Annotated in this window: 53 protein-coding genes and 1 riboswitch (2 of these 54 only partly in view); of the genes, 24 read left to right on the top strand and 29 right to left on the bottom strand. The window is 75.2% G+C overall.

Going from position 1 to position 55,262, the window contains the following annotated elements; translation table 11 throughout:
• On the top strand, window positions 1-692 hold the 3' portion of the coding sequence (locus IE106_RS14335; protein ID WP_229840415.1) for a formylglycine-generating enzyme family protein. It extends 13 nt beyond the left edge of the window; 692 of the gene's 705 nt are visible here — the last part of the coding sequence; its start codon lies beyond the left edge, outside the window; its stop codon occupies window positions 690-692.
• 63 nt (window positions 693-755) lie between these two features.
• Here the strand turns inward: IE106_RS14335 and IE106_RS14330 are convergent, their stop codons facing one another.
• From IE106_RS14330 to IE106_RS14305, 6 genes are all read right to left on the bottom strand, one after another.
• Window positions 756-1,355: a dihydrofolate reductase family protein gene (locus IE106_RS14330; protein WP_189533770.1), complete on the bottom strand. Its 600-nt coding sequence runs from the start codon at window positions 1,353-1,355 to the stop codon at window positions 756-758.
• A 124-nt stretch (window positions 1,356-1,479) separates the two neighbouring features.
• Window positions 1,480-2,049 carry a GNAT family N-acetyltransferase gene (locus IE106_RS14325; RefSeq protein ID WP_189533768.1) on the bottom strand — a complete coding sequence of 190 codons (570 nt, stop codon included), beginning with the start codon at window positions 2,047-2,049 and terminating at the stop codon, window positions 1,480-1,482.
• Between the two features lie 126 nt (window positions 2,050-2,175).
• Window positions 2,176-3,480 (bottom strand): phytase, encoded by a 1,305-nt coding sequence (locus IE106_RS14320; protein ID WP_189533766.1) that lies wholly within the window; start codon window positions 3,478-3,480, stop codon window positions 2,176-2,178.
• Window positions 3,481-3,738: 258 nt separating this feature from the next.
• Window positions 3,739-5,328 (bottom strand): MFS transporter, encoded by a 1,590-nt coding sequence (locus IE106_RS14315; RefSeq protein WP_189533764.1) that lies wholly within the window; start codon window positions 5,326-5,328, stop codon window positions 3,739-3,741.
• A gap of 169 nt (window positions 5,329-5,497) precedes the next feature.
• Entirely contained in the window at window positions 5,498-5,971 is a 474-nt protein-coding gene (locus IE106_RS14310) for a MarR family winged helix-turn-helix transcriptional regulator (RefSeq protein WP_189533762.1), read from the bottom strand.
• Between the two features lie 162 nt (window positions 5,972-6,133).
• Complete coding sequence (locus tag IE106_RS14305) at window positions 6,134-6,598, bottom strand: SRPBCC family protein (protein ID WP_189533760.1); 465 nt, start codon at window positions 6,596-6,598, stop codon at window positions 6,134-6,136.
• Window positions 6,599-6,837: 239 nt separating this feature from the next.
• Between IE106_RS14305 and IE106_RS14300 the strand changes: the two genes are divergently transcribed.
• Window positions 6,838-7,809, top strand: coding sequence for a TIGR03557 family F420-dependent LLM class oxidoreductase (locus IE106_RS14300; RefSeq protein WP_189533758.1), 972 nt, complete (start codon window positions 6,838-6,840; stop codon window positions 7,807-7,809).
• A 175-nt stretch (window positions 7,810-7,984) separates the two neighbouring features.
• On the opposite strand, the gene IE106_RS14295 is transcribed toward IE106_RS14300, so the two are convergent.
• From IE106_RS14295 to IE106_RS14285, 3 genes are all read right to left on the bottom strand, one after another.
• The gene (locus IE106_RS14295; protein ID WP_189533756.1) at window positions 7,985-8,902 is read right to left on the bottom strand and encodes an oxidoreductase; all 918 of its coding nucleotides are present in this window, start codon (window positions 8,900-8,902) and stop codon (window positions 7,985-7,987) included.
• A gap of 29 nt (window positions 8,903-8,931) precedes the next feature.
• Window positions 8,932-9,681 carry a carbonic anhydrase gene (locus IE106_RS14290; protein ID WP_229840412.1) on the bottom strand — a complete coding sequence of 250 codons (750 nt, stop codon included), beginning with the start codon at window positions 9,679-9,681 and terminating at the stop codon, window positions 8,932-8,934.
• 118 nt (window positions 9,682-9,799) lie between these two features.
• Window positions 9,800-10,888, bottom strand: a complete 1,089-nt coding sequence (locus tag IE106_RS14285; protein WP_189533754.1) for an MGDG synthase family glycosyltransferase — start codon at window positions 10,886-10,888, stop codon at window positions 9,800-9,802.
• A 180-nt stretch (window positions 10,889-11,068) separates the two neighbouring features.
• On the opposite strand from IE106_RS14285, the gene IE106_RS14280 reads away from it, so the two are divergent.
• Genes IE106_RS14280 through IE106_RS14270 form a run of 3 tightly spaced genes read left to right on the top strand, consistent with a single transcriptional unit; the run spans window position 11,069 to window position 13,507 of the window.
• A complete protein-coding gene (locus IE106_RS14280; protein ID WP_189533752.1) occupies window positions 11,069-11,833 on the top strand; it encodes an SDR family NAD(P)-dependent oxidoreductase in 765 nt (254 codons plus the stop codon).
• A 10-nt stretch (window positions 11,834-11,843) separates the two neighbouring features.
• On the top strand, window positions 11,844-12,713 hold the full coding sequence (locus IE106_RS14275) for a DMT family transporter (protein ID WP_189533750.1): 870 nt from the start codon (window positions 11,844-11,846) through the stop codon (window positions 12,711-12,713).
• Window positions 12,707-13,507, top strand: coding sequence for a polysaccharide deacetylase family protein (locus IE106_RS14270; RefSeq protein WP_373295944.1), 801 nt, complete (start codon window positions 12,707-12,709; stop codon window positions 13,505-13,507). Before IE106_RS14275 ends, IE106_RS14270 begins: the two co-directional genes overlap by 7 nt.
• A 3-nt stretch (window positions 13,508-13,510) precedes the next feature.
• Here the strand turns inward: IE106_RS14270 and IE106_RS14265 are convergent, their stop codons facing one another.
• The gene (locus IE106_RS14265) at window positions 13,511-13,729 is read right to left on the bottom strand and encodes an acyl-CoA carboxylase subunit epsilon (protein ID WP_189533748.1); all 219 of its coding nucleotides are present in this window, start codon (window positions 13,727-13,729) and stop codon (window positions 13,511-13,513) included.
• Between the two features lie 300 nt (window positions 13,730-14,029).
• On the opposite strand from IE106_RS14265, the gene IE106_RS14260 reads away from it, so the two are divergent.
• The 3 genes from IE106_RS14260 to IE106_RS14250 are packed head-to-tail and all read left to right on the top strand — an operon-like array spanning window position 14,030 to window position 16,975.
• Entirely contained in the window at window positions 14,030-15,190 is a 1,161-nt protein-coding gene (locus IE106_RS14260) for a type III polyketide synthase (RefSeq protein WP_189533746.1), read from the top strand.
• 55 nt (window positions 15,191-15,245) lie between these two features.
• Window positions 15,246-16,436 carry a cytochrome P450 gene (locus IE106_RS14255; protein WP_189534148.1) on the top strand — a complete coding sequence of 397 codons (1,191 nt, stop codon included), beginning with the start codon at window positions 15,246-15,248 and terminating at the stop codon, window positions 16,434-16,436.
• A complete protein-coding gene (locus tag IE106_RS14250) occupies window positions 16,433-16,975 on the top strand; it encodes a cupin domain-containing protein (RefSeq protein WP_189533744.1) in 543 nt (180 codons plus the stop codon). Before IE106_RS14255 ends, IE106_RS14250 begins: the two co-directional genes overlap by 4 nt.
• Window positions 16,976-17,081: 106 nt before the next feature.
• On the opposite strand, the gene IE106_RS14245 is transcribed toward IE106_RS14250, so the two are convergent.
• Window positions 17,082-17,543 (bottom strand): SPW repeat protein, encoded by a 462-nt coding sequence (locus IE106_RS14245; RefSeq protein ID WP_189533742.1) that lies wholly within the window; start codon window positions 17,541-17,543, stop codon window positions 17,082-17,084.
• 308 nt (window positions 17,544-17,851) lie between these two features.
• On the opposite strand from IE106_RS14245, the gene IE106_RS14240 reads away from it, so the two are divergent.
• The 3 genes from IE106_RS14240 (at window position 17,852) to IE106_RS14230 (ending at window position 20,017) form a co-directional block, all read left to right on the top strand.
• Window positions 17,852-18,058: a hypothetical protein gene (locus tag IE106_RS14240; protein ID WP_189533740.1), complete on the top strand. Its 207-nt coding sequence runs from the start codon at window positions 17,852-17,854 to the stop codon at window positions 18,056-18,058.
• A gap of 311 nt (window positions 18,059-18,369) precedes the next feature.
• Window positions 18,370-18,831 carry a subtilase-type protease inhibitor gene (locus IE106_RS14235; RefSeq protein WP_229840410.1) on the top strand — a complete coding sequence of 154 codons (462 nt, stop codon included), beginning with the start codon at window positions 18,370-18,372 and terminating at the stop codon, window positions 18,829-18,831.
• 217 nt (window positions 18,832-19,048) lie between these two features.
• On the top strand, window positions 19,049-20,017 hold the full coding sequence (locus IE106_RS14230; protein ID WP_189533738.1) for a hypothetical protein: 969 nt from the start codon (window positions 19,049-19,051) through the stop codon (window positions 20,015-20,017).
• Window positions 20,018-20,146: 129 nt separating this feature from the next.
• Here the strand turns inward: IE106_RS14230 and IE106_RS14225 are convergent, their stop codons facing one another.
• The 4 genes from IE106_RS14225 to IE106_RS14210 all read right to left on the bottom strand — a co-directional run bounded on the left by IE106_RS14225 (window position 20,147) and on the right by IE106_RS14210 (window position 23,235).
• Window positions 20,147-20,590 carry a response regulator gene (locus IE106_RS14225; RefSeq protein WP_189533736.1) on the bottom strand — a complete coding sequence of 148 codons (444 nt, stop codon included), beginning with the start codon at window positions 20,588-20,590 and terminating at the stop codon, window positions 20,147-20,149.
• A 144-nt stretch (window positions 20,591-20,734) separates the two neighbouring features.
• The gene (locus tag IE106_RS14220; protein ID WP_189534144.1) at window positions 20,735-21,688 is read right to left on the bottom strand and encodes an aldo/keto reductase; all 954 of its coding nucleotides are present in this window, start codon (window positions 21,686-21,688) and stop codon (window positions 20,735-20,737) included.
• Between the two features lie 182 nt (window positions 21,689-21,870).
• On the bottom strand, window positions 21,871-22,563 hold the full coding sequence (locus IE106_RS14215; RefSeq protein ID WP_229840471.1) for a polysaccharide deacetylase family protein: 693 nt from the start codon (window positions 22,561-22,563) through the stop codon (window positions 21,871-21,873).
• Window positions 22,564-22,833: 270 nt separating this feature from the next.
• Window positions 22,834-23,235: a hypothetical protein gene (locus IE106_RS14210; RefSeq protein WP_189533732.1), complete on the bottom strand. Its 402-nt coding sequence runs from the start codon at window positions 23,233-23,235 to the stop codon at window positions 22,834-22,836.
• A gap of 189 nt (window positions 23,236-23,424) precedes the next feature.
• Between IE106_RS14210 and IE106_RS14205 the strand changes: the two genes are divergently transcribed.
• The gene (locus IE106_RS14205; RefSeq protein WP_189533730.1) at window positions 23,425-23,748 is read left to right on the top strand and encodes a plasmid stabilization protein; all 324 of its coding nucleotides are present in this window, start codon (window positions 23,425-23,427) and stop codon (window positions 23,746-23,748) included.
• Between the two features lie 20 nt (window positions 23,749-23,768).
• On the opposite strand, the gene IE106_RS14200 is transcribed toward IE106_RS14205, so the two are convergent.
• The 3 genes from IE106_RS14200 to IE106_RS14190 form a co-directional block, all read right to left on the bottom strand.
• On the bottom strand, window positions 23,769-24,437 hold the full coding sequence (locus tag IE106_RS14200; protein WP_189533728.1) for an HAD family hydrolase: 669 nt from the start codon (window positions 24,435-24,437) through the stop codon (window positions 23,769-23,771).
• A 104-nt stretch (window positions 24,438-24,541) separates the two neighbouring features.
• Window positions 24,542-25,225 (bottom strand): DUF6766 family protein, encoded by a 684-nt coding sequence (locus tag IE106_RS14195; protein WP_189533726.1) that lies wholly within the window; start codon window positions 25,223-25,225, stop codon window positions 24,542-24,544.
• A gap of 87 nt (window positions 25,226-25,312) precedes the next feature.
• Window positions 25,313-25,720, bottom strand: coding sequence for a hypothetical protein (locus IE106_RS14190; RefSeq protein ID WP_189533724.1), 408 nt, complete (start codon window positions 25,718-25,720; stop codon window positions 25,313-25,315).
• Window positions 25,721-25,979: 259 nt separating this feature from the next.
• Here IE106_RS14190 and IE106_RS14185 point away from each other — a divergent pair, with 259 nt between their 5' ends.
• Window positions 25,980-26,510 carry a DUF6328 family protein gene (locus IE106_RS14185; RefSeq protein ID WP_229840408.1) on the top strand — a complete coding sequence of 177 codons (531 nt, stop codon included), beginning with the start codon at window positions 25,980-25,982 and terminating at the stop codon, window positions 26,508-26,510.
• On the opposite strand, the gene IE106_RS14180 is transcribed toward IE106_RS14185, so the two are convergent.
• Window positions 26,492-28,039 carry an ATP-dependent DNA ligase gene (locus IE106_RS14180; RefSeq protein WP_189533722.1) on the bottom strand — a complete coding sequence of 516 codons (1,548 nt, stop codon included), beginning with the start codon at window positions 28,037-28,039 and terminating at the stop codon, window positions 26,492-26,494. The genes IE106_RS14185 and IE106_RS14180 overlap by 19 nt on opposite strands.
• Window positions 28,040-28,232: 193 nt before the next feature.
• Between IE106_RS14180 and IE106_RS14175 the strand changes: the two genes are divergently transcribed.
• On the top strand, window positions 28,233-29,279 hold the full coding sequence (locus tag IE106_RS14175) for a phosphatidylinositol-specific phospholipase C domain-containing protein (RefSeq protein ID WP_189533720.1): 1,047 nt from the start codon (window positions 28,233-28,235) through the stop codon (window positions 29,277-29,279).
• A gap of 205 nt (window positions 29,280-29,484) precedes the next feature.
• On the opposite strand, the gene IE106_RS14170 is transcribed toward IE106_RS14175, so the two are convergent.
• The 3 genes from IE106_RS14170 to IE106_RS14160 all read right to left on the bottom strand — a co-directional run bounded on the left by IE106_RS14170 (window position 29,485) and on the right by IE106_RS14160 (window position 31,645).
• A complete protein-coding gene (locus IE106_RS14170) occupies window positions 29,485-29,679 on the bottom strand; it encodes a hypothetical protein (RefSeq protein ID WP_189533718.1) in 195 nt (64 codons plus the stop codon).
• Between the two features lie 137 nt (window positions 29,680-29,816).
• The gene (locus IE106_RS14165; protein WP_189533716.1) at window positions 29,817-30,476 is read right to left on the bottom strand and encodes a response regulator; all 660 of its coding nucleotides are present in this window, start codon (window positions 30,474-30,476) and stop codon (window positions 29,817-29,819) included.
• Window positions 30,473-31,645: a sensor histidine kinase gene (locus IE106_RS14160; RefSeq protein ID WP_189533715.1), complete on the bottom strand. Its 1,173-nt coding sequence runs from the start codon at window positions 31,643-31,645 to the stop codon at window positions 30,473-30,475. The genes IE106_RS14165 and IE106_RS14160 overlap by 4 nt, the downstream gene beginning before the upstream one ends.
• A 558-nt stretch (window positions 31,646-32,203) precedes the next feature.
• Here IE106_RS14160 and IE106_RS14155 point away from each other — a divergent pair.
• Window positions 32,204-34,684 carry a GDSL-type esterase/lipase family protein gene (locus IE106_RS14155; RefSeq protein WP_189533713.1) on the top strand — a complete coding sequence of 827 codons (2,481 nt, stop codon included), beginning with the start codon at window positions 32,204-32,206 and terminating at the stop codon, window positions 34,682-34,684.
• Between the two features lie 177 nt (window positions 34,685-34,861).
• Here the strand turns inward: IE106_RS14155 and IE106_RS14150 are convergent, their stop codons facing one another.
• Window positions 34,862-35,269, bottom strand: a complete 408-nt coding sequence (locus IE106_RS14150) for a roadblock/LC7 domain-containing protein (protein ID WP_189533711.1) — start codon at window positions 35,267-35,269, stop codon at window positions 34,862-34,864.
• A gap of 99 nt (window positions 35,270-35,368) precedes the next feature.
• Complete coding sequence (locus IE106_RS14145; RefSeq protein WP_229840470.1) at window positions 35,369-35,932, bottom strand: GTP-binding protein; 564 nt, start codon at window positions 35,930-35,932, stop codon at window positions 35,369-35,371.
• 360 nt (window positions 35,933-36,292) lie between these two features.
• On the opposite strand from IE106_RS14145, the gene IE106_RS14140 reads away from it, so the two are divergent.
• From IE106_RS14140 to IE106_RS14130, 3 genes are all read left to right on the top strand, one after another.
• A complete protein-coding gene (locus IE106_RS14140; protein WP_189533707.1) occupies window positions 36,293-36,892 on the top strand; it encodes a class I SAM-dependent methyltransferase in 600 nt (199 codons plus the stop codon).
• 114 nt (window positions 36,893-37,006) lie between these two features.
• The gene (locus IE106_RS14135; protein WP_189533705.1) at window positions 37,007-37,327 is read left to right on the top strand and encodes a hypothetical protein; all 321 of its coding nucleotides are present in this window, start codon (window positions 37,007-37,009) and stop codon (window positions 37,325-37,327) included.
• 208 nt (window positions 37,328-37,535) lie between these two features.
• Entirely contained in the window at window positions 37,536-38,363 is an 828-nt protein-coding gene (locus IE106_RS14130; protein WP_189534140.1) for a hypothetical protein, read from the top strand.
• Between the two features lie 94 nt (window positions 38,364-38,457).
• On the opposite strand, the gene IE106_RS14125 is transcribed toward IE106_RS14130, so the two are convergent.
• Window positions 38,458-38,643: a tail-anchor membrane protein gene (locus IE106_RS14125; RefSeq protein ID WP_189533703.1), complete on the bottom strand. Its 186-nt coding sequence runs from the start codon at window positions 38,641-38,643 to the stop codon at window positions 38,458-38,460.
• A gap of 86 nt (window positions 38,644-38,729) precedes the next feature.
• Window positions 38,730-39,803 carry an acyl-CoA desaturase gene (locus IE106_RS14120; protein WP_189533702.1) on the bottom strand — a complete coding sequence of 358 codons (1,074 nt, stop codon included), beginning with the start codon at window positions 39,801-39,803 and terminating at the stop codon, window positions 38,730-38,732.
• Window positions 39,804-40,122: 319 nt separating this feature from the next.
• Between IE106_RS14120 and IE106_RS14115 the strand changes: the two genes are divergently transcribed.
• Both IE106_RS14115 and IE106_RS14110 read left to right on the top strand, forming a co-directional pair.
• A complete protein-coding gene (locus IE106_RS14115; protein WP_229840407.1) occupies window positions 40,123-43,080 on the top strand; it encodes an SCO1167/SCO6262 family helicase in 2,958 nt (985 codons plus the stop codon).
• Window positions 43,077-44,360 carry an SWIM zinc finger family protein gene (locus IE106_RS14110; protein ID WP_189533698.1) on the top strand — a complete coding sequence of 428 codons (1,284 nt, stop codon included), beginning with the start codon at window positions 43,077-43,079 and terminating at the stop codon, window positions 44,358-44,360. The genes IE106_RS14115 and IE106_RS14110 overlap by 4 nt, the downstream gene beginning before the upstream one ends.
• Before the next feature lie 39 nt (window positions 44,361-44,399).
• On the opposite strand, the gene IE106_RS14105 is transcribed toward IE106_RS14110, so the two are convergent.
• The gene (locus IE106_RS14105) at window positions 44,400-45,245 is read right to left on the bottom strand and encodes a bifunctional 5,10-methylenetetrahydrofolate dehydrogenase/5,10-methenyltetrahydrofolate cyclohydrolase (RefSeq protein ID WP_189534138.1); all 846 of its coding nucleotides are present in this window, start codon (window positions 45,243-45,245) and stop codon (window positions 44,400-44,402) included.
• A 58-nt stretch (window positions 45,246-45,303) separates the two neighbouring features.
• Window positions 45,304-45,392: riboswitch (ZMP/ZTP riboswitch) on the bottom strand.
• 94 nt (window positions 45,393-45,486) lie between these two features.
• Window positions 45,487-45,900 carry a VOC family protein gene (locus IE106_RS14100; protein WP_189533696.1) on the bottom strand — a complete coding sequence of 138 codons (414 nt, stop codon included), beginning with the start codon at window positions 45,898-45,900 and terminating at the stop codon, window positions 45,487-45,489.
• Window positions 45,901-46,192: 292 nt separating this feature from the next.
• Between IE106_RS14100 and IE106_RS14095 the strand changes: the two genes are divergently transcribed.
• Together IE106_RS14095 and IE106_RS14090 are read left to right on the top strand one after the other, a co-directional pair.
• A complete protein-coding gene (locus IE106_RS14095) occupies window positions 46,193-46,690 on the top strand; it encodes a cupin domain-containing protein (protein ID WP_189533694.1) in 498 nt (165 codons plus the stop codon).
• Window positions 46,691-47,336: 646 nt separating this feature from the next.
• On the top strand, window positions 47,337-48,419 hold the full coding sequence (locus IE106_RS14090) for a cellulose binding domain-containing protein (RefSeq protein ID WP_189533692.1): 1,083 nt from the start codon (window positions 47,337-47,339) through the stop codon (window positions 48,417-48,419).
• A 110-nt stretch (window positions 48,420-48,529) separates the two neighbouring features.
• Here IE106_RS14090 and IE106_RS14085 read toward each other — a convergent pair whose 3' ends face one another.
• Window positions 48,530-49,507, bottom strand: a complete 978-nt coding sequence (locus IE106_RS14085) for an ArsR/SmtB family transcription factor (RefSeq protein ID WP_189533689.1) — start codon at window positions 49,505-49,507, stop codon at window positions 48,530-48,532.
• 84 nt (window positions 49,508-49,591) lie between these two features.
• Between IE106_RS14085 and IE106_RS14080 the strand changes: the two genes are divergently transcribed.
• The gene (locus IE106_RS14080) at window positions 49,592-50,770 is read left to right on the top strand and encodes an alpha/beta fold hydrolase (RefSeq protein ID WP_189533687.1); all 1,179 of its coding nucleotides are present in this window, start codon (window positions 49,592-49,594) and stop codon (window positions 50,768-50,770) included.
• A gap of 174 nt (window positions 50,771-50,944) precedes the next feature.
• Window positions 50,945-55,262: the 5' portion of a phage tail protein gene (locus IE106_RS14075; RefSeq protein WP_189533685.1), read on the top strand. 290 nt of this gene lie beyond the right edge of the window; 4,318 of the gene's 4,608 nt are visible here — the first part of the coding sequence; it begins with the start codon at window positions 50,945-50,947; its stop codon lies off the right edge, out of view.

Here is a 55,262-nt window from a genome sequence, read left to right as displayed (position 1 = left end):
CGAGTGGGGAGATGGCCGCCGTACCCGGGGGCCTGGTGACGCTGACGGACCGGCGGACGCGGCGCAGCTGGGCGGTGGACGTGGCGCCGTACCTGCTGGGGACCGTCCCGGTCACCCGGGAGTGGTACGCGCGGGTCACCGGGGAGCGGCCCGGCGACGGGGGCGCGGGCCAGGGGCGGCTGCCCGTGGAGGGCGTCTCGTGGGGGGACGCGGTCCGGTTCTGCAACGCGCTGTCCCGCCGTGAGGGGCTGGCGCCCGCCTACCGCGTCCACGGCGACGGCGACGAGGCCGAGGTCACGTGGGAGCGCTCCGCCGACGGGTACCGGCTGCCGACCGAGGCCGAGTGGGAGCACGCGTGCCGGGCCGGTACGGGCGGGCCGCGGTACGGGCCGCTCGACGAGGTCGCCTGGTACCGCGGCAACTCCCGTGAGCGTCCGCACCCGGTCGGCGGCAGGCTGCCCAACGCCTGGGGCCTGTACGACATGCTCGGCAACGTGTGGGAGTGGTGCTGGGACGTGTACGACGCCGAGGTGTACGGCGCGTACCGGGTGCTGCGCGGCGGGGGCTGGTTCGACGAGCACTGGAGCTGCCGCGCGTCGGTCCGGCGCCGCAGCCACCCGGCGTACCGGGTGGACGACGTGGGTTTCCGGGTGGCCCGCTCGCGTCCGGCCCCGGCCACCGGGGGCGCCTGACGGGGGTCCGGCTCCGGACGCGGACGGCACGGCGCCGGCCGTCGGCGCCGTGCCCCCGCCGGCCTATGCCCCGGTGGCGGTGGGCCGGTAGGTGCACACGTGCACGCCGGCGCCGCTGACGGCCGTGGAGACCAGCTCCAGCCTGTGCATCCGGCCGCGGTCGGGGAAGATCGTCTTCCCGCCGCCGAGGATCACCGGCATGACCATCAGCCGGAGTTCGTCGACCAGCCCTTCGTCCAGCAGGGCGCGGACGAGCGTGGGGCTGCCCATGACGAGCAGGTCGCCGCTCCCCTCCTCGCGGAGGTCGCGGACACGGGCGAGGGCCTCGTCCCCCGGGACGCACGTGGTGTTCTCCCACGTCAGGTCGTCGTCGCCGAGCGTCCGGGTCACGACGTACTTGCGGAGGGAGTTCATCCGGTCGGCGAACGGGTCACCGGCCCGCTCCGGCCAGGCACCGGCCATCGCCTGCCACGTACGGCGCCCGAACAGCAGGGCCTCGGCCTTGCCCAGCGCGTCGTCGAACGCGCCGCCCACGACCTCGGGGTCGAAGAACGGATGCGTCCAGCCGCCGTGCGCGAAGCCGCCGTCGGTGTCCTCCTCGGGGCCGCCCGGGGCCTGCACCACGCCGTCGAGGCTGACGAACTCACTGATGACGATACGCATGGGACTCGTTCCTTCTGTTCACCACGGGGTTGTGTCGGGGCAGACCGCCGCGCCGCGGGAAAGTCATCGGCCCGGCCCCACCGGGGCGGGGTGACGTGGCTCACACGGCGGCGCGGGGTCTCGTTCAGGGGGCCTGCCGGGCGGCGCGGGCGGCGCGCCACTCGGGGGCGAGGACGGCCCAGACCTCCTCGTCGTGCCGCTCGCCCCGGTACGGGTGGATCTCCCTGAGCACGCCCTCCTTCGTCATCCCGAGGCGGCGGGCGACGGCGATGCTGGGTTCGTTGCCGGACGAGACCCACCACTCCACGCGGTGGACGCCCCGCTCCTCGACCGCCCAGTCGATGATCACGCGGGCGGCGCGGGTCACCAGTCCCCTGCCGACCGCCGCCGGCTCCAGCCAGCAGCCCGCCTCGGCGACGCCCTGCCGGACGTCCAGCCGGCGGAAGATGACGGCGCCGACGAGGGTGCCGTCCACCCGGATGCCGTGGATCCGCCCGGTGTCGGAGGCGGCCTTGTCCGCGTACGCCTGGAGGAACGCCCGGCTCGACTCCAGGTCGGTCACGACGTCGGGGAGCCCGTTGAACCGGCCGATGAACTCCCGGCCCCGGTCGATGTGGGCGAGGAACTCCTCGGCCTGCCACGGTTCGAGCGGGCACAGTTCGGCACCGTCGTCACCCAGGGATATCGCGTACATCGTCACCTTCCGTGTGATCGCCGGCGGTTCGGCGCACGGATCCTCTCACGGGCGGTGCCGCGGGGGACGCGGACGGCCCGCGCCGGGGTGCGGGCCGGCGCGGGCCGTGGCGGGGAGGACGCGGGGTCAGTCCTCGACGGCGTCCATGACCTGCGCGAGGTCGACGAACTTGAAGCCCGTGGCGTCGCGGCCGTCGGCGGAGGGGGTGTCCTCGCCGTCCTGGACGACGAGGAGGCCCTGGGGGTACCGGCGGCCGAGCGGGGCGTTCAGCACGGCGGCGCCGTCGCACTCCTCGGAGCCGTCGACGAGCGCGGAGGCGGCGACGCGGAAGCCGGCCTCGTACTCGTTGTCGTCGGCCGTCTCGCGGTCGTACAGGGCGAAGGTGTCGTCGCCCTGGCTGGAGGCGAGGACGTAGCCGTCGCCGTCCGCCTCGGTGAGCAGGGTCAGGCCCTCCACGTCGGCCGCGAGGTGCTCGCCGCCGTGACCCGGGTCCGGGGCGGTGGGCGCGCACTCGTCGCTCTCCTCGTCGTACGCCGCCGGGACGCCGTACTCGCGGACCTTGTCGACCAGCACGGGCGTGCCGGTGAGGTCGGCGCGCAGCCGCCAGATGCCGACGTCCTCCTGGCCGGCGTACAGGGTGCCGTTCGCGGGGTCGACGACCATGCCCTCGACCTGCGGGAGTTCGCCGGGCTCGCCACACGGGGCCCAGGAGGTGCCGTCCGGGAGGCGGAAGGCGGCGGGCAGGTCCAGCGTGCGGACCGTGCGGTAGCCGACCGTGCCGCCGGTGCGGGCGACCAGTTCGAGGAGGGCGACCGTGGTGCGGTTGTTGCGGCTGACCAGGGCGTACGAGCGGCGGGTGGCCGGGTCGGTCCAGGTGGCGAGGCCGTAGGCGGTGTCCTGCTCGTTGATCTCCTCCTGGCTGGTGGAGAAGATCGGGGCGGCCTGCGGGTCGGTGACGTCGGTGAGCGGACCGGCGGGGTTGTCGCGGTCGATGCGGTAGACGCGGAGGCGGTCGTGGCCGCGGTCGCTGACGACGGCGAGGTCGGAGCGGGCACCGGCCAGGGCCGTCCCGTGGACGAGGTCGACGTTGTTGAAGCGGCCGGGGGCGTCGTCGGGGGCGGCCGGCGCCGGGGCGGGGAGGGACTGGACCTGGCGGGCGTCGAGGTCGTAGACGCGCAGTCCGCCCTCCTTCGCGGTGGCGATGACGAGGCTGCGGTCCGGGGCGGCGGCGTTGCGCCAGATCGCGGGGTCGTCGGCGTCGGCGTTCCCGCCCTGGTCGTCGTCGTGGAGGGGGGCCGTCTCGGCCCGGGCGGTGACGGCGGGCAGGGAGTCCCCGGCGGCCGCGGCCTGGGCGGGTATGGCCGAGCCGGCCAGGGTCGTGCACAGCAGCAGCGCGGCGGCGGCCGGAAGGGCGGATCGGCGGACGGTCACGTACGTCTCCTCCGTGTCGGGGGTGTGCTTCCGCGAGATCGTCGGACGACGCGGGGGCCGTCGGGTTACGCCGTGCCGAAGGGAACCGGGCCGCACCGCGAACACGTGGCGTCGGGTGTTCGACCCACCGAAAGGCCGCGGTGGCGTGGCGGGTTGCCCACCGGCGCGGTGCCGGGGGCCGGCCGCGCGCGGCTGTTCCGTATCCCTGGTGTGCCGCGGGGGCGCCCGCGGCTTCGGCGGGCGCCCCCTGAGGGACCCTCAGCCCTCCACGGCACCGGTGCGGGGCCGCAGTCCGGCCGCCGCGACGGCGGCGCCGAGGAGGCACAGCACGCCGGTGACGGTCGCCGCGGTGTGCACGCCGCCCATGAACGCCTGGCCGCTCCCCTCCACGACCGCGGCCTTCAGCCGGGCCGGCATGTCGGCCGAGACGGGCGACACGCCCATCGCCACGGCGTCCTTCGCCTCCTGGAGCCGTCCGGCCAGGTCCGCCGGGACCCCGGCGCGCGTCAGGTCCCCGGTGAGCGTCGAGCCGACCCGGCCGCCGATGAGCGACATGAGGACCGACGTGCCGAGCGCGCCGCCGACCTGCAGGGCGGTCGCCTGGAGGCCGCCCGCCACGCCGCTGTCCCGGACGGGCGCCTGACCCACGATGGCGTCGGACGACGCGGACAGCACCATGCCGACGCCGAGGCCGAGCGCGACGAAGGGCGGCCACATCGTGGCGTACGGGGAGGCCGTGTCCCAGGTGAGCATGCCGAACGCGGCGGCGGCCTGGAGCAGCATGCCCAGCGGCATGGTGAGCCGGGGCCCGAAGCGGCCCGTCAGCACCGCCCCGAGCGGGGAGGCGACGAGCGAGGCGAGGCTCAGCGGCAGCGTGCGCACACCGGCCTCGACGGGCGAGTAGCCGCGCACGTTCTGCAGGTAGAGCATCACGAAGAAGATCACACCGAGCAGGACGAAGAAGTTCAGCGCGGTGACGACCGTGCCGACGGTCAGCGAGCGGTTGCGGAACAGCCGCATCGGCAGCAGCGGGTGCTCGACGCGCGTCTCGTACCAGCCGAAGACCACGAGGAGCAGGACGCCCGCGGCGACGGCGCCCAGGGTGCCCGGCGCGGTCCATCCCCAGGTCTCGCCCTTGACGACGCCGAAGACGGCGGACAGCAGCCCGAGGGCGAGCAGGACGACGCCGGGCACGTCGAAGCGGTGGCGGCCGACCGGGTTCCGGCTCTCGGGGAGGACGGCGGCGCTGACGAGCAGCGCGATCACGCCGATGGGGGCGTTGACGAAGAAGACCGACTCCCACGAGACGTGTTCGACGAGGAGGCCGCCGACGATGGGGCCGAGCGCGGTCGACACGGCCGAGACCATGGCCCAGATGCCCACGGCCATGCCGAACCTCCGGGGCGGGAAGACCGCCCGCAGCAGGCCGAGTGTGTTGGGCATGAGGAGGCCGCCGAAGAAGCCCTGGGCGGCGCGGAAGGCGATGACACCCTCGATCGAGCCGGCCAGGCCGATGGCCACCGAGGCGAGGGTGAAGCCGACGATGCCGACGACGTAGTACGTGCGCCGGCCGAAGCGGTCGCCGAGCTTGCCGCCGAGGATCAGCGTCGCCGCGAGGGCGAGGAGGTAGGAGTTGGTGACCCACTGGAGGTCCGCGGCGGACGCGTGGAGGGTGCGGCCGATCTCGGGGTTGGCGATGGCGACGACGGCCCCGTCGAGCTGGACCATGAACAGGCCGAAGGCGACGGCCAGCAGGGTCAGCCAGGGGTTGGCGCGCCGCCCGGTCGCGCCGGCGGCCCCGGGGGGCGCGGCGGGCGGGGCGGGGGCGGTTGCGGGTGTTGCGGGCATGGGGATGCGCGGTCCTCGGGAGGTGGTGGTACGGACGGGAGGGCGCGCCGCGGCGGGACGCGTGCGGCGCGGGGTGCGCGGCACGGGGCGCGCGCAGGGGGAAGCGCCGCGCGCATGGAGGCGGAGGCGTCCGTGCGCGCGGTCGGGAACCTCCGGTGGAGGTGGGGGGCTATTCGGCCGCGGGGCGGAGGTGGTGCGCCAGCGACGTGAGCGCGCCCACGGCGGAGCCGAGGGCGTCCATCTCCCCGTCGGTGAGGAGGTGCAGCGCACGGGCGACGTGCGCGTTGCGGAGGCGCTGGACCTCCGCCAGCTCACGCCGTGCCCGGGGGGTCGGGTGGAGGTGCGCGATCCGCTTGTCGGCGGCGTCGCGCCGCCGCTCCAGCAGGCCGCCGTCGGTGAGCTGGGAGACGAGGGCGCTGACGTTGTTCGGCCGCATGAGGAGGGCGTCGGCCGCCTCACGCACCGTGGCGCCCTCGTGGTGCAGGACGAACCGGAGCAGCGCGAGCTGCCCCTCGGGCGGCTTGGGGTGCCGGATGTCCTGGGTGACCCGGCGCTCCAGGGCGCGGTTCAGCTCCGGAAGACACGCCGCGAGCGCAGAGGCCAGGCGGTCGGGGTCCGGGGCGGACGCGCGGGAGTCGGGCATTCCCCCAGAGTAGGTATGGTGAGATAGATATGTCAACGTACCCATCCCCGGTGGCCTGCGGGGAGAGCCGCGGACAGCGGAAGGGACCGCGCGGTGCGCGGTCCCTTCCACCCGGTCACCGGTGCCCCGGCGGCCCGCCGGCCGCCGGACCCACCCGGCCCCTCAGACGTCGCCCGGCCTGACCCGGCCGCGCCAGCCGCCGGTCTCCCCGCCGCGCGTCTCGATGTACTCCTTGAACCGGCGCATGTCGCCCTTGACCCGGCGGTCGATCGTGCCGGTCATGTCGGCGGCCTTCTCGGCGAGGCCGGTCGGCTCGACGTCCATCACCAGCTCCACGCGCGTGTGCGTCTCGTCCACGCGCTGGAAGCTGACGACGCCCTTCTGCTGGGTGTCGCCGCTCACCGTCCGCCAGGCGATGCGCTCGTCGGGGAGCTGGTCGATGATCTCGGTGTCGAACTCGCGCCGGACACCGCCGATCTTCGTCGTCCAGTGGTTGTGCCGGTCGTCGAGCTGCGTGACCTCCTCGACGCCCTCCATGAAGTTCGGGAACTCCTCGAACTGGGTCCACTGGTTGTACGCGGTGCGGACCGGCACCTCGACCTCGACGGTCTCCTTCACCTTGCTCATCTGTCACTCCTTGATCTCGTGACGGTGGCGCGACGGGCTCGCGCCGCGCTCGGCACCGGCCTGCGGGTACCCGCTCACGCGCAGACATGCACGTCCGTACCGGATCGGCCGAGCGGGGGGCCGGACCCGGTGGTGCGGGCCGGGCCGGGGATACCCCGTTCGGGGGCGGAGCCTGTTAGGGGCCGGAGTCTCGGGGTACCTCTGCGCGGACCGGACGGATCCACGCTCAGGGGTGTCGTATGGAGATCGGGTACAAGCTCGCGGCGGAGGCGTTCGCGCCGGGCGAGCTGGTGAGGCAGGCCGTCCTGGCCGAGGAGGCCGGGTTCGACTTCGTCGAGATCAGCGACCACTTCCACCCGTGGCTGGACAACCAGGGGCACTCCCCGTTCGCCTGGACCGTGCTCGGCACGATCGCGGCGAAGACCAGCCGGATCGGGCTGGCCACCGGCGTGACGTGTCCGACGATGCGGTACCACCCGGCGATCATCGCGCAGGCCTCGGCGACGCTGGCACTGCTGTCGGAGGGGCGGTTCGTGCTCGGCGTCGGCTCGGGCGAGCGGCTGAACGAGCACGTCGTCGGCGAGGGCTACCCGGCGGTCGCCGCGCGGCACGAGATGCTGCGCGAGGCCCTGGAGATCATCCGGCTGCTGTGGAGCGGCGGCTACCGCTCGTACGAGGGGAAGCACCTGCGGCTGGAGGACGCCCGCGTCTTCGACCTGCCGCCGACGCCGCCGCTCCTCGCCGTGGCGGCGAGCGGGCCCGACTCGACGCGGGTGGCGGCGGAGTTGGGGGACGCGCTGTTCGCCACGGAGGCCAAGCCGGAGATCGTCCAGGGGTACCGGGACGCCGGGGGCGACGGGCCCCGCTACGCGGAGGTGCCCATGGCGTGGGCGCCCGACGAGCAGACCGCCGCGCGGGCCGCGCTGGAGACGTCGCGGTGGGCGGTGACGGGGTGGAAGGTGATGAGCGAGCTGCCGAACCCGGTGAACTTCGACGCCGCCACGACCACCGTCCGCGAGGAGGACATCCTGCGCGCCTTCGCCTGCGGGAACGACCCGGAGCGGTACGTGGAGATGGCGCAGGGGTACGTCGACGCCGGCTTCGACCGGCTGGTCATGCAGAACGCGGGGCCCGACCCGGACGGCTTCATCGACTTCTACCGGCGCGAACTGGACTCCCGGCTGCGCGGGTTGAAGCCGGGCGGCGCGTAGGGCGGCACGCCGGGGCCGGCGCCGGCCGGGAGCACCCGTCGCCGGGCGCCCGCCGGAGCGCGGGCCGGACTCGCACCACCGGTACGCCGGCCGCCCGCGGCCCCACGGGGGGGCGCTCCGGCCGGGTGCCCGGCTCCGTCCCGACGGGCCCGGTCCGTCGTCCGGCCCCGGACCGTCACGCGGCGGGGGCGTGCGCCTCCTCCAGGCGGGCCAGGTCCTCCGGGGTGAGGCGCAGGGCGGCCGCGGCGACGTTCTCCGCGAGGTGGCCGGGATCGCCCGTGCCGGGGATGGCCAGGACGTGGGGGCCCTGGTGCAGGGTCCACGCCAGACGCACCTGCGCGGCCGTCGCCCCGTGCGCGCGGGCGACGTCCCCGACCGTCTCCTCGGCCGCGGTGGGCGCGGCGGCCGCGGCGCCGGCCTCGGCGCCCTCACCGGCTATCGCGTAGAACGGGACGAAGGCGACGCCGAGTTCCCCGCACTGCCGGATCAAGGCGTCGGACCAGGGGCTCCGGGCTCCGAGGCCGTAGCGGTTCTGGACGCACACCACCGGGGCGACGGCCCTCGCCTCGTCGAACTGCGCCACGCTGACGTTGGAGACCCCGAGGTGGCGGATCAGGCCCGCCTCGCGCAGCTCGGCGAGGACGCCGAGGTGCTCCGCGATCGAGTCGGGCCCGTTGACCCGGAGGTTGACCAGGTCGAGGTGGTCGCGCCCCAACTGGCGGAGGTTCTCCTCCACCTGGCCGCGCAGCTGCCCCGGCGTCGCCCACGGCAGCCACTTCCCCGACGGGTCGCGTCCGGGGCCGACCTTGGTGGCGATGACCAGGTCCTCGGGGTACGGCGCGAGGGCCCGGTTGAGGAGCTCGTTCGCGGAGCGGAGGGCGGAGAAGTAGAACGCGGCGGTGTCGATGTGGTCGACGCCGAGTTCGACGGCCCGGCGCACCACCCGGATCGAGGTCTCGCGGTCGCGCGGCCTGCCGAGGTGGAAGGCGGCGCTGCCGGTCAGGCGCATCGCCCCGAACCCGAGGCGGTTGACCGTCATGTCACCCAGGTTCCAGGTGCCCGCGGCGTCAGCGGTGATCGTCTCTGTGGTCATGAACCGGAGTCTGTCACCCGGGAATCCGGTCAGGTGACGAGGAGGACCTGCTGGGTGGCCAGTTCGTAGCGGGCGCCGACGACGGCGAGGCGGCCCGTGGCGGTCCGCGCCGCCAGGTCCGGTTCGGCGGCGAGGCGGGAGCGGACCAGCCGGACGTTCGCGGTGATCGTCGCGTCGACGCGGGCCGGCCCGGTCTGGGTGTGGTCGATGGCGGGACGGATCTGCTCGGCGACGTACGAGATGTGCGCGGGCAGTTCCTCGCCGGTCTCGGCCGCGTGGACGGCGGCGGTGACCGCGCCGCACGACTGGTGTCCCAGCACCATCACGAGCGGGATGTCGAGTTCCAGGACGCCGTACGCGATGCTCCCCAGGACCGCCTCGTCGAGGACGCAGCCGGCCGAGCGGACTGTCATCAGGTCGCCCAGGCCCTGGTCGAAGACCAGCTCGGGCGGGACGCGCGAGTCGATGCAGCCGAGGACGACGGCGAACGGGTGCTGTCCGGACACGGCCAGGAGGCGGTCGCCGTCGGCCTCGTGCGGGTGGGTCTGGTGGCGGGTGGACCACCGGTGGTTGCCGTGTCGCAGCGCGCGGAGCGCGGCCGCCGGGGTGTCCGGCCGTCCGGCCCCGCGTCCGGCGGCGACGGCCGGCGCGGCGGGCAGGGCGGCGCCCGCGCCGAGGACCGCTCCGCCGGCCAGCGCGGCGCGCAGGAGCGCGCGGCGGTCGGGGCGGTCGGGGCGGTCGGGGCGGTCGGGGGATATGAGCTCGGGTGTCGACGTCACACCCGGCACGGTAGGCCGCGCCCTCCCGGCCGCTCCGCCTCTTGGCGTTCCGTTGGCCACGGCTTGAACGAATCGTGAACGGCGCCGGCCGGGGCCCCGGCTTGGGACGGTCGCGGCACTAGGTGAGGGAGGTGACGAGGAGGGAGGCGTCGTCCTGGAAGAGGGCGTGGCCCCGGGCGACGTGCGCGGAGCGCTCCGGGCCGTCGGGGACGAGGCGGGAGGTGGCGGCGAGGAGGGCCGGGAGGTCGGGCGCCGTCGTCGTCAGGCCCTCCGCCGCCATGTGGCGTACGCCGTCGGTGCCGTGGCCGGGGATGGGGCGGTAGGCGACGAGGGGCAGGCCGGCGGCCAGGGCCTGGAGGGCGGTCTGGCCCGCGGCGTTGTCGACCAGCAGGCGGGCCGAGGCCATGAGGGCGGGCAGGTCGTCGGTCCAGCCGAGCGCGACGGCGCCCGGGACGCGGGCGGTACGGCGGCGCAGGCGCTCGTCGTGGCCGCACAGGACGACCGGGCGCAGGCCGTGCCGGGCCAGGGCCCGGGCCGTGCGGGGCAGGTCGGAGCCCACGCCCCAGGCGCCCGCGGAGAGCAGGACGGTGGGCCGGCGCGGGTCCGGCGGCGGGCCGGGCGGGGCCTGGGCGACCGTGTGGAAGGCGGGGGGGACGACCGGGCCGGGCGCGGCGGTACGGCGGCCGGTGCCCGTGCGGGCGGCTTCGGCGGCGCCGGGGCTGACGCACAGGTACAGGTCGTTGCCCGGGTGGAGCCAGCCGCGGTGGACGGCGAAGTCGGTGACGTACACGGCGCTGGGGACGCGCAGGGTGCCGCGTTCCCGCATCCGGCCGGTGACCTGCGCGGCGAGGTGGAAGGTGGAGACGACGACGTCGGGGCGGAGGCGGGCGGCCAGGGTCTCCAGGGGCCGTTCGGCGAGCGCGGCCAGCGGTGAGGTGTCGGCGCGCGGGGCGGCGGGGCCGTCCGGGCGGGGCGGGGGCGGGGCGAGGAAGACGCGGTAGATCGCCGTGTAGAGCGCGGGGACGCGGCGCACCGCCGTGCGGTAGAAGGCGCGCAGGGCCGGACCGGTGCCGGGCGGCAGCAGCGTCAGGACGTCGTGGACGTGCGCGTCGTGGCCGTGCGCGCGGAGCCGGTGGGCGAGTTCGGCGGCGACGGCGTCGTGGCCCGCCCCCATGCTCGCGCTCAGGACCAGGCAGCGCCGCGTCATGTGGTCGCCTTCCGGTGGCGGGATCCGGGTCCTCCCATGGTGGGGCCATGGGGGCGGCCCGGGCGGGCCGGGCGGGCCTGTTCGGGTGGTTCGCGGGCCCGGCGCACCGTCGCGGCGGGCGGTCCGGGGAGGAACCTGGAGTCTGCGGGGAGCGCAGGCGCACGAGTCCGGAGGTCTGGCATGGCGGGAACGGCACGGCCGGTCGTGCTCATCACGGGTGCGTCGTCGGGGATCGGGGAAGCGGTGGCCGAGCGGTTCGCCGTGGACGCCGAGCGGCGCTGGCGGTTGCTGCTGGCGGGCCGGGACGAGGAGCGGCTCGGCGGGGTGGCGCTCCGTACGGGGGGTGTGGGACTGCCGGGTGACCTGGGCGGACCGGCGGGGGTGGAGCGGCTGGCCGCCCGGGCGCTGGAGCGGGAGGGGCGGGTCGACGTGCTGGTGGCGGCGGCCGGGATCGGCTGGGCGGGGCCGTTGACGCGGACGCCGCCGGAGGTCGTGGAGCGGCTGGTGGCGGTGAATCTGACGGGCACGGTGCAGTTGGTGCGGCTGCTGCTGCCGGGGATGGTGGAGCGGGGGGTGGGGCGGGTGGTGCTGGTCAGTTCGATGGCGGGCTGGGCGGGCGTGGCCAACGAGGCGGTGTACGCGGCGACGAAGGGCGGGCTGCTGGCGTTCGCGGAGAGCCTGCGCTACGAACTGGCCGGCACGCGGGTGGGGGTGACGGCGGTGCTGCCCGGCGCGGTCGACACGCCTTTCTTCGCGCACCGGGGCGCCCCGTACCACCGCGGGTGGCCGCGTCCGGTGCCGGCGCGGCGGCTGGCGGACCTGGTGTGGAAGTCGGTGGTGCGCGGGCGGGACGAGGTGTTCGCACCGGCGTGGCTGGCGGGACCGGCGCGGATCCGGGGCGGTGCGCCCGGGTTCTTCCGCGCGATGGCCAAGCGGTTCGGCTGAGCGGCGCGCGATGCTCGCTCTCTCGATCTGCCTGGCGCTGCTGGCGGCGGTGGGCAACGCCGCGGCCTCGGTGCTCCAACGGCGCGCCGCCGCCGACACGGGCACGGCGGGCACGGCGGTGCGGGGGTGGTGGCCGAGGCTGGTGCGGCGGCGGGTGTGGGTGTGGGGTTCGGCGGTGCTGGGGCTGTCGGGGGTGTTCCAGGCGCTGGCCCTGGCGACGGGGCCGCTGGCGGTCGTGCAGCCGGTGATGAGCACGGAGCTGCTGTTCACGCTGGTGCTGGGTGGACTCGTGTTCCGGCGGAACCCCGACCGGCGCACGTGGTGGGCGTTCGGGGCGATGGCGGCCGGGCTGGCGGCGTTCCTGGCGCTGGCGGAACCGTCGGGCGGGCGGGCGACCGTACCGGCGGCGGACTGGCTGTGGGCGGGGCTGGTGATCGGGGCGGTCGCGGTGGGACTGGTGGCCGTGGCGCTGCGGCTGCCGTCGGCCCCGCGGGCGGCCGTGCTGGGGACGGCGACGGCGCTGGGGTTCTCCGGGACGGCGGCGCTGCTGAAGGACGCGCTGGGCCGGCTTCAGGACGGGCTGGGCGCGGTGTTCGCGGGGTGGCAGCTGTACGCGGCGGCCGCGGTGGGGCTGACGAGTTTCCTGCTGCTGCAGGTGACGTTCCGGGCGGGGACGCTGGCCGCGTCGCAGCCGGCGCTGACGCTGGGGGACGCGCTGCTGAGCGTGGTGCTGGGGGTCTGGCTGTTCGACGAGCGGGTGGTCGTGGGCGTGCGGGGGGTGTTCGAGGCGATCGCGTTGGTGGTGCTGGTGGCGGCGTGCGTGGAGCTGGCCCGGTCGCCGCTGGTGAGGGGCGGCGAGGAGGGGGAGGACTCGTGGTGAGCGCGGCGGGTGCGGCCGCGTGGCGTGCGCCGGGTCGGCGGGCGGACGCCTGGCGGGCGGGGGCGGCCGCGGTGGCGGGGCTGGCGGGCTGGCACGTCGTGCCCGCGGCGACGTGGCTGCCGGGGGTGCGCGGGGCGCTGTGGCCGGCGCTGGACGGGCGGGGCGATCCGGGGCGGGTGGCGCTGACGTTCGACGACGGGCCGGACCCCGGTACGACGCCGTTGTTCCTGCGGGCGCTGGAGCGGCTGTCGGTCCGGGCGACGTTCTTCGTGCTCGGCGAGCGGCTGGAGCGGGCGCCGGCGCTGGGGCGGCTGATCGTGGCGGAGGGCCACGAACTGGCGGTCCACGGCTGGGGCCACGCCCCTCCGTGGGTGCCGCGGCCGGTGCGGGAGGTGCGGGAGGTGGCGCGGGCGGCGGCGCTGGTCTCGGACGTGGCGGGGTGCCGGCCGCTGTGGTACCGGCCGCCGTACGGGGTGCTGACCGGGGGCCGGTGGGCGGCGGCGCGCGCGGCGGGGCTCCGTCCGGTGCTGTGGTCGGCGTGGGGGCGCGACTGGACGGCGGACGCGACGCCCGCGAGCGTGCGGGCGGAGGTCGCCCGCGGGACGCGGGGCGGGGCGACGGTGCTGCTGCACGACTCGGACGCGCTGTGCGCGCCCGGTTCGTGGCGGGCGGCGCTGGGGGCGCTGCCGGGGCTGGTCGCCGACTGCCGGGCGCGGGGTCTGGTGGTCGGCCGGCTCGCCGACCACGGGGTGGGCCTCACGGCGGGTGCCGCGCGGAGGCGTACGGGCCGGTGACGGCTACGGGCGGCCGAAGGTCCGCCGCGCCGCGCGGGTGCACCAGGAGTGCGGCAGGGGGTGCGGGTGCCAGTGGCGGTCCCACTCGGCGCGGGGGGAGCGGCGGTGGGGGTGTCCGGCGGTGTGCTCGCCGCCGTGGACGAGGGCGCCCAGGACGGCGGTGACGGCGGCGAGCTCCGCACTGGTGGGTGAACCGTGGACTATCCGCAGGTGGTGGCGCATCGCTCCATCGTCCGGCAGGGGCGCCGTCCCCGCATCCGCTCCCCGGCGGGTCGCGCACGGTGCCCCGTGACGGGTCGCGCACGGTGCCCGGTGGCGGGGGTGGCGGCCCGCATCAGGGTGTCGGCCGAACGGGTGAGAAGCCGGACCGCCCCGCACGCCGTCGCCCTTCCCGCACACGGGTGGGGCGGCGACCGGCCGGTTCCCGGTGACCCCGTGTGACCGTCTCGGCGCGCGCGACGGCCGGAGCTCGCCCATTCTCTGAGTGAACGCGAGCAACACGCGACGAAAGGGCTCGACATCATGGCCACGTTGTGCAGACCCGCGGTGTCCGTCCCCGAGCATGTGATCACCATGGAGGAGACGCTCGAGCTGGCGCGGACCATCCACGCGGACCATCCCCAGCTCCCGCTCGCCCTGCGGCTGATGGAGAACACCGGGGTCCGCAAACGCCACATCCTCCGGCCCATCGAGGAGACGCTGCGCCACCCCGGCTTCGAGGAGCGCAACGCCGTCTACGAGGCGGAGGCGAAGACGCGGGTGCCCGCCGTGATACACCGTGCCCTGGAGGACGCGGAGCTGCGTCCCGCGGACATCGACGTGATCATCTACGTGTCGTGCACGGGCTTCATGATGCCGTCGCTCACGGCCTGGCTCATCAACACCATGGGTTTCCGCAGTGACACCCGCCAGGTGCCCATCGCGCAGCTCGGCTGCGCGGCGGGCGGCGCGGCGATCAACCGGGCGCACGACTTCTGCAGCGCGTACCCGGACGCGAACGCGCTCATCGTGGCGTGCGAGTTCTGCTCCCTGTGCTACCAGCCCACCGACCTCGGCGTCGGGAACCTGCTGTCCAACGGGCTGTTCGGCGACGGGATCGCCGCCGCCGTCATGCGCGGCAAGGGCGGCACGGGTGTCTCGCTGGAGCGCAACGGCTCCTACCTGGTGCCGGAGACGGTCGACTGGATCGCGTACGACGTCCGGGCGACCGGGTTCCACTTCAAGCTGGACAAGCGGGTTCCGGGCACCATGGAGCCCTTGGCCCCGGCGCTCAAGGAGCTGGCGGGACAGCACGGGTGGAACGCCTCCGACCTGGACTTCTACATCATCCACGCCGGCGGGCCGCGCATCCTGGACGACCTGAGCAAGTTCCTCGGGGTGCCCTCGGAGGCGTTCCGCTTCAGCCGCGCCACACTCACCGAGTACGGCAACATCGCCAGCGCCGTCGTCCTGGACGCGCTGCGCCGGATGTTCGACGAGGGCGGCACCCCGGAGTCCGCGCGGGGCCTGCTCGCCGGCTTCGGGCCGGGCATCACGGCGGAGATGTCCCTGGGCCGCTGGACGACGTCGGGGTCCCCCCGCTCCGCCGTCTCGGCGGGGGGCGCCGTCACGACGACCACCGTCCCGTCGAAGGCGTTCATCGACGCGTACACGGACACCGAGGAGCCCGACCGTGCTGGATGACCCCACGACGACCACCGAGGCGGAGCGGGAGGGCGCCGCCGGCTCCGGCCCGGCCCTGCCGCCCGTGCGGCACTGGCCGGCGCTCGACCTGTTCGGGGTGGACTTCGACCCGGTGCTGGCCAGGCTGATGGAGGAGGGGCCGGTCACCCGCATCAAGCTGCCCAACGGGTCCGGCTGGGCCTGGCTGGTGACGCGGTACGACGACGTGCGGACGGTGACGAACGACCCCCGGTTCAGCCGGAAACTGGTCGTGGAGAACGACGTCACCCGGCTGGCGCCCCACTTCATCCCCGTCGACGGGGCGGTCGGGTTCGAGGACCCGCCGGACCACACCCGGCTGCGCCGCTCGGTGGCGCCCGCGTTCACCACGCGGGGCGTCGAGCGGCTGCGCGACCGGGCGCAGGAGATGCTCGACGAACTGGTCGAGGGCGTGCTGCGGGACGGGCCGCCGGCCGACTTCACGCAGCGGCTGCTCGGGCCGTTCCCGCTGGCCGTCGTGTGCGAGCTGATGGGCGTGCCGGCGAAGGACCGGCCGAGCATGCACGAGTGGACCAACCTCATCCTGTCGTCGGCGCAGGGCGTGGAGCGCAGCCAGCGCGCCAAGGAGGAGATGTGCGCCTACTTCGCCGAGACGATGCGGCGGCGGCGCGGCACCGGCGGCGAGGACGTCATCGGGCTGCTGTCGGCCGCGGTGGAGGCCGGGGAGATCACCGAGTCGGAGTCGGTGGGCCTGGCGCTGCTCGTCCAGATCGGCGGCGAGGCGGTCACCAACAACACCGGCAACATGCTGTTCATCCTGCTGAACCGGCCGGACCTGATGGACCGGCTGCGCGCCGACCGGGAGGGCCGGCCGCAGGCGATCGAGGAACTGCTGCGGTACATCCCGCACCGCAGCGCGGTCGGACTGTCGCGGATCGCGCTGGAGGACGTGACGGTCGCCGGGGTGCGGATCCGCGCCGGTGACGCGGTGTACGTGTCCTACCTGGCGGCCAACCGCGACCCGGACGTGTTCCCCGACCCGGAGCGCATCGACTTCGACCGGGCGCCGAACCCGCATGTGGCGTTCGGGTACGGACCGCACTTCTGCGTCGGCGCGATGCTGGCGCGGCTGGAGTCGGAGCTGCTGGTGGACGCCCTGGCGGACCGTTTCCCCGGGCTGCGTCTCGCGGTGCCGGCGGAAGAGGTCCGGTTCCGGCGCGGCGCGCTGATCCGGGGGCCGGAGTCGATGCCGGTGACCTGGGGATGAGCGCGCACGCGACGCCGGACGGGCTGCTGGTGCCGTCCGGGCACGGCCGGACGCTCAGCGCGCCCGCCCACCAGGTCACGTTCAAGGTCACGGGCGAGCACGCGCGGGCCGCGTCGAGCTTCGAGGTCGTCGTGCCGCCGGGGTTCGACGTGGGCGCCCACGTGCACGCCCACAGCGAGGAGCTGTTCTACCTGCTGGAGGGCGAGTTGGACGTCCTCGCCTTCGAGCCGCGGGTACGGACGCGGGACGACTGGCGCCACTGGGAGTCCCGGAGCGGGCGGCGGACGGTGCGGGCCAAGCCGGGCACGGTGATCGTGGTGCCGCCGGGCTGTCCGCACGCGTTCGCGAACCGTACCGACGAGCCGGCGAAGATGTTCTTCCAGGCGTCCCCTCCCCCGGACCACGAGCGGTACTTCGAGGAACTGCTGGAGATCCTCGACGGGGGCGGCCCGCCGGACCACGCGGCGATCGCCGCGCTGCGCGCCCGGTACGACATCGAGCAGCTGACGCCGATGCGGCACGGCGCGCCGACCCGGTGAGGGGAGGGCCGCGGCAGTGGTGCTCCGGATGAGGGGCTGGAGGGACGCGTGGGCCCCGGGCCGCCCGTGGGGGCGGGCCCGGGGCCCTTCGCCCGTCATGCCCGGGTCACGGGGTGGGCACCCTCCTGCCCCTGCGGGCGCGGGTCGCCTCGGAGCGGCGCTCACCCGTGGCGGCCATGGCCGCGCCGAGCAGCAGGGCCAGGACGCCGACGATGACGTTGTTCCACACGCTGCGGGTCGTGTCGACGTTTCCGGCGACGAGCCACGGCGAGATGATCGTGAACGCGCCGATGGCCACGGCGCACCAGGCCATGGCGTGGGTCCGCTCGTACGCGGAGCCCAGGCCGCCCATGCACAGCGCGTAGGCGGCGCCGAGGATCAGGTTGCACACGGCGAGCGCCGTGAGTCCGCTGAATCCGGCGATCCAGGGCGATGCGGCCAGGTACACGCCCGTGAGGAAGGCCAGTGCCTCGAGGGCCTGCCCGCGGGGGGTACTGGTGGCCCGTTCGAACCGAGCGCGCATCTCGGCGACGTCAGGGTGATGCTCGATGGTCGGGTGAGTGGTCATTGCGGGCCCGCCTCCTGTAGAAGCCTTTATCTGCCCTTTACGTCCATATAACTCCTCCTAGCCCATTCGGGTCAACTGGAACCTTTCGCCCGCGCTGTCCGCGGCGCCGGCGGACGGGCACCGGGACCGACCGGCCCCGCACGTCGGCCCCGGGGCCGCCCGGGCTCGGAACGCCCGCCCGGGGGAGCGCGCGGGAGGGGGCGGCGCCGGGGCCGCGCGACACCTCTGCGGCGCGCCGTCGTTGATCAGCCGCGTGGGGCACGGTTTCCCGCGCCCCGTCACGACCGTCGAACGACCGAGAGGGAACCATGAGCCTCCGCACCGTCGCCACCACCGCCCTCGCCACCGCCGCCGGCGCGCTGCTCGCCGTCGGCGCCGCGTCCTCCGCCCAGGCCGCCCCGACCGCCCCGCAGACCTCCGGGGTCCCGGCCGCCTCCGGAGATGCCCTCGCCCTGATGGAGGACGCCGTGGCGCCCCGGTCCCTGACCACCTTCCTCCTCGGCAGCGGGAACTGACGGGAGACCCCCGGCGGCTCCCGCGCGTCCGGCGGGGATCCAAACGGAATCACCACCACCGCATTTCGGCCGTGTTGCGACTCACCCGTCGCGCCGTTTCACGCACGGTCCACGTTTGAACCGGATCCGCGACGGGGCGTCAACCAGCGGTGACGCCGGGTCACCTGCCGGGGCGCGTCTCCGGAGTGTCGGTTTCAGGTCACTGCTTGAAAAGGTGATAAAACCTGAAAACCGTCACTCAATGTGCGTCAAACACCCCCACACGGCAGGCTGTTCACGCACCACGACCGAACGGGACTCAAAGGAAAGTGATGACCATGACGCACAAGCGGACATCTATACGGCGTACCGCCATCTTCGGGATGATCACCGCCGCAGCGATGACCGCGCTGGCACCGGCCGCCGTCGCCGCTCCGGAGCGGGCGGCGGGCACGGGCGAATCGCGGCTCTACGCGCCGAACGCGCTGGTCCTCACCGTGGCGAAGGGCGAGACGGTCGAGACGGCGACGCCGCTTCGCGCGGTGACCCTCACCTGCGCGCCGACTCCGGGCGGGACCCATCCCGCGCCCGAGGAGGCCTGTGGCGAGCTGCGCGCCGTGGACGGCGAGTTCTCCGCCCTGCGCAGCGACGGGGACCGTGCCTGCATCAAGATCTACGACCCGCTCGTCGTCACCGCCGAGGGCGTCTGGGAGGGCCAGCGCGTCAAGCACGAGCGCGTGTTCGGCAACTCCTGCGTCCTCCGGTCCGAGGGCGGCAGCGTCTTCTCCTTCTGAGCGCCGCCGCTCGACCACCCCGCGGCCCGCGTCCTCTCCACGGCACCCTCCCCCGCCACGGAGACGGCGCGGGCCGTCGCCGTGCGCGGGGCCGGCGGTGTGGCTGACACTGATGGGGCGAAAGTGGGCATACGTGACTACGGGTGCCGTCGCCGGCATCGCCCGTGGAGGCCGGCCCCCGGAACAGGACCGGACCGTGAGCCGTGGAACGTGAGCCATGGATGTGGAGAGCGTCGCCGACGAGTTGTACGGGCTGCCGCCCGCCGAGTTCACCGCGGCCCGGGAGCGGCACGTCGCCCAGGCCCGTGCGGCCGGGGACCGCGAGCTGGCCGACCGGATCCGGGCGCTGCGGCGCCCCACCCTGGCCGCGTGGGCGAGCAACCTCCTCGTACGGACCCGGCCGGACGAGGTCCGGTCGCTCGTCACCCTCGGGGACGGGCTGCGGCGGGCGCGCCGGGACCCCGACGGCGCGCGGCTGCGCGAGCTGGACCGGCGGCGGCACGCCCTGGTCGCCGCGCTGGTGCGGGAGGCCCGGCGGCTGACGGCCGAGGCCGGGAAGGAGATCGGGGACGCCGCCCGCGAGCAGGTCGAGGCGACCCTGCGGGCGGCGCTCGCCGACCCGGAGGCGGCCGCGGAGTGGAGGGCGGGCCGCCTCAGCAGGGCGCTGAGCGTCCCGGCCGGCTCCCGGGGGGCCGGGACCGCCGGGGCGGGGCACCTCCCGGCGGCCCTCGCTCAGGTGGCCCCCGGCACCGGGGAGGCCCGCGATCCGCGCGCCGGCCCCTCCCCCGCCGGGCGCCGGAGCGGCGGCCGGGCGCAGGGCGACGGCAGCGGCGGCCCGGTCCTCCCGGCCGCTCCCACGGCCACCCGGGCCCCGCGGGGGCGGCAGGAGGCGCAGCGGCGGCGGGCCGAGGAGGAGGCGGTCGCCGCCCGGCGGGAGGCGGCGGCGCGGGAGGACGAGGTGCGCCACGCCCTGGACGCGCTGGAGGGCGCCGAGCAGCGGGCGCACGAAATGGACCTGCTGACGGAGGAACTGGTCGTACGGCTGAAGGAGGCGCAGGCCCGCCGGGAGGCCGCGCACGGCGCCGCCCGCCAGGCCAGGGCGCGGGCCCGGGAGGCGGAGGGGGCCGCCCGCCGGGCCGCACTACACGCCCGGGAGGCCGCCGAGCGGCTGGAGCGGGGGCGGTGAGCGGCGGGGCGCGGTGCGACTGCGGCGGGATGGCCGGAGGCGCCACGGGCGGGCCGCCGGAGCCGCAGGCAGGGTGACCGGGGGCGCTGTCGGGAGGTCACCCGGGCCGCGGCGGGGTGGCCGGAGCCCCTACGGGCGGGTCGCCGGGGTCGTGGGGGTGACCGGGAGGGGCCGGGCGAGGTCCGGGGGGCGGCGGGCGAAGCTGTGGAGGTAGCGGACCTTGATGCACAGCGACCACGGGTCGATCGGCTTGACCAGGAGGTCCGCCGCGCCCAGCCGCATCGCCGTGCGGGACAGCTGGGCGTCGACCCCCATGCCGGTCACGAGGATGACCGGAATACGACGGGTCTGCTCCAGTCTCTGCATGTAGCGCAGCACGTCGAGGCCGCTCACCCCGGGCATGACCACGTCCAGGACCGCCACCGCGACACCACCCCGCAGCACCGCCTTGAGGGCGGCGTCGCCGCTGGTCGCGGACTCCAGGGGGTAGCCGAGCGGCGAGAGGGCGCTGCGCAGGGCGAACAGGTTGTCCTCACGGTCGTCGACCAGGAGGACCTTCTCTCCGGCGGGCATGGGACCTCACCTCCGCTCCGTGGGTCCGGGCCGGCCCGTACGCGGCCCCGTCCCCAGCATGCCCCCGGTGGCACCCGGGCGGCAGATGCCCTGCGGGACGGGCTCGGCGGGGTGGCCGAACCCGTCTACCCGCGGGTGCGCGACTCAGGCCAGGAGGCGTTCCAATTCGGCCAACTCCGCGTCGTCGAACGACGCGGCGTCGAGGGCGCCGAGGTTCTGGTCGAGCTGGCGCACGCTGCTCGCGCCGACGAGGACGGACGTGACGCGCGGGTCGCGCAGGATCCAGGCGAGGGCGAGCTGCGCCAGGGTCTGGCCGCGGCCTTCCGCGAACGCGTTCAGCGCGCGCAGCCGGTCCAGCTTGCCGCCGGTGAGCGCGTCCCGCTTGAGGAAGTGGCCGATGGCCATGCGGGAGTCGGCCGGTACGCCCTCCAGGTAGCGGTCCGTCAGCTGGCCCTGGGCGAGCGGGGAGTACGCGATCACGCCGGCGCCGGCCTCGTCGGAGGCGGCGATCAGCCCGTTCCGCTCGATGGTGCGGTCCAGCATGTTGTAGGCGTGCTGGTTGATCAGGAGCGGGGTGCCCAGTTCCCTGAGCACGGCGGCCGCGCGGACCATCTGGTCGGGGCTGTAGTTGGAGAGGCCCGCGTAGAGCGCCTTGCCCTGGCGCACCGCCGTGTCGAGGGCGCCGACCGTCTCCTCGACGGGCGTGTCGGGATCGGGCCGGTGGGAGTAGAACACGTCGACGTAGTCGAGGCCCATGCGGGTCAGCGACTGGTCGAGGCTCGCGAGCAGGTACTTGCGGGAGCCCCACTCCCCGTACGGGCCCGGCCACATGTCGTACCCCGCCTTCGTCGCGATGAACAGCTCGTCGCGGTACGGGCGGAAGTCCTGGGCGAAGAGGGTGCCGAAGTTCGCCTCGGCGCTGCCGTAGGGCGGTCCGTAGTTGTTCGCCAGGTCGAAGTGGGTGACGCCGCGGTCGAAGGCGTGGCGCAGGACGGCGCGCTGCGTCTCCAGCGGGGTGGTGTCGCCGAAGTTGTGCCACAGGCCGAGGGACACCTGCGGCAGCAGGACGCCGCTGCGGCCGCACCGCTGGTACCGCATGGCGGCGTAGCGGTCTTCGGCGGCGCGGTAGGGGGCCGGTCTCACGGGGGGGTCTCCTGCCTCTTCGGGGTGGGGCCTCGGCGGGCTCGCGGTGGCCGTGGGGCATCGCCGGCCCGCCTGTTCGACGAGGTTAACCGGCGTACGGCGGGCCGGTGCGGGCGGGCGGTGCGGGCCCGGCGGCCTCAGGGGCGGTAGACGGCGCCGGGCTCGGGCCGGGCGGGGGCGAGGAGCTGCGGCACGGTGACGAAGGTGAAGCCGCGCTCCTTCAGCTCGTCGACGATGCCGGGGACGGCGGGGACGGTGCCGTCGTAGATGTCGTGGAGCAGGATGATGCCGTCCTTGCCGGCCCCGTCGAGGGTGCGCTCGCGGATCAGGGCGGAGTCGGTCGTGGCGTAGTCCTTGGCGGTGACGCTCCACAGCACCTGGGAGAGGCCCAGTTCGCGGCAGATCTCGGTGACCGTCTCGTCGGTGCGGCCCTGCGGGGGCCGCATCAGGGTCGGCTTGCGGCCGGTGAGGCGCTGGAGGGCCTCCTGGGTGCGGGTGAGCTCCTCGCGTATCTCGTCCGGCTCGATGTCGGTGAGGATCCGGTGCGTCCAGGTGTGGTTGGCGACCTCGTGGCCCTCGGCGGCGATGCGGCGCACGACGTCGGGGTGGCGGTCGACGTGCTTGCTGCCGAGCAGGAAGAACGTGGCGGGGACCTGCTTCTCCTTGAGGATGTCCAGGAGCCTCGGGGTGTCCTTGCCCGGTCCGGCGTCGAAGGTCAGGGCTATGCACTTCGCCTGCCGGCAGTCGACGGGGCGCGGCGCCTCCCCCTTGGCGTCCTCGCGCACGTCGGCGGGGGCGACGGTCTCCACCGAGCAGCCGCCCAGGGTCAGGACGAGCGCGGCCGCGGCGGCGAGGACGGCGGCCGCGCGGTGGCGGCGGTGCGGCGCGCGGACGGGGCGTGAGGACGGCCGGGAGGGTGGCGGGAACGGCACGGTGCGGCTCTCCTTCGAGGTGGTCGAAGAGGCCCGGCGAGGGCCACGCGCCGCACTCTACACAAGGTGTATACACATGATTTATAGCGGGGTGGGAGACGCGCGAGCGCGCCGACACGGGGTCGGCGCGCTCGCGGTGGCCGGACGCCTCGGCCGTCCGGCGGGGCGTCAGCGGGAGGCGAGGAGCAGGCGGCACTCCGCCTCGTGCTCGCCGGGGACGTGCTGGGTGGAGCGCACGTCGAAGAGCCGGCCGAGTGCCTTCTCGACCACTTCCACCGCGTGGTGGTCACCGGTCAGCAGCGCCTCGACCGGCGAGCCGAGCCGCGGCGCGGCGGAGGGCTCGCCCGAGTGGGCGGAGCTGTCGAAGGTGGCCATCCACACGGTCGGCTCACGCCCGGCGGTGGGGTGCGGTACCACGTCCTCGCAGCCGGCGAAGACCTCGTCCAGCGCCCCGAAGACCGCCTCCGCCTCCGCACGGCCGCAGTCGCTGAGCTGGACGGTGACATCGCAGTCGGCAGGATGCTCCCCCGTACGCCGGTTCCCCGTGTCCTTTCCCAGGTCGCTTGCCATGGCGTTCTCCACGTCCTTCCGTCGGATCCTTCGGAACGAGTACCCGCCTTCCCCGTACCTCCACGGATGGCACCCGTGTGCCACTCCGCTGGCGGACGGGCACGGTGCGTGTTTGCGGGGAGGGATGCCTGGTACCGGGGTGGGACCGACGGGGGGCGCCAGCACAGGGCACCGACGAGAGGAACAGCCATGCCCGCAGGATCCAGCGCCAAGCGCGAGCGGCAGTACGAGCACATCAAGGACAGCGCCCGCGGCCGGGGCGAGGGCGAGAAGCGCGCCGAGGAGATCGCCGCGCGCACGGTCAACAAGGAGCGGGCGCGCAGCGGTGAGGCGAAGTCGTCGAGCCGGTCCTCCGGCGGGACCTCGGCGTCGAAGCGCGGCGGGCAGCGCTCGCGGGGCGGCGGCTCGGAGGGCGCCACGTACGACGAGCTGTACGCGGAGGCCAAGAAGCGCGACATCCCCGGCCGGTCCTCGATGAACAAGGCGGAGTTGCAGCGCAAGCTCGGCAAGTGACCCGGCCGCGTCCGGCCAGGTCAGGCGGCGCCCCCGCCGAGCGGGCTGTCGTCCAGGTGGGCGAGCAGGTCGGCGGGGTCGGCGTAGAGGGCGCTCGCTCCCGCATCGAGGAGGTCCGCGCGGGGGATGCCGCCGCAGAGGAGGCCCACGCAGGTGACCCCGGCCCGGGTGCCGGCCTTCATGTCCCAGACGGTGTCGCCGACGAACACGGACCGGTCGGCGGGCGCGCCGGCCAGTTCCAGCGCGTGCCGCACGGGGTCCGGGGCCGGCTTGCCCTCCTCGGTGTCCTCGGCGCCGGCGACGGCGGTCACGGCGTCGTCCGCGTCGATGGCGCGGCGCAGCGCGGTGAGTTCGGCGCCACCGGCGGACGTGGCCAGGACGACGGTCCAGCCGCGTGCGGCGAGGGTCCTCAGCAGGCGTCCGGCGTCCGGGAGGGCGGGCAGGCGGTCGGAGTAGGTCCCGTAGAGCGTCTTGTGGGCGGCGCTGATCGCGGCGTCGCCGCTCCGGTCTCGGTCGGGGCCGAGGAGGTGCTCCACGAGGTCCTCGGCGCCGAGCCCGACGGCCCGGTGGACGGCGTGCATCGGCACTTGGTGACCGGCCTGCCGGAACGCCTCCCACCAGGTCGTGACGTGGAGGTGGTTGGTGTCGGTGAGGGTGCCGTCCACGTCGAACACGGCAGCGCGGGTCATGGGGATCCTCTCTGTACGGCTGATACGGCTGATACGGCCGGTACGGCTGATGTGGCCGGTACGGCCGGTGGTTCCGTGCTCCTGCTTCCCGGCTTCGGGCCTCATCAGCCCTCCACGCCGGTCGCGCCGTGGGCGGCGCCGACCGGCTTCGACTCCGGGGAGCCGCGCTGCCGCAGGTACACGGAGAAGATCGCCATCGAGCCGATGGCGAGGAGCTCCGACTGCCAGTTCTGGAGCGTGCGGCTCCAGAAGTCGGGCGAGGCGAGGTACTCGGACCAGCGCAGCGGGCTCTCCAGCTCCCGCAGCCTCTCCTCGCCGTGGGCGGCGGCCCCGCTCACGGACTGGACGTACCAGGAGCCGAGGAACACGGCGCACATCCAGATGCCGAGGGAGCGCGAGTACAGGGTCTGCCGCAGGCCCCCCGCGCCGGCCCAGCGCGGGGACTCGGGGGTGGCGTGGCGGCCGACGCGCTGTTCCTCGTCGGACTCGGTCCCGGCCTTGTGCATCTCCTTCGACTCCGGGGAGCCCCGCTGGAGCAGCCACACCGTGCCGAAGAGGTAGAGGAAGAACTGCAGGTACTCGGACTGCCAGTTCTCGGTGACGGCGACGGCGAAGTCGGCCGACGCGAGGTAGCGGGCGAAGCCGACCGGCTCTGCCCCCAGGGCGCGCATCTCGGCGTCGTACTGCGCCCGCCCGGCGACCGCTTGGCACAGGACGGTGACGAGGAACCCGGTGCCGAAGGCGAGGGAGAGCCCGTTGTCCCGGGCGAAGCGGAGGAAGCGGTTCATCGGTGGAGGGCTCCCAGCACGCCGAAGTAGACGAGGCCGCAGACGAGGGTGAGCGCGTACAGCGTGAACATGGTCCGCACGGTGGGATCAGTCCCCCTTCACACGGCAGTCGTAGGGGCGCTCGGGGCGCGGGGTGCAGCCGGCCGCCCTGACCTTCCAGCCGTCCGGGAAGCGGGTGACGAAGTACGTGTCGTGTTCCAGGACGACGCGGGCCTGGTGGCCGTACACGTCGGTGGCGCGGATCCGCCCGGGGGCGGGCAGGGCGGCGTGGGACAGCCCCGTCTCGCAGGACGGGCCGGGATCCCGGGCGAGCGCCTCACGGGTCGCCGGGGCGAGGAGCCCGCACGCGGCGGCGGGCCGGGCTCCCCCGGCGTGGCCGGCGAAGCGGAGGGCGGCCGTGGTGACGGCGGTGCGTTCGGCGTCGGAGGCGGAGCAGCCGGTGAGGGCGGCGGCGAGCGGGGCGAGAAGCGCGAGGAGGGCGGGAGGGCGGCGCACCGGTTCCTGCTCCTTTCGGCCCCTGGCCTCACGGGGCCTTCCCGGAGGTGTCGGATACGAGCATGGGGGTGCGGCGGCGGCCGGTCGCGTCACGGCGGCGCGACACCCGTGAGCTTCCTTCTGCTGCCGTATCGGGGCGGCGGGCGCCCGCGTCCCCGGGCGGGTCGACCCGGGTGGCTGGAGCGCGCCGGAGGGGGTACCAGGGACGGGTCGGACCGAGGGACGGGAGGGCGAGATGCCTGGTCGGGAGCGTGACGCCGTGAAGGGAACGGGCGGGGGGCCCGGCTCCCCGGAGGAGGCGGAGTCGGAGGGCGGGCTGCGGCGGGGCCGGCGCGAGACGCCGGAGGAGCGGGCGGACCGGCGGTGGAGCGAGCTGGTCCAGGAGATCCGGGTCGCGCAGACGGGCGTGCAGATCCTGTTCGGCTTCCTGCTGACGGTGGTCTTCGCACCCCGGTTCGCGGAGCTGTCGGACGTGGACCGCGGGATCTACATCACCACGGTGGTGCTGGGCGCGTCGGCGACGGGCGCGCTGATCGGGCCCGTGTCGCTCCACCGGATCGTGTCGGGCCGCAGGATCAAGCCGCAGACGGTGGTGTGGGCGTCGCGGCTGACGTTCACGGGGCTGGTGCTGCTGCTGGTGACGATGGTGTCGGCGCTGTTCCTGATAATGCGGGTGGCGACGCACGACGGCTACGTGCCGTGGCTGGTGTCGGGCGTGGCGCTCTGGTACCTGGTGTGCTGGTTCGCGCTGCCGATGTGGGTGCGCCACCGCTACACGACGCGTGACTGAGGCCCCGCCAGGACCGTCTCGACCGTGTCGGCCTGGGCGGCGGGCTTGTCCGGGCGGTGCCGCAGGACGCGGGCGAAGCGGAGGGCGACCCCGGCCGGGTAGCGCGGGGAGCGCTGGAGGCCGTCGTAGGCGATCTCGACGACCAGCTCGGGCCGTACGCGGACGGTGAGGCCGTCGTCGGAGACGGCGAGTTCGCGCAGCCGGTCGGTCTGCCAGCCCAGCATCGCGTCCGTGAGGCCCTTGAAGGTCTTGCCGAGCATCACGAAGGTGCCGTCGGCGGCGCGGGCGCCGAGGTGGAGGTTGGACAGCAGTCCGGTGCGCCGGCCGTGGCCCCACTCGGCGGCGAGGACGACCAGGTCGAGGGTGTGCACCGGTTTGACCTTCAGCCAGGACCGTCCCCGCCGGCCCGCGCCGTACGGCGCGTCGAGCGCCTTGACGACGACGCCCTCGTGCCCTCGCGCGAGGGCGTCCGCGAAGAACGCCTCGGCCTCGTCGCGCCGCGCCGGGTCGGCGGGGTCGGTGACGACGGCCCGCCGGACGCGCAGGGGCTCGGGGACGAGGCGGGCGAGCTCCGCGTGCCGCTCCCGTCCGGGCAGGTCCAGCAGCACGGCGCCGTCCGCGGCGAGGACGTCGAAGAACACGGGCGACACGGGGCGGGCCGCCGCGGCCGCGGCCACGTCGAGGCGTGAGCCCACCCGGGAGGCGGTCTCCTGGAAGGGGACGGGGCGGCCCGACGCGTCCAGGGCGATCACCTCGCCGTCCAGGACGAAGGCGTCGCCGGCGAGGCCGCGGGCCACGGCGGCGGCCTCGGGCAGGCGGTCGGTGATCTCGTCGAGGGAGCGGGTGTAGATCCGTACGTCGTCGCCGGTGCGGTGCACCTGGATGCGGACGCCGTCGAGCTTCTCCTCCACCGCGCACGGACCGAGCGCGGCCAGCGCGTCGGCGACGCTCTTGGCGGTGTGGGCGAGCATCGGCTGCACGGGGGTGCCGACGCGGAGGCGGAACCGCTCCAGGGCGGGCGGGCCCTCGGCGAGGAGCGCCGTGGCGACCCTCGGCAGGGACCCGTCGAGCATCACCGCGCGGCGCACGTCGGCGGCCGGGGCGTGGGCCGCCCTGGCGACGCCCTCCAGGGCGATCGCGTCCAGTGCGCCCTGCCGGACCTCACCGGTGAGCAGCCGGACGAGGAACCGCTGCTCGGGGGCGGTGGCGGCGGCCATGAGGTCGTGGACGAGGCGCCGCCGCCCCGTCTGGGAGCCGGGTCCCGCCACACCGGCGAGCGCGGTCAGCGCGGCGTCCGTGTCGGCGACGGTGAGGGTGGCGCGGCCGGCGGGCGCGACGGGTTCCCTCAGGATGTTCCAGCCGATGCCGACGCGGCCCTGCGGGAGACGGCCCGCGAGGTAGGCGATGACGAGGGGGACCTCCGCGGGCGGCGTCGCGGAGAACAGGTCCGCCAGCACGGCGATCTTGCGGGACCGCGCCGAGGTGGCGGCGACCTGCTCGGAGACGTCTGCGAGTCGGGCCAACAGCATGCGGCCATCGTGCCCGCCGCACGGGCCGCCCGCACGCGGGGGCGGCCCGCGGCGGGCGGCCCGCGCCCGGTGGACGTCTTCGGGGGGACGTCGGCGCGTGGCGGGGGATCAAGCCGCACGTCTCCCTTCCTTCACCCGACTCCCCTAGTCTTCCGGCGACTTCAGTCGAGCCGACCGGGAAGCAGGGGACGACATGGGCTTGTTGGCACGTTCGGTGGGGGCCGCCGCGGTGGCGGGGACGCTGGTGCTGGGCGCCGGCCCGAGCGCGGCGGTGGCGGTCGACCCGGGCCAGCTGTCGTACGGCGCGTCGACGGGGGTGGGCGTCCACAACGCGTACGAGAAGGACAAGTACCGGTACTTCGCCGACGCGTTGGACTCGGGCGCGGGCATGCTGGAGCTCGACGTGTGGACGAACGCGTTCGGCCGGTCCTGGCGGGTGTCGCACGGCAACCCCCTCGGCAACGACAACAACTGCGAGAACGCCGCGCACGCGGGCGAGCTGCGCACCAAGGCCCGCAACCAGGACCTCGGCGGCTGCCTCGCCGACATCCGCGCCTGGCACGACGCCCACCCGGGGCACCGGCCGGTACTGCTGAAGGTCGAGATGAAGGACGGCTTCCAGGCCGACCACGGGCGGGGGCCCGCCGCGCTGGACGCGCTGCTGACGGCGCGGCTGGGGGACGCGCTGTTCCGGCCGGCCGACCTGGTGGGCGGGCACCCGGACCTGGACACGGCCGTCCGCACGGACGGCTGGCCCTCCCGCGCCCGGCTGGCCGGGAAGTTCGTCGTCGAGCTGATCCCGGGCACGGTGGAGGAGGGCAACCCGGCCGACTCCCTGTGGACCGACCGCGAGTACGCCACCCACCTGCGGAACCTGGCGGCCGCCGGGCGGCTGCGGGAGGCGGGCGCGTTCCCCGCGGTGCACGGGGCGCAGGCCGGCGACCCCCGTCTGCGGTACGCGGACGCCGGACTGCGGCCGTGGTTCGTGGTGTTCGACGGGGACGCGTCGGTGTACGCGGGCGGCTCGGTGGACACCGCCTGGTACGCGCGGCGGAACTACCTGGTCCTCATGACGGACGCGCACCACGTGGCTCCGGCCATCGACGGCACCCACCCGACGGAGGGCCAGGCCCGCGACCGGCTCGCCCTGCTGGCCGGACGGCACGCCAGCGTCGTGTCGGCCGACTGGTACCCGCTGCCCGCCGTCCTGTCGTCGGTCGTCCCCCGCGCGGGCGCGTAGCCGGCCGCCCGGCCCGGGGCCGCCGCGGACCGGGCCGGGCGGGACCGCGCGAGACGTCCCGGGCGGCGGGGCGCCGCGTCGCGGTCCTCGTGGGCGAGGAGGGTCCGGGCGGCCGGGCGGCGCCGGCCGGGGTGGTGGGCGACCGGCGCGAAACGGCCGGTTCCCGCCCGTCGGGTGGAGCGGCCGGTCACCACGGTGCCGCTCGTCAGTCCGTCCGCCCCGGCCGGAGCCGCAGCACGTCGCGCACGAGTGCGTACGCGGCGCTCAGGAAGATCGCGGCTCCGCCCGCGATCCAGAGGGCCGACGCCCCGGAGCGGTACTCGTCGACGGCCATGACGAACACCAACACACTGGCGAGAACACCGAAGGCCGAGATCACGGCGCTGATGCGGTCGGTCATGCGGACATCGTCGACGACGACCCCGGCCGGCGGGAGCGCTCCGAACGAATCAGCCCGGGGCATGTCTCCGAAGGAGCGTCGTCCGCCCGCGGGGCGGGCCGGGCGCCGGCCGGTGGGCGGGGCTTCGACGACACGGCCTAGGACACCAGGCTGTGCCGGTAGGCGTAGACGACGGCCTGGACGCGGTCGCGCAGGTCGAGCTTGGTGAGGATGCGGGACACGAAGGTCTTGACGGTCTCGTGGCTGATGACGAGGCGCGCGGCGATCTCGCTGTTGGACAGTCCGTCCGCGATGAGCCGTAGGACCTGCAGTTCGCGGGGCGTCAGCGGGACGGCCTGCGGGCCGCCCTCGGCGGGCCGGATACGGGCGGCGAAACGGCCCACGAGGCGACGTGTCACCTCGGGGTCCAGCAGCGCCGCGCCCGTGGCCACGGTCCGGATTCCGTGCAGCAGCCGGTCCGGCGGCGCCTCCTTGAGCAGGAACCCGCTCGCTCCGGCCCGCAGCGCCTCGTAGACGTACTCGTCCAGGTTGAACGTGGTCACCACGAGCACCTTCACGGGGTGCTCGACCCCGGCGCCGGCCAGCAGCCGGGTGGCCTCGATGCCGTCGAGGACCGGCATGCGCACGTCCATCACCACGACGTCCGGGCGCAGTCGGCCGGCCAGCTCCACGGCGGTCCGCCCGTCCCCGCACTCGCCCGCCACCGCCAGGTCGGGCTGCGCGTCGATGATGGTCGACAGCCCGGCGCGGATCAGCGCGTGGTCGTCGCAGACCAGGACCCGGAGGGGCGCGCTCACGCCGGGCTCCCCACGGGTATCCGCGCCCGGACGAGGAAACCGCCGCCGGTTCGACGGCCCGCGCTGAAGTCGCCGCCCAGGACGTCGACCCGTTGCCGCAGGCCCTCCAGTCCCCGCCCGCTGCCGCCGGGGGAACAGGCCCGCACACCGGAACCGTCCGTGCCGACCTCCACGGTGATCTCCCTTTCACCGTGGCGCACCAGGACCGAGGTCCGGCCGCCACGGTCGTACTTGAGCGCGTTCGTCAGGGCCTCCTGCACGACCCGGTAGGCCACGAGGTCGGCGCCGCCGGTCGAGGCCGGCGGTGTGCCCTCCTCGGTGAACTCCAGCGGCTGCCCGGCGGACCGTGTCCGCTCGACGAGCGTGAGCACCCGGCCCGTGGGCGGCGTCCTGTCCGGTCCGCCGTGGCCGGTGCCGTGGTCGGGGTCGGGGTCGAGCAGACCGAGCAGGTGGCGCAGGTCGGTGAGGGCCCGTCGGCCGGTGTCGGTGACGGCGGTCAGGGTCTGGTCGAGGCGGTCGGGCGAGGCGGTCAGGTACCGGGCCGCCTCGGACTGCACGACCATCGCCGTCACGTGGTGGGTCACCACGTCGTGGAGCTCGCGGGCGATCCGGGTGCGTTCGGCGGTACGGGCGTCCTCGGCGACGCGGTCACGCCGTTCGGCCTCCGCGGCCCGGGCGGAGCGCATCCACACGCCGACGCCCCACGCGAGGGCCAGCACCAGGTAGAACGTCACGAACTCGGCCACCGGTTTGCCCGGCCCGAGTCGGTGGAGCGCGACGGCCAGAGCCGCGAACGCCGCCGAGGAGACGACCGGGGCGGCACGCCGGTACCGCTCCAGATACGATCCGGCGCTCAGCAGCGCGACGGGCAGAGCGGTGCCGGCGAAGAGGTGGTAGCCGCGCAGCTGGTCGAGGGCGAAGCCGCACGACACCAGGGTGAGGCAGACGAGCGGCCACCGTCGGCGCACGGCGAGCGGAAGGCACTGCAGGACCGCGGCCGTGACGGCCAGTGCGTCGGCGGGGCGGGTCGGCAGGCCGCCGATCTCCGTGCCGTTGCCGTGCAGCGCCGGCACGGCCGACCCCACGAGGAGTAACACCCCCAGCGGGAGGTCCCGGGCCGTGACATCGAGCCGGTGCCACAGCTCCGGGACGCGTCGACGATCTCTCACCGGGGCAGTCTAACGGCGGAGCCGACGGCGGCAGTTCGGCACCGAGGCGTTCGGGAACCCCTGGTGGGGGCCGTTGCCGGAGGCCGCGGGCGGTGTGCGCGGCGGTGGGCGTGAAGCCGGGTCCGACCGCGGTGGCCAGGCCGTCCGACCGGGGCGCGCGCTCGTCGGGCAGGCGCGGCGGGCCGGTGCCCCGAGGACGCCGGGTGCGGCGCTCGGACCGCGCCCGCGGGCAGGGCCGACGGGGGGCCGACCATCCGGTCGGCTGCGGCTTGTCCCCCGCGCGAGCTACGCGGAGGTGTCCACCACCGGGTGACGACTCCGGACCGGCGTGTCCGTAGCGTCGGGACCCGATCACTCCCATTCAGCCGTGAGGTCCTGACGACGCATCGTCCCGGCAGGGACACCGGGACCGCCGCCGCCGTGACGAAGCGGCAGCGTTCCGACCGCCGGTGATCGTGCCTCGGGCAGGCGCCTTGCACAGGAGGAAGAGTAGTGCGGAGCAACATGCGTCAATTGATTCCGAGAAAGAGGAGATCCTCGGGAGGACCATCCCTCCTCGTGCTGGTTCTCTGCGTGGCACTGATGTTCGCCGGGTCCGCGCTGCCCCGTGTCGCGCAGGAAGCCGCCGCCGCGGATGCCGGAGGGTGCTCGGCCCACGCCACGTCCTTCGCCACCGCGCCGGTGGCGGAGGGCACCGCCGCCCTGCGGGTGGGTTGTGCCCGGGACGCGGGCAGCCTCCGCGCGTTGGCCAAGGGTGACGACGACCTGGTGGCGGCCCTCGACTTCCATCCCGGAGCCCGGCCGGATCAGCTGCACCAGCAGATGCAGCAACTGGTCGACACCGTCCGCCGGGACCAGGCCAACGGCATTTCGCTCAGCCGGGCTTTCACGCTGCACGCCGACCGGAACAGCGTGGGCTACTACCAGCGGCAGAACGACGACATCAGCTACGACGGCAGCATACGGATCGTCGGCGACAGCCTGGTGATCGTGGTGCCGGCCGGCGGCGTCGGCGCCGCGGGCTTCTGGGACGGTTTCTGGAAGAAGTTCGTCACGGGCCTGGTGATCACTGCCACCATGGTCGCGTCCGGCGCCCTGTGCCTGCTCTTCTTCAACGTGGGCGCGCCCGCCGCCGCACCGGTCTGTGGTGCCGTGGCGGGGGGCCTGTCGGCAGGTGTCGGCGAACTGGTGAATGCCGCCCTGGACGGCAAGCCGATCGACGGGGAGGCGTGGGGCGCCGCGCTGGGCAGCGCGATCTGGGGTGCGGCCGGCGGCGCCTTCGGTGGTGCGCTCATGCAGTTCGCGTCGGCCGGTTCCGCCTCCTTGATCGCCAACGCTCAGACCACGTTGCGCACCTGGGTGGCGAAGCTCGGCGCCTGGGGGAAACCGCTCGAGAGCGTGGCGAACCTGCTCACCGAGGCGACCGGCGCCCAGCTGCGCAGAGTCATCGAGCAGCTCTACCGCGGGGTCGGTGCCTCCCACGTGGACCTGCGGATCATGCCGCTGGGAGACTCCATCACGTACGGCACGGGCAGCTCGAACGGAGCCGGGTACCGGGCGCCGCTGTACGTCCACCTGAACCGGCAGGAGGGCGTGTCGGTGCAGTACGTCGGCTCGCAGCGCTCGGGACCGGCGCTCTCCCCCATCGCCCACGAGGGGTATCCGGGCCGGCTCATCAACGACATCGCCGGCATCGTGGACTCCGCCCTGACGACGTACCAGCCCAACGTGGTGCTCCTGCACATCGGTACCAACGACATGAGCAACAACGTCGATCCGGGCGGCGCGCCGGCCAGGCTCGGCAGCCTGATCGACCGGATCCTGCGGGCCGCCCCCGGGGTGACGCTGCTGGTCTCGACCATCGTGCCGTCCTCGTTTCCGGGGACCGCGGAACGGATCGCCGCGTACAACGCGGCGATCCCGGGTGTCGTGGAGTCCCGGCGGGCGGCGGGCAAGCGCGTCCGGCTGGTCGACATGGACGCGGTCACCACCGCCGATCTGGCCGACGGTCTGCACCCCGACGACCGCGGCTACCAGAAGATGGCGGGAGCGTTCTACGACGCTCTCCTGGGGGCGGCCCAGGCCGACTGGATCAACGAGAGCCCCGGCAGCGGCGGTGGCCCGGGCGGGGGTCCCGTCAAGGGCTGGTTCCCGGAAGGCACCATCGCGTCCGGGACCTTCAGCGGGGGTGGCAGCACCGTCGTGTACGCCGATCTCAACGGCGACGGCCGGGCCGACCATCTGAAGGTGAACGGCGACAGCTCGGTCCAGGCGTGGCTCAACGGCGGCCCCAACCCCAAGGAACCCGTCGGAAGCGACAGCGACTGGCTCTGGTACCCCCAGGGGACCGTCGCCAGCGGCGTCGTCGCGGCGGGCGACACCATCCGCTTCGCCGACCTCAACGGCGACGGCAGAGCCGACTACCTGAAAGTCAACGGCGACAGCTCCGTCCAGGCCTGGCTCAACGGTGGCCCCAACCCCAAGGACCCCGTCGGAAGCAACAGCGGCTGGCTCTGGCACCCCCAGGGGACCGTCGCCAGCGGCGTCGTCGCGGCGGGCGACACCATCCGCTTCGCCGACCTCAACGGCGACGGCAGAGCCGACTACCTGAAAGTCAACGGCGACAGCTCCGTCCAGGCCTGGCTCAACGGCGGCCCCAACCCCAAGGACCCCGTCGGAAGCAACAGCGGCTGGCTCTGGCACCCCCAGGGAACCGTCGCCGGCGGCGTCGGCGCGGCGGGCTCCCGGGTCCGCTTCGCCCCGCTCCACGGGAGCCGGTCCGCCGACTACGTCCTCCTGGGCAGTGGCGACGGCGCGAACTACGACAGTTCCGTCCAGGTCTGGCGGAACGGAGGCCCCAATCCCAAGGAACCCGTCGGGAGCGACTGGTACTGGTACCCGGGCGGTACGGTCGCCAGCGGCGTCGGCGTCGACGGGACGCGCATCCAGTTCGCCGACCTCAACGGCGACGGCCGGGCCGACTACCTCGACGTCGATCCCCGGAACGGCGCCACCCGGGCCTGGATGAACCACGGCTGACGACACCGCCGACGACCGGCGCCGTTCTCCGCTTCCGCAGCCGGGAACACCGATCCGCCGGGGACGGGCGGCGGGGCCTCCGCCCCGCCGTCCGTCCCCGGCGATCCACGGGCCCGTCACGCCGGCCCCGTCGATCGGACGGCTCTTCCACGGTCCTCGTGGAGGTCGGACGGTCCTCTAGGCCGGTTCCGGTGCGTCCGGGTGGCGCGAGGCCACGGCCAGGTGCTCCCCGACGCGGTTGACGAGCAGCGTCATCTCGTACGCGACGTGACCGACGTCCGCCTCGGCGGCGCTGAGCACGCACAGGCAGCTGCCGTCGCCGGCGGCGGTCACGAAGAGCAGCGCGTCCTCGAACTCCACCATGGTCTGGCGCGCCTCCCCCACCCGGAAGTGGTGCCCGGCGCCCCGGGCAAGGCTGTGCAGGCCGGACGAGACCGCCGCGAGGTGTTCGGCGTCCTCCCGGGCGAGGCCGCTGCTGGCCGCGGTCACGAGTCCGTCGTTCGACAGCACCAGGGCGTGGCGTATGTGGGCGACGCGCTTGGTCAGATCGTCCAGGAGCCAGTCGAGTTCCTTGTCGAGCGCCATGCTCGGTCCTCCCCGTTCTCGTATGTCCCCGTTTTCCCCGTGTCCGCGTAAGCCTTACCCACCACGGCGGGAGGGGCAAGCACCCTCCCGGACACCGGGTCACGACGCGGAGCCGGGCAGGCGGGCCGTGTGGACGCGTCCCGCGTGTTCGACGAGCCGGACGAGGACCTCCTTCCCGGAGTCGCCGTCCCGGGCGTCGCAGGGCACGACGGGGGTGCCGCGGTCCAGGTCCAGTGCCGCCGCGACCTCGTGGGCGGCGTGGGGGCGGGCGCCGGGGAAGCGGTTGACGGCGACGAGGAACGGGATGCCGCGGTACTCGAGGTGGTCGACCACGGGGAAGCAGTCCTGGAGGCGCCGCGTGTCGGCGAGGACGACGGCGCCGAAGGCGCCCCGGGACAGCCCGTCCCACAGGAACCAGGAGCGGTCCCGGCCGGGCGTGCCGAAGAGGTGCAGGCAGAGTCCGGCGCGGATCGTGATCCGCCCGAAGTCCATCACGGCCGGGGCGGTGGTCCCCCGGCCCGTTCCCCGGGCGTCGTCGACGGCGCCCGGGCCGGCCTCGGCGAGCCGTTTCCCGGTGCGCAGCGGGCGGATCTCGCTGACCGCTCCGACGAGGGTCGTCTTGCCCGCCCCCGGGCCGCCCGCCACGAGGATCTTCACCGCCAGGGTGCCGCGGGCCCCCGTGGCCGCCCCTCCCTGGGCCCGCCCGCCGGGCGGTCGCGCCGCAGGTCCGGTCCGGTGCACGGCGGGTCCGGTCCCGAGGGGGCCGTCCGGGGGCGGGCGGGTGCCGTCACGGCCCGGGGCGGCGCCGGCGCGGGGCGTCGCGTACGACGGCGCGGGAACCGGGGGGCTTGGGGCGGTGCGGTGCGGTTGTCCCATGGGTCCGGGACCGTAGTCCCGGAGGGATCCGGCTCAGGGGCGCATGCGGAAGCTGACGGAAGATGACAGAGCGGTGCCCTCGGACGATCACACTCGTCCTCGCGCGTGCGCGGGATGGCGCGCGGAAGAGTGAGGAATCATGAACACGTGAACGACGACCACAGGAACGTGCAGGAGTTCTTCGCCGTACGGGCGGCCGACTGGGACGCGCGCTTCCCCGACGACGGCCCGGCGTACGCGGCGGCGGTCGCCGACCTCGGGCTCCGGCCGGGCGGTTCCGTCCTGGACGCCGGCTGCGGCACCGGGCGGGCCCTGCCGGCGCTGCGGGACGCCGTGGGCCCCGGGGGCACGGTCGTCGGCGTGGACCTGACGCCCGCGATGCTGACCGCCGCGGTGCGCGCCGGCCGGGACGGCAGCGGGGCGCTGCTGCTCGGCGACGTGGGCCGGCTGCCGCTGCGGGACGGCGTGTTCGACGCGGTGTTCGGCGCCGGTCTGGTCACGCACCTGGCCCGGCCCGCCGAGGACCTGCGGGAGCTGGCGCGCGTGGTGCGGCCGGGCGGGCGGCTGGCGCTGTTCCACCCGGTGGGGCGGGCCGCGCTCGCCGCGCGCCACGGGCGGCCGCTCACCGGCGACGACCTGCGCGCGGAGGCGAACCTGCGCCCGCTGCTCGCCGGTTCGGGCTGGCGGCTGGTGTCGTACGTGGACCGGGACGACCGCTTCCTGGCCCTGGCCGTGCGCGTGGCCTGACCTCCGCGCGCACGAGCGGGCGCTCTTCTGCCGCCGGGGCGCCCGGCTTACGTTGGACCTGACGAAACGGCAGGCAGCGGCGACGTGTTCGCCGCACGGGAAGGTGGGCTCCTCATGTTCGGCAGACTGCGTACGTTCCTCCCGTTCCCCGCCCGGGCCCCCCGGAGCGCCGGGTCGCCGGGCGGCGGGGCGGGCGACGCGAACGGTGCGCCCCGGCGGCAGCACAACATCTTCGAGGCCGCGGCCACCTACGTCGCCGCCTGCGCCGACGACGAGGAGGACACCATGGAGGAGGCGGCGGGGTGGGTGTCGCCGGAGGCGCTGTCCTTCGGCGTCCAGGAGCTGGCCTGCCGTGCGGTCATAGCCCTGGCGCGGGAACGCGACGAGTCGCCGGAGGCGGTGGCGCGGGGCCTCCTCGGGCTGCCGCCCGCCTGAGTGTCGCCCGGGCTCTCGACGGCTGGGTTACTCGCTGGTTAAGGTGCGCCGACCGACCCGTGCGGCGTCCGACGGACGCGCCGCGCGGGCTGCCGCCACTGGACGACGGGAGGCCTCCGTGACCGGGACGGACGACGAGCGCGCGGGCGCCGGCGCGGGACGGACCGCCGAGGAGGGCGGGTCCGCCGGAGCCGGCGCCGACGACGCGCTGTACGTGCTGACCGCCGTGCTGCTCACCCCCGCGCAGTTCCCCGGCGTCCTCGGCGACGACTACCCGCAGGCCTGCCGGGCGCTCGGCCTGGAGCCGTACGCGGAGGGCTACGGGCTGGTGCTCGGGCAGGACGGCGAGGGGGCGCGCTGGACGGTCGCCGTGGACGACGTGTCGCTGATCGCGGCCGCGGTGGCCGCCTGGGACTGCGGCATGGAGTACGACCTCTCCCCCGACGAGCGCAGCGTCGTCGCCGCGCTGCCGGGCTGGCCGCTCGCCCTCGCGGTCGCCGCGCCGGGCGTGCCGGCGCCGCACGACCCGAAGACGGCGGAGGGGGAACCGCCGCCGCTGTCGCCGCCCGACGAATCGGCGTGGGGGCCCGCCCAGCGGCGGCTCGGCGCCGACGAGATCGCCCTCCGGTGGACGGCGTGGCGCGAGCAGCTCGGCGCCGAGGACTTCGCCCCGGCCGGGGCGGGGCCCCCGGCCGGCGGCCCGGTGGACGGGCGGGCGTCCGGGGAGGGCCCCGGCGGCGCGCCGGGCCCTGCCGGGGGGCCGGACGCCCGTGCGACCGTGCGCCGGGTGCTGGAGGAGGCGCGGGCGTACCTGGAGGACCCCCCGCCGCCGGGGCGGGTGCGGTCCGCGTTCGCGCCCGGCGGGGCGCGGACGCTGCGGGTGGACGGGCCGGGGTGGTCGCTGGTCGCGCGGACGGACGACATCGCGTTCGTCCTGGTCGACGAGCGTCCCGGTGAGGTGCTGCCGGCGGGACGCGGCGCGCGCCTGCCGGGGCTGCTGGCCGGTCTGGACGCCATGGCCGTCCGCCCCGGCTGACCGGCCCGCCCGCCACGCGCCCGCCGCTCGGGGCCGGGCCGTCGGGGCGGACGGCCGGAAGGCCCTCGGGGCGGGCCGCGGCCGTCACCCGGGCTCAGCGGCCGATCTCCCGCCGCCCGGCCGCCCGCCGCAGCCGGCGCCGCTGGCCGGGATCGAGGGCCAGGTACGCGAGGGCGGGCACGCCCACCACGACCAGCAGGGACATCCAGAAGCCGATCAGGGGCATCAGCAGCAGCCCGACGGCCACTCCCCCGATCATGACCTTCGTCCTCGTCGACACGGGCGCCTCCTTCTCGGCTTGGTCCACGGGGTGAACGACCGGCCGCCCGGCGCGGTTCCGCCGCCGTACGGCCGGGAGGCACCGGCTCAGGCGGCGGCGCGCAGCGGCTCGCCGACGGTGTGCAGGTGGCCGAGGACCTGCCGGTAGGAGTCGAGCGCGCCCGTCTCCGTGTACGGGATGCCGAGCGCCCGGCAGTGCGCGCGGACCAGGGGCTGCGCCAGGCGGAGGTGCGGCCTCGGCATGCTGGGGAACAGGTGGTGCTCGATCTGGTAGTTCAGGCCGCCCAGCAGCCAGTCGGTGACGGCGCCGCGGCGGATGTTGCGCGAGGTGAGGACCTGCCGGCGCAGGTGGCCCCAGTTCTCGGTGCCGCCGTCCTCGCCGGGCATCGCCATCCCCTTGTGGTTGGGCGCGAACGCCAGGCCCAGGTGCAGCCCGAGGAGCATCTGGTGGATCACCGCGAAGAGCAGCGCCCGCCCCGGGGGCATGGTGGTGAGCAGCAGCGCGGCGTAGCCGGCGACGTGGGCGACGAGGAGGCCGCCCTCGACGGCGCGCTCGCCCCGCCCGACCCGCCGCCCGCGCGCCGAGAACACCGCCTGGAAGCCGTACACCTTCAGGGCGAGCCCTTCGAGGGTGGTGAGGGGGAAGAAGAGCCACGCCTGGTGGCGGGTGAGCCAGCCGCGCAGGCCGGTGCGGCCGCCCGCCTGGTGGCGGGCGAACACCAGGACGTCCGGGGCGACGTCCGGGTCCTTGTCGACGTGGTTCGGGTTCGCGTGGTGGCGGTTGTGCTTGTCGTTCCACCACTCCTGGCTCATGCCGAGGAGCAGGTTGGCGTGCACGATCTGGAGCAGGTGGTTGGTGCGGCGCCGGGCGGCTATCTGCGCGTGTCCGGCGTCATGGGCGACGAATCCGGTGCGCGCGGAGAACACGGCCAGGGGGACGGCGAGCAGCAGCGTCCAGGGCGAGTCCCCGAAGAGGGCGAGCGCGGTGGCGACGGCGGCGAGGGCGAGGAGGTTGGCGGTGATCCCGGCGGCGTACCAGCCGGGACGCCGCTCCAGGAGGCCCTGCTCCCGGACCGTGCGCAGGAGGGGCGTGAACTCGCTGCCGCTCTCGCGGCCGGGGGCCGGGGTCCGCTTCGGTGGGGCGGCGATGGCCTGTGGCATGGCTGTCTCCGGTCTGTGGGCCGAGAGGTCGGCGGGGTGCGGGTGGGGTGCGCCGGCCCCGGGGTACGTGGTGGCCTGCAGGACCGTTGCGCCGGGCGACGCCATGTCACGAACCTACGGACGCGGCGGTGTCGGGGACCATGGCGGCAGCACCCGGACCGAGTGGGGGCCACCCCTCCGCGGGGGGTGGTGCCGGCGCCACCCCCGGTCGCCCCCTGTGAGCCGCCTCACGTCCGGAACGCGTTCTTCCGTCCCCCTCTTCCGGTACCGTCGACCCTTCCGTATCGGGCTAGTCAAATTTGAGGACTGCAACAGCACTGTGCACTGGGACCCCGCTCTCTCCGCCCTCACCCGCTGCTCCACCGTCTTCCTGTCCGCCGATCCCGCACGCACCGGCCGCCTCGCCTTCTGGGCGCCCGACGGCGGGCCGCTGCCCGGGCCGCTCGGCCTCGGCACCGTCGAGGAGGTGGACGTCGTCGGCGACGACGCCCTTCCCCGCCGTGTGAGGGCCCACTGCCTGCCCGTGCGCGACGCCCTCGCGCTGCTGGCGCGGACGGGCGCCGGGTCCGTCCCCGGCCCGTCGCGGTCCTGCTCCTTCTGGGGGGCCGCCGCGCTGCTCGCCCTCCACGTCGCCGCCCGGGGCCGGTTGCTGCCCGGCGTGACCGGGGCGGGGCACGACGCGTGGCGGGTCGGCCCGCTCGCCCCCGAGGACCTCGACCGGCTGCGGACGCTCGCCGCGTCGATGCCGCCCACCGCCCACGCCGTGCCCGCCGGCACGGCCACCGACGGGGCGGTGCTCCTGCCCGACCCCGAGACGCTGCTGCGCGCCTTCCTGGACGCGGTGGCGGACGTGCTGCCCCGCACCCCCGCGGCCCCGCTCGTCGCGGGCGGCGCGCCGTTCGCGCAGGACGGGCCGCACCACGTGCCGGAACTCCGCGAGTGGGCCGCCGACGTGGCGGCCGGGCACGACGCGGGCGTACGGCTCTCCCTGCGGATCGAGGTGACGGGCCTGGACGGCGCCACCGACGGGGCCCCCACCGCCGCCCCCGGAACCGGTACCGGCGCCCCCGCCCTCCGTGCCGTGCCCCAGCTGCACCACGCCGGTGACGCCGCGCTCGTCACGGACGCCGCGCACGTGTGGTCGGGTGCGGCCGGTACGGCGTTCGGGGCGTCGGCCCGCCGGGACGCGCTGCTCGCGCTGCGCCGCGCCGCGCGCGTGTGGCCCGCCCTGTCGCCGCTGCTGTCGGCGGCCGTGCCGGACGCCCTGGAACTGGCCGACGAGGAGGTCGCCGAGCTGCTGGGCGGGGCCGGCCGGGCACTCGCCCAGTCCGGCGTCCCGGTGCACTGGCCCAAGGACCTGGCGCGGACGCTGACCGCGAAGGCCGTCGTCGGGCCCGCGCACGGCGAGGGGGACGCCGGTCCGCGCGGGCGGGACTCCGCGCTGCCGTCGTTCCTGTCCGCCGACGCGCTGCTGGCCTTCGACTGGCGCTTCGCCCTGGGCGACCGGCCCGTCGGCCGCGCCGAGCTGGACCGGATCGCCGAGGCCGGCCGGCCCCTGGTGCGGCTGCGCGACCAGTGGGTGCTGGTCGACCCGGAGGAGGTACGGCGCGCCCGCGAGCAGCGGGACCGCAAGGTCACTCCCGTCGAGGCGCTCGGCGCCGTGCTGACGGGCACGACCGAGGTGGACGGGCGGCCGGTCGGCGTCGAGGCGTCGGGCTGGCTCCGGGAGCTGCGGGACCGGCTCGCGGACCCGGAGGGCGGCCGGCAGGAGGTCGGCCGGCCCGCCGCGCTCGCCGCGACCCTGCGCGACTACCAGCTGCGCGGCCTGAACTGGCTCCACCGCATGACGTCCCTCGGGCTCGGCGCCTGCCTCGCCGACGACATGGGCCTCGGCAAGACCATCACGCTCATCTCCCTGCACCTGCACCGTCAGACCGATCCGGCGGCCGCCGGGCCGACGCTCGTCGTCTGCCCCACGTCGCTGATGGGCAACTGGCAGCGGGAGGTCGAGAGGTTCGCGCCCGGCACCCCCGTGCGCCGCTTCCACGGGCCCCGCCGCGACCTGGACGGCGTCACCGGCGGCTTCGTGCTCACCACGTACGGGACGATGAGGCTCGACGCCGAACGCCTCGCGCGCGTGGACTGGGGCATGGTCGTCGCGGACGAGGCCCAGCACGTCAAGAACCCCTACTCGGCGACCGCCCGGCAGCTGCGCACCATCGGCGCGCGGGCACGCGTCGCGCTGACCGGCACGCCCGTGGAGAACAACCTCTCCGAACTGTGGGCGATCCTCGACTGGACGACGCCCGGACTGCTCGGCCGCCTCGGCACGTTCCGCGGCCGGTACGCGCAGGCCGTCGAGGGCGGCGCCGACCCGGCGGCCGCCGAGCGGCTGTCCCGGCTGGTCCGGCCGTTCCTGCTGCGCCGCCGCAAGTCCGACCCGGGGATCGCGCCGGAGCTGCCGCCGAAGACGGAGACGGACCGCGCGGTGTCCCTGACGAAGGAGCAGGCCGGACTGTACGAGGCGGTGGTGCGCGAGACGCTCGCCGCGATCGCCGCGGCGGACGGCATGGAGCGGCGCGGCCTGGTCGTCACGCTGCTGACCGCGCTGAAGCAGATCTGCAACCACCCCGCCCAGTACCTGAAGGAGGAGGGCGCGCCGCGGCTCGCCGGCCGGTCCGGCAAGCTGGAACTGTTGGACGAACTCCTCGACACGATCCTCGCCGGGGGCGCGAGCGTGCTGGTCTTCACCCAGTACGTGCGCATGGCGCGGCTGCTGCGGGACCACCTCGCCGCGCGGGGCGTACGGGCGCAACTGCTGCACGGCGGCACCCCGGTCGCGGAGCGCGAGGCGATGGTCGGCCGCTTCCAGGACGGCGAGGTGCCGGTGTTCCTGCTGTCGCTGAAGGCGGCGGGCACCGGGCTGAACCTCACGCGCGCGGAGCACGTCGTGCACTACGACCGCTGGTGGAACCCGGCCGTGGAGGCGCAGGCCACCGACCGGGCGTACCGCATCGGGCAGACCCAGCCGGTGCAGGTGCACCGGCTGATCGCCGAGGGCACCGTCGAGGACCGCATCGCGAGGATGCTGACGCGCAAGCGGCGGTTGGCGGACGCGGTGCTGGGCGGCGCCGGGGAGGCGGCCCTCACGGAGCTGACCGACGCCGAACTGACGGAACTGGTGCGGCTGCGCGCGCCGGACGGCGGATACGACGCGGACAGCGGACGGAGCACGGTGGGAGCCACGGACGGGACCGAGGGAGGGCGCGGACGATGAGCGGTGCCTACGAGGACGAGTCGACCTTCGACGCCCTGCCGCCCGCCCGCGGCCGCGGTTTCGCGGAGAGCTGGTGGGGCCGGGCCTGGCTGAAGGCCCTGGAGGACACGGCGCTCGACAACGAGCAGCTGAAGAAGGGCCGCGCGCGGGCGCGGGCCGGCACGGTGGGCGCCGTGACGGTGCGCCCCGGACGGATCACGGCGGTCGTCAAGGACCGGGACGGCACCGCGCACCGGGCCGACGTGCTGGTGCAGGAGCTGTCGGACGCGGGGTGGGACCGGTTCCTGGACACGGCGGTGGAGCGGGCCGGCCACGTCGCCGCGCTGCTCGACCGGGACATGCCGCCGCACCTGGTCGAGGACGCCTCGGCGGCCGGGGTCGACCTGCTGCCGGGCCTGGGCGACCTGGAGGCGGAGTGCGCCTGCGGCGCGTGGGACCACTGCCCGCACACGGCGGCCCTCTGCTACCAGGTGGCGCGGCTGCTCGACCGGGACCCGTTCGTCCTGCTCCTGATGCGCGGGCGCGGCGAGCGGCGGCTGCTGGGGGAGTTGGCGGCGCGCGGTTCGGCGGGGGCCAGCGCGGGGGACGCGGCGGCGGAGCCGGAGGGCGTACGGGCCGACGAGGCGTTCGCGACGGGGGACATCCTGCCCGCGCTGCCGTCGCCGCCGCCGGTGCCCGAGCGGCCGGGTGAACCGCCGTCGCTGGACACGGAGACGGACCCCGGGGCGGAGGTGGACCCGCCGGCGCTGGAGGTGCTGGCCGCCGACGCGGCGGGGCGGGCGCGACGGATGCTGGCGGAGGTGCTGGCCGGCGCGGACTCCTCCGGCGAGGGTCCGGGCGGCGCGGCGCCGACGGTGGCCCAGGACGCCGTCCGGCTCGCCGCGGCCGCCGCGGCGCCCGTGCCCCGGGTCGTGGCGCGGCTCGCGGCGGGGACGGGGCGGGACGCGGTGGGCATGGACCTCGCCGTACGGGCGTGGCGACTGGGCGGCGCGGCGGCCCTCGCGGTGCTGGAGGAGGAGTGGACGCCGGAACCGGAGGCGGCGGCCCGCGCCGAGGCGCTCGTCGCGGCCGCCCGGGAGGACGGCGAGCGTCCCGCCCTGCTGCCGCTGGGGGGCGCGCGCTGGGCCGGTCCGGGGGGTGACGTGCAGGTGCGGCTCGGCCGGGACGGCCGGTGGTGGCCGTACCGGCGCGAGCGGGACCGGTGGGCCCCCGCCGGTCCGGCCGGCCCCGACCCGGGTGCGGTCCTGGCCGCGCTGCTGGAGGAGCACGACGCGGGGTGAGAGGGGCGGCGGGCGCGGCCGCCGCCCCGCCCGCCGCGGTCAGGCGGTGGCGGTGCCGAGCTGCCGCTCGGCCGCGTCGACCGTCTGCGCCAGCAGGGTGGCGATGGTCATGGGCCCGACGCCGCCGGGGACCGGGGTGATGAGCCCGGCGCGCTCCGCGGCGGCGTCGAAGTCGACGTCGCCGACGTTGCCCTCGTTGTAGCCCGCGTCGACGACGACGGCGCCCGGCTTGACGTCCTCGCCCTTGATGAAGCGGGCGCGGCCCACGGCGGCGACCACGATGTCCGCCTCGCGGACGGCGGCCGAGAGGTCGTCGGCGGGGGTGTACGAGTGGCAGTACGTCACCGTGGCGTTCCGGGCGAGCAGCAGCATCCCGGCGGGCTTGCCCAGGATGGCGCTGCGGCCGACGACGACGGCCCGCTTGCCGGCGGGGTCGACGTCGTAGGCGTCGAGCAGCCGCATGATGCCGCCGGGCGTGCAGGAGACGAAGCCGGGCAGGCCGAAGCTCATCGCGGCGAAGGAGCTGGTGGTGACGCCGTCGACGTCCTTCTCCGGGGCGATCGCCTCGAACGCGGCGCGCTCGTCGATGTGCCGGCCGACCGGGTGCTGGAGGAGGATGCCGTGCACGTCGGGGTCCTCCGACAGGGCCCGCAGGGTGGCGACGAGCTCCTCGGTGGTGGTCGTGGCGGGCAGCTCGACGTGGCGCGAGCGGATGCCGGCCTTCTCGCAGCGGGCGCGCTTCATCCGTACGTACGTCACGGACGCGGGGTCCTCGCCGACGAGGACGGTCGCGAGGCACGGCCGCGCGCCGGTGCGGCGGGTGAGGTCGGCGGCGCGGGCGGCGGTCTCCTCGACGAGGCGGCGGGCGAGGCCGCTGCCGTCCATGAGGCGGGCGTTTGCGGGCGTGGACACGGGTCCTCCTGGGCGTCGACAGAACGTGGGTGCTGGTCGCCCAGGCGCGCGGCAGGTGGCGGCGTCCGCCGGGCCGCTCCCTGGTGGTACTCCACCCAAGCGCCAGTCACGGCCCGCCCCCACTGTACGGGAGGGCGCGGCGCGCCGGGGGGACGGGGCCGCGCCCCGGCGCCGGCGGGCGGTGCCCGGGACGGGGAGCGGCCCCGGGTCGCGGTCAGGCGACGAAGACGCAGAACGGGTGGCCCGAGGGATCCGCGAACACGTACAGCGGCTCCTCGGCGTCGTCGTGCCGGTCGAGCAGGAGGCGGGCGCCCAGGGCCTCCGCCCTGGCGCGCTGCCGGTGCAGCTCGGCCACGTCCGTCACCGTGAGGTCGAGGTGGAGTTGCATGGGTACGTCGTGCCGGGGCCACGTCGGGCGGGGCAGCTCGGCGACCCGCTGGAAGGCGATCCTGTTCGCGCCGCCGGCGTCGCGCAGCACGAGCCAGTCCGCCTCGTCGGGGCCGCCGTCGCCGGGCGGCTCGTCCCCGGGACGGTACGAGAGGCCGAGCAGTCGCCGGTAGAACTCGGCGAGTTCCCTCGGCCGCGTGGTGTCCAGGACGGTCTGCAGCAGTTTCGGATATTCGGTCATGCGCACTTCCCCTTCGCTCCGGCCACCGCGGCACGCGCCGCGCCTACCCGCCCGCGCACGGCCGATGCCCGCGACGGCCGCGAACCGCCCCTGCCGCCGGGCGCGTCCGGCGCCGGCACCCGTGACGCCCCGGTCCGCCACCGAGGGGCGGGCGGACACGCGTGGAGTGCGAACGGACCTCGCCGTTCCGGGAGTTCGCGTGTTGCCGCGGCCGCAACGGCGGTAGCCGTCTCCGGCGCGGACGGCGCAACCTGGTCCCGACCGAGACCGTCGAGAACCGGGAGACCACACGATGACCACCCACGAAGGCGCCGGGGCCCCGCTGGGCCCCGGTGGCGCCACCCCGCCGAACGACCGCGTCCACCACGTCCGTTCCGGCGGGACGGACGGCCGCGCCGCCATCAGCGGCGGCACGGTCGGTTCGAGGAGGCTCTGGATGAGCCTGGTGGAGAACCCGCCTTCGAGCGCGACGGACAACCACCACCACGGCGACTCGGAGGCGGGGATCTACGTGGTCAGCGGCCACCCCGTGTTCGTCTACCACGACGGCACCCGGGAGGTGCGGCTCGCCGCCGACCCGGGGGACTTCTTCCTCGTCCCCCCGTTCGTCCCGCACCGGGAGGAGAACCCCGACCCGCACGAGCCCGCGGTCGTCGTGATCGCCCGGACCACGCAAGAGCCGATCAAGGTCTCCGTGCCCGAGCTGTACCGGTTCGGAGGGGCGAACGCGCGGCAGGGCGAAGGCGCGGACCCGGCCGAGCGGGCGGAGCCCTCCCCCCGCACGCCGTGACCGCCCCGGGCCCGGGCTCCGCCGAAGGCGGTGCGGCCCCGTGCGCCGGGGCCCGGGTCAGGGGCCCGCGCGCTCCGCGCAGCGGGCGGTGGACCCCCGCGGTCTGACCGGTCGTTCCCGAGCGGGACGGGCGTACCGGCCGCGGCCGTCGCCGCCTTCCGCGCCGGTGCCTCCCGGAGGGCCCGCACCGGTCCCCGCCCGGCCGGGCGGCCTCCCCGGCGCCCCGGCTGCGCGGATCCGTGTGCGGGGCCGTGCGCGGGGCCGCCGTACCCTGCGCGGGCCGTACGCAGGCCGTCGTGCCGTACGCGGACCCGTCGTGCCGTGCGCGGCTCGCGGCGCGGGGCGGTGCCCCGGACCCGGTCGGGATCGCGCGGACCTGCGTCACGGGGATTGACGTCCGGGGCGGCGCCCCCGATAGTCCTAGTCGGGACCTATGGGAGCGCTCCCATCCGGTGGTGGGGTCCTCCCGCACGTACGCGCACGTCCACGGACCGCCGTGCGCACCGGCCGGTAGAGGAGAGGGGCGGCGATACGACCAGGTGCCCCGAACGCCCCCGCCCCGGCTTCCCCACCCCGTCAGGCCGCCCACATCCCGAAGGGCACGCCCCCGCACCCGCCATCCGCCCCCTCCGCCCGAGGAGCGTCCATGCCCGCCGCACCCCTCAGCCGACCGGAGCGACCCGGCCGGCTCCTGGCCCTGTTCCTCGCCCTCCTGGCGGCCGTCGCCACCACCCTCGCCGCCCCGCCCGCCGCTGCCGCCGCCCCCACCCGCGTCATGCTCCTCGGGGACTCCATCACCGGTGACAACGGCTGCTGGCGCGCCCTGCTCTGGCAGCACCTGCAGGCCACCGGGCACACCGACGTGGACTTCGTCGGCACCCGGCAGAACCCCTGGTGCGAGGGCGCCTTCGACATCGACAACGAGGGGCACGGCGGCTTCCGGGCCACCGGCATCGCGAACGCCGACCAGCTTCCCGGCTGGCTCTCCGGCACCGACCCGGACATCGTCATGATGATGCTCGGCACCAACGACGTGTGGAGCCGCCTCCAGCCGCCCGCCATCCTCGGCGCCTACACGAAGCTGCTGGGCCAGATGCGCGCCCGGAACCCGGACGTGAAGCTCATCGTCGCGCAGATCCCGCCCATGGACCCGGCCGGCTGCGGCGACTGCGCCCAAGGCGTGGTCGCCCTCAACGCCGCCATCCCCGGATGGGCCGCCGCGAACAACACCGAGCGGTCACCGGTCACCGTGGTCGACCAGTGGACGGGCTTCAGCACCGCCACCGACACCAGCGACGGGGTGCACCCGAACGACACCACCGGGATCCGGAAACTGGAGAGCCGCTGGTACCCCGCGCTGGTCTCGGCCCTCGACGGCACCGGCCCCGGCCCGGGCCCCGATCCGAAGCCGGGTACCTGCAAGGTGACGGTGACGACCAACAGCTGGAACAGCGGCCTGACCGCCTCCGTCACGGTCACCAACACCGGCACCTCGACGGTCGACGGCTGGTCACTGGGCTTCACCCTGCCCCCGGGCCAGTCCCTCACCCACGGGTGGAACGCCACCTACGCCCCCCGCTCCGGCGCGGTGACCGCCACCCACACCGCGTACAACGGCCGCATCGCCCCCGGGGCCGGCGTGAGCATCGGCTACCAGGCCACCCACACCGGCGACCCCTCCGGACCCACCACCTTCACCCTCAACGGGGCCGCCTGCACCGTCTCCTGACGTTCGGTCGGCCACCCGTCCGACCGCAGCGGGCCCCACGGCGGCCCGCTGCCGTGGCGGACGGGGCGGTGCGCTCCGCGGGGGCGCGGCGGTACGGCGCCCCCGACCGGTCAGCCACCGGCCGCCCCTCCCGCCAGCAGCAGCTCCGCCAGGGGCGTGCGCGCGTGGTGCACCGAACGGCCCGTGCGGGTGGTGGTGAGGAGACCGGCGGCACGGAGCGCCGAGGCGTGGGCGGAGACGGTCGCGTCGCTGACGCCGATGCGGCGCGCCAGCCCCGTGGTCGTCCGTGCCTCGTCCAAGGAGCGCAGGAGCGCGAGACGGGTGCGTCCGAGGACTCCCGCGAGGGGCTCGTCCGGTGCGCCGTCCCCGCCCGGGACGGGCGGCAGCCCCCGGCCCGCCGGGTAGGCGAGCGCCACCGGGCGGTCCGGCGGGTCCTGGACGAGCGGCCCGCGACGCCAGTGGAACGTCGGACGCAGGATCAGCCCGCGCCCGCCGAGCCGCACCTCCCGCACCCCGGGGACGCCGGGCACGGGCCACTCCCAGACCCCGTCGCGCAGCCGTGACCCCGGTGCCAGGTCGGCCAGGGCGGCGCCGAGACCCCGTTCGGCGACGGCCAGGGCGTGCCGGGTGAACTCCGCCCGGTGCAGGTCCTGGACCACGGACCACACCGGCGCGAGCACCGATTCGTACGCCGCCCGCTGCGCCCGGTCCAGCGTCCGCCAGGCGCCGGCGTCCCCGCCGTGCAGGGCGCGGATCCACGGCGGGGCCGGCCGTCGTGCGTACACCCGCTCGATCCCGGCCCGCACGGACTCCGGACGGGCCGCCCTGATCAGCGCGATCCCCTCGTCCAGGGTGTCACCGAGGACGTCGAGGAAGTCCGGGGCCGCCCCGCCCGGCGCCAGGTCCGCGAGCGGTTCGACCGCACCCGGCAGGCCCCGCAGCAACCTGCTCCGCCAGCGCCCGAGCAGCGGATCCCCGTGCGGGGCGCCCAGCGTCATCAGGGCCGCGTGCGACTCGGGTACGGGCGAGGGCCGCCGCGCGAACCGCACCCGGCCGAAGTCGTCCGCCGTGAAGTGGATCCGGATCACGCACGTCCCCCCGCTCCGCGCAAGCCTTTCGGGTCAGGTCGCAGGCTTCGTCCCGACGCCGCGCCCACCCCCAGGATGCCGTCCATGACGATGTCCTCCGCACCCGGCCGCCGTTCCTTCGCCAAGGGCGCCCTCGCCGGCGCCGCCGCCCTGTTCCCCGTGACCGCCGCCCCCGGTTCCGCCTCGGCCTCCGGCCGTCGCGGCGCGCCCCTCCTCCGACTGCCCGCGCCCACCGGCCCGTACCCCGTCGGCACCCGGGTCCTCCACCTCGTCGACCACTCCCGCCACGACCCGTGGGAGCCCGGGATCGGCGTGCGCGAGCTCATGGTCACCGTCCTGCGGCCGGCCGCGCCCTGCCCGGGCCTCCCCCGCGTCCCGCAGCTCACACCCGGCGCCGCCGGGGTGTTCGCCTCCCTCGCCCACCTGGTCCGCCCGCACCTGCCGTCCGCCGGGGTCGACTGGGCGGCCACCCTCACCCACGCCCGGGCCGGGGCCCCGCCGCTGCCCGGCCGGCGCCCCGTGCTGGTCTACAGCCCCGGCGGCGGCGACGCCCGCACGACGGGCTGCTCCCTGGCGATCGACCTCGCCTCGCACGGCTGGACCGTCGTCACCGTCGACCACCCCGGGGACGGGAGCCAGGTGGAGTTCCCCGACGAGCGGCCCGAACGCGACCGTGTCCGGACGACCGTGCTGCGTCCGGACCTCGACGCGGCGGTCTTCCGCACCATGATCGACACGCGGGTCGCCGACCTCCGCTTCGTCCTCGACGTCCTCGGCCTGGACCGGGTCGGGGTCTACGGGCACTCGGCGGGCGGCACCGCGGCCGCGCAGGCGCTCCACGAGGACCGGCGGATCGCCGCCGCCGTCAACCTGGAGGGGTACCTCGACCGGATGGACGGCGAACTCCTCCCGGTGGCCCTGCGGGGGACGGACCGGCCGCTGCTCCTGGCCGGCACCGACGGCTTCCGCGACGCCCGGCTGGACCGGTCCTGGGCGGCCCTCCTCGCCCACGCCGGACCCGTCACCCGGCGGCAGCTCGACGGCACCGGGCACTGGGTCTTCACCGACTACGCGGCCCTCGTCCCCCAGCTCCACAAGGCCGGTCTGATGTCCGCCGCCGGACGTGCCGCCATGGTCGGCCGGGCGGACCCGCGCGTCACGGTGCCCGCCGTCCGCGGGCTCGTACGGTCGTTCTTCGCCCGGCACCTGCCGACGCGCCCGGCGGGGGTCCCCCGTGGGGCGGGCCGGCCGCGAGGGCGGTGACCGGGGCGGGACCGGCGGCGGGCGGCGGGGGCGGGCGGCGGGGGCGGGAACGGAGACGCTTCGGGGGACACGGGGGTGACGGACTCGTCACGCCCGTGGCGGCACACTGCCTCGGGGCGTCCCCGGACCCCGGGTTCCTGTCACCACCGACATGCTGGGGAGGGATTCCGTCCGATGCCAGCGCCGAAGACCCTCGCGGTGCGGCCGACGGCGTCGACGGCGGTGTCGACGCCGACGAAGCGGCGGCCCGAGGCACCCGCTTCCGCACGGCCCCCGGCGGCCCCGTCCAACGCGGCGGTCACGGCCGCCCTCGTACGCGGAACCGGGCCGGCGACGGCCCCGCCCCTCCCCGGCCGACCGGCACCGGCCGCCCAGGACACGGTCGGCAACGGCGCCGTCGCCGCGGCCGGCCGCGGCGAGGCCGGAGCCGCCCCGGCCGCGGCGGCTCCCGCCCCGCCGGCGCGGGGCGGGGAGGCGGAGGCACCGGCGGCCCCCGGCGCCGGGCAGAAGGCGAAGGCCCGGCCGGGCCCCCACGCCGATCCGAAGTTCGCGGCCCTGAAGAAGGACGTACGGCACAAGAAGCGGTCACTCGCCGCCTCGCACCCCCCGCCGCGCGCCGAGGCGGTGGCGGCGCAGGACGCCGCGCTGCCGCCCAAGGACGACGAGGTGGCGCAGGGCAAGGCCGCCAACGCCGAGAGGATGAACGAGGCCGAGCCGAAGGAGTTCGACAAGGACGCCTTCATCAGGGCGGTCGAGAAGGCGATCGCGGACAAGGCCCCGAAGAACCTCGACGAGGCGGACAAGTTCGCCGACTCCGGCAAGGCCGACGAGGTCCGCGCGCAGGTGCACGGCAGGGTCGGCGAGGGCAAGTCGGACTCGGCCGAGCAGATCGCCACGACGACCGCCGCCCCGCCGGACACGTCGGCGGCCGTGCCCAAGAAGGTCGTGCCGATGAGCGCCGACCGGCCCCCCGGCGCTCCGGGCGCGCCGGACCCCGCCCAGGCCGTACCGGACAGGCTGCCGCCGTCGGCCACCGACATGTCGGCGGGCCCCGCCGAGGTCGACCGCCGGATGGCGGACGCCCAGGTCACCGAGACACAGCTGCGGAAGTCCAACGAACCCGGCTTCACCAAGGCCCTGGGCGAGAAGAAGGCCGCCGAGCGGCACTCCGACACCGCCCCCGGACGGCTGCGCAAGCACGAGGCGGCCGAGCTGCGCGCCTCCACCGCGCAGGCGAAGCGGCTCGGCACCGCCGCCATGGGCGCGATGGGCGCCGAACGGGTGCGCACCGGGCAGCGGGTCGACACGGGCAAGAAGGGCGCCAAGAGCCGGGACGAGGAGAAGCGGGCCCAGGTCACGGCGGTCCTGCAAGGCGTCTTCGACACGATGAAGAAGGACGTCGAGGCGATCCTGGAGGGCCTGGACAAACTCGTCGACGACCAGTTCGGCCGGGGTGAGAAGGCCGCCCGGGAGGCGTTCACCGCCGAGCACCGGCGGAAGATGGACGACTACAAGGACCGCCGGTACTCGGGCGCGACGGGCAAACTGCGCTGGGTGCGGGACCTGTTCGCGGGACTGCCCGCCGAAGCCGACAGGATCTTCGAGGAGGCCCGCGACACCTACGTACGCCGCATGCGACTGGTGATCTCCGAGGTCGCCGACACCATCGGGGCGGAACTGAACCGGGCCAAGCGGCGCATCGCCCAGGGCCGGGCCGAGCTGCGGGACGCGGTGCGCAGGCTCCCGGCCGACCTGCGGGGCATCGGGCAGCAGGCGGCGGCCGAGTTCACCGACAAGTTCGACGAACTGACCCAGGCCGTGGACGACAAGGGCACCCAGCTCGTCGACACCCTGGCCACCAAGTACACCGAGGCACTCACGTCGGTCGACGACGAGATCGCCGCGGAGAAGGAGAAGAACAAGGGGCTGGTGGCCAAGGCCGTGAACGCGGTCAAGGCCGTGATCAACACGATCCTGGAGCTAAAGCGGCTGCTGCTCGCGGTCCTCGCGAAGGCCGCCCAGGCGGTCATGCTGATCCTCAAGGACCCGATCGGCTTCCTGCGCAACCTGGTCTCCGCCGTCGGAGCCGGTCTGCGGCGGTTCCTCCAGAACATCGGCCGCCACCTCCAGCAGGGCATCCTGTCCTGGCTGCTGGGCAGGACGGCCGAGGCGGGCCTCGAACTGCCCGCGAAGTTCGACACCCAGGGCGTGGTGAGGATGCTCGCCGGGCTGCTCGGCCTGTCGTGGCAGAACATCCGTGCCCGGATCACCCGCAAGGTCCCCGAACCGGCCGTCGCGGCGGCCGAGACGGGAGTGCCCCTCCTCGCCGACGTCCGCAGGCGGGGCGTCACGGCGATGTGGGAGGACCTGAGGACACGCGTCGGCGACCTGAGGAAGAAGCTGCTCGACGACGTCATCGCCTACGTCACGCCGACGATCGTGGTCGCCGGCATCACGTGGGTGATCTCGCTGCTCAACCCGGCGTCCGCGTTCGTGCGGGCGGTGAAGCTGATCGTCGACTTCATCCGGTTCGTCGTCACCCAGGCCCGCCAGATCTTCGACTTCGTCAACGCGGTCCTCGACGCGGTCATCGCCATCGCACGCGGCGGCAGCGGCGGCGTCCCGGCCCTGATCGAACGCGCCCTGGCCCGTTCCGTCCCCGTCCTGCTGGGCGTCCTGGCGGCGGTCCTGGGCGTGGGCGGCGTCGCCGCGCGGGTCCGCCAGATCGTCCAGCGGCTGTCGGCCCCGGTCAACCGGGCGGTGGACTGGGTCATCGACAAGATCGTCGGCCTGGTCAAGAAGCTGTGGGCCAGGCTGAAGCCGAAGCCGGGCAGGAAGAAGCCCCCGAAGCGCCGCCCGGACCGCGACCGCCCCGGCGGACCCCGCCGGCGCGGGCGCCCCGACCGGCGCCGCAAGCCCGACCGGAAGCGCGACCAGAGGAAGAGGCGTCCTGACAAACGCTCCGAACAGCAGAAGAAGAACGCCCTCGACGCCGCCGTGCGCGACGCGACACGCCTGCTCAACGAGGAATCGGCCACGGTGAAGTCCGTGCGGCGCGGACTGCCGGCCATCAAACGGCGGCACCGCCTCACGCGGATCCAGCTCAAGAAGGTCGCCGAGGACAGGTACCGCGTCAGGGTGTCCATCAACCCGGAGGCGGAGACCCCGGTCGAGGACCTGGGCGACAAGTTCCCCTACAGGATCGGCCCGGCCGAGGGGCAGTTCAAGATCAGAAAGCATGGGAAGGTGGTCGACCAGCTCAACCCGATCAAGAAGATCCCCATGGCGGGGGACGACTCCCGGACCGGCTTCGTCATCAACATGGCGGCCGTCCCCGGCGAGGTGAAGAAGAACCCCGGCATGGCGGCCCGTTACCTGCACGAGGCGTGGAAACACCCCGAGACCAAGCATTTCGGGGAGGTGAGCACCGCCGTCGTGATCGGCGTGAACACCTTCGAGCACCTGGACCCGAAGAATGACAGCAGGGTCCTCAACGAAGCCATCGATTCGGTCAAACGCCCCGTCAAGCTCATCATGGCCGTCTTCGGCTTCACCTGGACGCCCAAGTGGCTCCACACCGACGGCCATGAGGTGCCCATCGCGGAGGTACGCAAGAAGTACCGGGATCTGACCGCCGAGGAGAAGCTGGTCGCCGAGCGGAACGAGAAGGGACTGCGCGACAAGGGCGCCCTCCCCTACGGGCTCTTCCGCGAGCAGGTGACGAACTCCTCGTACACCCGCGAGGCGGTGGCCGTCCTGTCGCGGGCGAACGACCAGGTCCACATCCTGGGCCAGGACGCCGACACCGGGGCCGCGGTGTCCGAGACCACCGGCGTCCTTGCCGCGTACCGGCAGATCCTCCAGGCGATGGACAGCCATCCCCTGATCACGATCGGTGGTTACCACTTCAAGGGCTTCGACTGGAGCCCGAAGGGCGACCAGCGCCCCAAGCAGCTCACGCTGCTCGCCAACACGCTGGACCGGGCCGTCCGGGTCGCGATCGGCAAACGGTTCCCGCAGATGCTCTACCCGACGGAGCCGAACATGCTCATCAAGGCGTGGGACCGCCGCCGGCCGGACGGCCTCTTCCAGAACAGCCGCGTCCACGCCCTGCGCCAGATCCAAGGCGGACTCTACGGAATCGGCCAGGCGGAGGGGCGCAACCTCCGTATCCAGCTCATGGAGCTCTTCGGCGAGGACTTCACCGTCGCCTACGCCCCCGAGGCCTCCACCACCACGAGCCCGGAGCCCGGGGACGAGGACAGGGGCCTGACCGTACGCCCGTCGGGCGTTCACCTCGCCGACAGGGGTCTGATGCGGACGAAGGGCGGCGGGGAGGCAGCCGTCCGTGTCGCACACCGCATGTACGCGCTCGTCATCCAGTCGCAGTCGTACACCAGCGCCCACACCCTGTCCCGGGAGTACTTCCACGCGAACCCCGGGATGTCCAAGAGCCTGCGGTTCACCCTGCGGGACACCGTCTTCGTCCACG

Origin of the sequence: Streptomyces roseolilacinus, assembly GCF_014649335.1 — a bacterium.
GTDB classification, from domain to species: Bacteria; Actinomycetota; Actinomycetes; order Streptomycetales; family Streptomycetaceae; genus Streptomyces; species Streptomyces roseolilacinus.
Note: the sequence above shows the minus strand (reverse complement) of the source record. Positions and strands in the feature narration are given on the sequence as shown.

Excerpts from the sequence above, each read along its gene's own strand:
- IE106_RS14330 (WP_189533770.1), bottom strand. The coding sequence starts at position 1,355 with ATGCGTATCGTCATCAGTGAGTTCGTCAGCCTCGACGGCGTGGTGCAG.
- IE106_RS14325 (WP_189533768.1), bottom strand. The coding sequence starts at position 2,049 with ATGTACGCGATATCCCTGGGTGACGACGGTGCCGAACTGTGCCCGCTC.
- IE106_RS14315 (WP_189533764.1), bottom strand. The coding sequence starts at position 5,328 with ATGCCCGCAACACCCGCAACCGCCCCCGCCCCGCCCGCCGCGCCCCCC.
- IE106_RS14310 (WP_189533762.1), bottom strand. The coding sequence starts at position 5,971 with ATGCCCGACTCCCGCGCGTCCGCCCCGGACCCCGACCGCCTGGCCTCT.
- IE106_RS14305 (WP_189533760.1), bottom strand. The coding sequence starts at position 6,598 with ATGAGCAAGGTGAAGGAGACCGTCGAGGTCGAGGTGCCGGTCCGCACC.
- IE106_RS14300 (WP_189533758.1), top strand. The coding sequence starts at position 6,838 with ATGGAGATCGGGTACAAGCTCGCGGCGGAGGCGTTCGCGCCGGGCGAG.
- IE106_RS14295 (WP_189533756.1), bottom strand. The coding sequence starts at position 8,902 with ATGACCACAGAGACGATCACCGCTGACGCCGCGGGCACCTGGAACCTG.
- IE106_RS14285 (WP_189533754.1), bottom strand. The coding sequence starts at position 10,888 with ATGACGCGGCGCTGCCTGGTCCTGAGCGCGAGCATGGGGGCGGGCCAC.
- IE106_RS14280 (WP_189533752.1), top strand. The coding sequence starts at position 11,069 with ATGGCGGGAACGGCACGGCCGGTCGTGCTCATCACGGGTGCGTCGTCG.
- IE106_RS14275 (WP_189533750.1), top strand. The coding sequence starts at position 11,844 with ATGCTCGCTCTCTCGATCTGCCTGGCGCTGCTGGCGGCGGTGGGCAAC.
- IE106_RS14265 (WP_189533748.1), bottom strand. The coding sequence starts at position 13,729 with ATGCGCCACCACCTGCGGATAGTCCACGGTTCACCCACCAGTGCGGAG.
- IE106_RS14260 (WP_189533746.1), top strand. The coding sequence starts at position 14,030 with ATGGCCACGTTGTGCAGACCCGCGGTGTCCGTCCCCGAGCATGTGATC.
- IE106_RS14250 (WP_189533744.1), top strand. The coding sequence starts at position 16,433 with ATGAGCGCGCACGCGACGCCGGACGGGCTGCTGGTGCCGTCCGGGCAC.
- IE106_RS14245 (WP_189533742.1), bottom strand. The coding sequence starts at position 17,543 with ATGACCACTCACCCGACCATCGAGCATCACCCTGACGTCGCCGAGATG.
- IE106_RS14240 (WP_189533740.1), top strand. The coding sequence starts at position 17,852 with ATGAGCCTCCGCACCGTCGCCACCACCGCCCTCGCCACCGCCGCCGGC.
- IE106_RS14235 (WP_229840410.1), top strand. The coding sequence starts at position 18,370 with ATGACCATGACGCACAAGCGGACATCTATACGGCGTACCGCCATCTTC.
- IE106_RS14230 (WP_189533738.1), top strand. The coding sequence starts at position 19,049 with ATGGATGTGGAGAGCGTCGCCGACGAGTTGTACGGGCTGCCGCCCGCC.
- IE106_RS14225 (WP_189533736.1), bottom strand. The coding sequence starts at position 20,590 with ATGCCCGCCGGAGAGAAGGTCCTCCTGGTCGACGACCGTGAGGACAAC.
- IE106_RS14220 (WP_189534144.1), bottom strand. The coding sequence starts at position 21,688 with ATGCGGTACCAGCGGTGCGGCCGCAGCGGCGTCCTGCTGCCGCAGGTG.
- IE106_RS14210 (WP_189533732.1), bottom strand. The coding sequence starts at position 23,235 with ATGGCAAGCGACCTGGGAAAGGACACGGGGAACCGGCGTACGGGGGAG.
- IE106_RS14205 (WP_189533730.1), top strand. The coding sequence starts at position 23,425 with ATGCCCGCAGGATCCAGCGCCAAGCGCGAGCGGCAGTACGAGCACATC.
- IE106_RS14200 (WP_189533728.1), bottom strand. The coding sequence starts at position 24,437 with ATGACCCGCGCTGCCGTGTTCGACGTGGACGGCACCCTCACCGACACC.
- IE106_RS14195 (WP_189533726.1), bottom strand. The coding sequence starts at position 25,225 with ATGAACCGCTTCCTCCGCTTCGCCCGGGACAACGGGCTCTCCCTCGCC.
- IE106_RS14180 (WP_189533722.1), bottom strand. The coding sequence starts at position 28,039 with ATGCTGTTGGCCCGACTCGCAGACGTCTCCGAGCAGGTCGCCGCCACC.
- IE106_RS14175 (WP_189533720.1), top strand. The coding sequence starts at position 28,233 with ATGGGCTTGTTGGCACGTTCGGTGGGGGCCGCCGCGGTGGCGGGGACG.
- IE106_RS14170 (WP_189533718.1), bottom strand. The coding sequence starts at position 29,679 with ATGACCGACCGCATCAGCGCCGTGATCTCGGCCTTCGGTGTTCTCGCC.
- IE106_RS14150 (WP_189533711.1), bottom strand. The coding sequence starts at position 35,269 with ATGGCGCTCGACAAGGAACTCGACTGGCTCCTGGACGATCTGACCAAG.
- IE106_RS14135 (WP_189533705.1), top strand. The coding sequence starts at position 37,007 with ATGTTCGGCAGACTGCGTACGTTCCTCCCGTTCCCCGCCCGGGCCCCC.
- IE106_RS14120 (WP_189533702.1), bottom strand. The coding sequence starts at position 39,803 with ATGCCACAGGCCATCGCCGCCCCACCGAAGCGGACCCCGGCCCCCGGC.
- IE106_RS14110 (WP_189533698.1), top strand. The coding sequence starts at position 43,077 with ATGAGCGGTGCCTACGAGGACGAGTCGACCTTCGACGCCCTGCCGCCC.
- IE106_RS14105 (WP_189534138.1), bottom strand. The coding sequence starts at position 45,245 with ATGGACGGCAGCGGCCTCGCCCGCCGCCTCGTCGAGGAGACCGCCGCC.
- IE106_RS14100 (WP_189533696.1), bottom strand. The coding sequence starts at position 45,900 with ATGACCGAATATCCGAAACTGCTGCAGACCGTCCTGGACACCACGCGG.
- IE106_RS14095 (WP_189533694.1), top strand. The coding sequence starts at position 46,193 with ATGACCACCCACGAAGGCGCCGGGGCCCCGCTGGGCCCCGGTGGCGCC.
- IE106_RS14090 (WP_189533692.1), top strand. The coding sequence starts at position 47,337 with ATGCCCGCCGCACCCCTCAGCCGACCGGAGCGACCCGGCCGGCTCCTG.
- IE106_RS14080 (WP_189533687.1), top strand. The coding sequence starts at position 49,592 with ATGACGATGTCCTCCGCACCCGGCCGCCGTTCCTTCGCCAAGGGCGCC.